Origin of the sequence: Arthrobacter sp. fls2-241-R2A-200 (assembly GCF_030209745.1) — a bacterium.
In the GTDB taxonomy this organism is placed as follows: Bacteria; Actinomycetota; Actinomycetes; order Actinomycetales; family Micrococcaceae; genus Arthrobacter.
Window position 1 is genome coordinate 1 of the sequence record NZ_JARVRJ010000018.1, and the last position, 57,671, is coordinate 57,671.

General features: G+C 61.9%; 49 protein-coding genes, 2 tRNA genes and 1 riboswitch. Of the genes, 44 read left to right on the forward strand and 7 right to left on the reverse strand.

What is annotated here, in order from left to right:
- Positions 1 to 364: 364 nt before the first annotated feature.
- The 16 genes from QRN42_RS17060 to hisF all read left to right on the forward strand — a co-directional run bounded on the left by QRN42_RS17060 (position 365) and on the right by hisF (position 12,308).
- Positions 365 to 439, forward strand: a tRNA-Val gene (locus QRN42_RS17060).
- Between the two features lie 157 nt (positions 440 to 596).
- A complete protein-coding gene (locus QRN42_RS17065) occupies positions 597 to 761 on the forward strand; it encodes a hypothetical protein (RefSeq protein ID WP_284980313.1) in 165 nt (54 codons plus the stop codon).
- Between the two features lie 12 nt (positions 762 to 773).
- Positions 774 to 1,676: a cytochrome gene (locus tag QRN42_RS17070; RefSeq protein ID WP_284980314.1), complete on the forward strand. Its 903-nt coding sequence runs from the start codon at positions 774 to 776 to the stop codon at positions 1,674 to 1,676.
- A gap of 50 nt (positions 1,677 to 1,726) precedes the next feature.
- Complete coding sequence (def, locus tag QRN42_RS17075) at positions 1,727 to 2,299, forward strand: peptide deformylase (RefSeq protein WP_284980315.1); 573 nt, start codon at positions 1,727 to 1,729, stop codon at positions 2,297 to 2,299.
- Positions 2,296 to 3,216 carry a methionyl-tRNA formyltransferase gene (gene fmt, locus QRN42_RS17080; protein WP_284980316.1) on the forward strand — a complete coding sequence of 307 codons (921 nt, stop codon included), beginning with the start codon at positions 2,296 to 2,298 and terminating at the stop codon, positions 3,214 to 3,216. Before def ends, fmt begins: the two co-directional genes overlap by 4 nt.
- Entirely contained in the window at positions 3,213 to 4,757 is a 1,545-nt protein-coding gene (locus tag QRN42_RS17085) for an RsmB/NOP family class I SAM-dependent RNA methyltransferase (protein ID WP_284980317.1), read from the forward strand. The genes fmt and QRN42_RS17085 overlap by 4 nt, the downstream gene beginning before the upstream one ends.
- Positions 4,758 to 4,838: 81 nt before the next feature.
- Complete coding sequence (gene rpe / locus QRN42_RS17090) at positions 4,839 to 5,513, forward strand: ribulose-phosphate 3-epimerase (protein ID WP_284980318.1); 675 nt, start codon at positions 4,839 to 4,841, stop codon at positions 5,511 to 5,513.
- 79 nt (positions 5,514 to 5,592) lie between these two features.
- Positions 5,593 to 5,747, forward strand: a riboswitch (FMN riboswitch).
- Positions 5,748 to 5,836: 89 nt separating this feature from the next.
- The gene (pnuC, locus tag QRN42_RS17095) at positions 5,837 to 6,529 is read left to right on the forward strand and encodes a nicotinamide riboside transporter PnuC (RefSeq protein ID WP_284980319.1); all 693 of its coding nucleotides are present in this window, start codon (positions 5,837 to 5,839) and stop codon (positions 6,527 to 6,529) included.
- Positions 6,526 to 7,647 carry a bifunctional diaminohydroxyphosphoribosylaminopyrimidine deaminase/5-amino-6-(5-phosphoribosylamino)uracil reductase RibD gene (gene ribD, locus QRN42_RS17100; protein WP_284980320.1) on the forward strand — a complete coding sequence of 374 codons (1,122 nt, stop codon included), beginning with the start codon at positions 6,526 to 6,528 and terminating at the stop codon, positions 7,645 to 7,647. The genes pnuC and ribD overlap by 4 nt, the downstream gene beginning before the upstream one ends.
- Positions 7,647 to 8,273 (forward strand): riboflavin synthase, encoded by a 627-nt coding sequence (locus tag QRN42_RS17105; protein WP_284980321.1) that lies wholly within the window; start codon positions 7,647 to 7,649, stop codon positions 8,271 to 8,273. Before ribD ends, QRN42_RS17105 begins: the two co-directional genes overlap by 1 nt.
- Positions 8,270 to 8,965, forward strand: coding sequence for a 3,4-dihydroxy-2-butanone-4-phosphate synthase (gene ribB, locus QRN42_RS17110; RefSeq protein ID WP_284980322.1), 696 nt, complete (start codon positions 8,270 to 8,272; stop codon positions 8,963 to 8,965). Before QRN42_RS17105 ends, ribB begins: the two co-directional genes overlap by 4 nt.
- On the forward strand, positions 8,962 to 9,666 hold the full coding sequence (gene ribA, locus QRN42_RS17115) for a GTP cyclohydrolase II (protein ID WP_284977339.1): 705 nt from the start codon (positions 8,962 to 8,964) through the stop codon (positions 9,664 to 9,666). The genes ribB and ribA overlap by 4 nt, the downstream gene beginning before the upstream one ends.
- Before the next feature lie 16 nt (positions 9,667 to 9,682).
- Complete coding sequence (gene ribH / locus QRN42_RS17120; RefSeq protein ID WP_284980323.1) at positions 9,683 to 10,168, forward strand: 6,7-dimethyl-8-ribityllumazine synthase; 486 nt, start codon at positions 9,683 to 9,685, stop codon at positions 10,166 to 10,168.
- A 96-nt stretch (positions 10,169 to 10,264) separates the two neighbouring features.
- Complete coding sequence (locus QRN42_RS17125) at positions 10,265 to 10,528, forward strand: phosphoribosyl-ATP diphosphatase (protein ID WP_018778638.1); 264 nt, start codon at positions 10,265 to 10,267, stop codon at positions 10,526 to 10,528.
- An 83-nt stretch (positions 10,529 to 10,611) separates the two neighbouring features.
- Positions 10,612 to 11,472 (forward strand): ATP phosphoribosyltransferase, encoded by an 861-nt coding sequence (gene hisG / locus QRN42_RS17130; RefSeq protein ID WP_284977337.1) that lies wholly within the window; start codon positions 10,612 to 10,614, stop codon positions 11,470 to 11,472.
- Positions 11,473 to 11,531: 59 nt separating this feature from the next.
- Positions 11,532 to 12,308, forward strand: a complete 777-nt coding sequence (gene hisF, locus QRN42_RS17135; RefSeq protein WP_284980324.1) for an imidazole glycerol phosphate synthase subunit HisF — start codon at positions 11,532 to 11,534, stop codon at positions 12,306 to 12,308.
- On the opposite strand, the gene QRN42_RS17140 is transcribed toward hisF, so the two are convergent.
- A complete protein-coding gene (locus QRN42_RS17140) occupies positions 12,309 to 12,953 on the reverse strand; it encodes a TIGR03085 family metal-binding protein (RefSeq protein ID WP_284977350.1) in 645 nt (214 codons plus the stop codon).
- Between the two features lie 89 nt (positions 12,954 to 13,042).
- Between QRN42_RS17140 and hisI the strand changes: the two genes are divergently transcribed.
- The 11 genes from hisI (at position 13,043) to pyk (ending at position 28,318) form a co-directional block, all read left to right on the forward strand.
- Complete coding sequence (hisI, locus tag QRN42_RS17145) at positions 13,043 to 13,459, forward strand: phosphoribosyl-AMP cyclohydrolase (RefSeq protein WP_284980325.1); 417 nt, start codon at positions 13,043 to 13,045, stop codon at positions 13,457 to 13,459.
- A gap of 104 nt (positions 13,460 to 13,563) precedes the next feature.
- Positions 13,564 to 15,147, forward strand: coding sequence for an anthranilate synthase component I (locus QRN42_RS17150; RefSeq protein WP_284980326.1), 1,584 nt, complete (start codon positions 13,564 to 13,566; stop codon positions 15,145 to 15,147).
- On the forward strand, positions 15,144 to 15,752 hold the full coding sequence (locus tag QRN42_RS17155; RefSeq protein ID WP_284980327.1) for a Trp biosynthesis-associated membrane protein: 609 nt from the start codon (positions 15,144 to 15,146) through the stop codon (positions 15,750 to 15,752). Before QRN42_RS17150 ends, QRN42_RS17155 begins: the two co-directional genes overlap by 4 nt.
- Before the next feature lie 119 nt (positions 15,753 to 15,871).
- Entirely contained in the window at positions 15,872 to 16,144 is a 273-nt protein-coding gene (locus QRN42_RS17160) for an HGxxPAAW family protein (protein ID WP_284977332.1), read from the forward strand.
- 2 nt (positions 16,145 to 16,146) lie between these two features.
- On the forward strand, positions 16,147 to 16,965 hold the full coding sequence (trpC, locus tag QRN42_RS17165) for an indole-3-glycerol phosphate synthase TrpC (RefSeq protein ID WP_284980328.1): 819 nt from the start codon (positions 16,147 to 16,149) through the stop codon (positions 16,963 to 16,965).
- Between the two features lie 118 nt (positions 16,966 to 17,083).
- The gene (trpB, locus tag QRN42_RS17170) at positions 17,084 to 18,463 is read left to right on the forward strand and encodes a tryptophan synthase subunit beta (RefSeq protein WP_284980329.1); all 1,380 of its coding nucleotides are present in this window, start codon (positions 17,084 to 17,086) and stop codon (positions 18,461 to 18,463) included.
- Positions 18,460 to 19,272 carry a tryptophan synthase subunit alpha gene (gene trpA, locus QRN42_RS17175; protein WP_284980330.1) on the forward strand — a complete coding sequence of 271 codons (813 nt, stop codon included), beginning with the start codon at positions 18,460 to 18,462 and terminating at the stop codon, positions 19,270 to 19,272. The genes trpB and trpA overlap by 4 nt, the downstream gene beginning before the upstream one ends.
- Positions 19,273 to 19,293: 21 nt before the next feature.
- Positions 19,294 to 20,448, forward strand: a complete 1,155-nt coding sequence (gene lgt, locus QRN42_RS17180) for a prolipoprotein diacylglyceryl transferase (protein ID WP_284980331.1) — start codon at positions 19,294 to 19,296, stop codon at positions 20,446 to 20,448.
- Positions 20,449 to 20,708: 260 nt separating this feature from the next.
- A complete protein-coding gene (gene gltB / locus QRN42_RS17185) occupies positions 20,709 to 25,322 on the forward strand; it encodes a glutamate synthase large subunit (protein ID WP_284980332.1) in 4,614 nt (1,537 codons plus the stop codon).
- Positions 25,315 to 26,772 (forward strand): glutamate synthase subunit beta, encoded by a 1,458-nt coding sequence (locus QRN42_RS17190; RefSeq protein WP_284980333.1) that lies wholly within the window; start codon positions 25,315 to 25,317, stop codon positions 26,770 to 26,772. The genes gltB and QRN42_RS17190 overlap by 8 nt, the downstream gene beginning before the upstream one ends.
- 55 nt (positions 26,773 to 26,827) lie before the next feature.
- Positions 26,828 to 28,318 (forward strand): pyruvate kinase, encoded by a 1,491-nt coding sequence (gene pyk / locus QRN42_RS17195; RefSeq protein WP_284980334.1) that lies wholly within the window; start codon positions 26,828 to 26,830, stop codon positions 28,316 to 28,318.
- 140 nt (positions 28,319 to 28,458) lie between these two features.
- Here the strand turns inward: pyk and QRN42_RS17200 are convergent, their stop codons facing one another.
- Positions 28,459 to 29,064, reverse strand: coding sequence for an ANTAR domain-containing response regulator (locus tag QRN42_RS17200; RefSeq protein WP_141282080.1), 606 nt, complete (start codon positions 29,062 to 29,064; stop codon positions 28,459 to 28,461).
- Between the two features lie 198 nt (positions 29,065 to 29,262).
- Here QRN42_RS17200 and QRN42_RS17205 point away from each other — a divergent pair.
- Together QRN42_RS17205 and QRN42_RS17210 are read left to right on the forward strand one after the other, a co-directional pair.
- Positions 29,263 to 29,344: transfer RNA gene (locus tag QRN42_RS17205), tRNA-Leu, on the forward strand.
- A 956-nt stretch (positions 29,345 to 30,300) separates the two neighbouring features.
- Complete coding sequence (locus tag QRN42_RS17210) at positions 30,301 to 30,603, forward strand: DUF4193 domain-containing protein (RefSeq protein ID WP_284980352.1); 303 nt, start codon at positions 30,301 to 30,303, stop codon at positions 30,601 to 30,603.
- A gap of 475 nt (positions 30,604 to 31,078) precedes the next feature.
- Here the strand turns inward: QRN42_RS17210 and QRN42_RS17215 are convergent, their stop codons facing one another.
- Positions 31,079 to 32,344 (reverse strand): Fic family protein, encoded by a 1,266-nt coding sequence (locus tag QRN42_RS17215; RefSeq protein WP_284980335.1) that lies wholly within the window; start codon positions 32,342 to 32,344, stop codon positions 31,079 to 31,081.
- Between the two features lie 699 nt (positions 32,345 to 33,043).
- Here QRN42_RS17215 and QRN42_RS17220 point away from each other — a divergent pair.
- The 4 genes from QRN42_RS17220 (at position 33,044) to QRN42_RS17235 (ending at position 39,218) form a co-directional block, all read left to right on the forward strand.
- Positions 33,044 to 34,399 carry an MFS transporter gene (locus tag QRN42_RS17220; protein WP_284980336.1) on the forward strand — a complete coding sequence of 452 codons (1,356 nt, stop codon included), beginning with the start codon at positions 33,044 to 33,046 and terminating at the stop codon, positions 34,397 to 34,399.
- A 37-nt stretch (positions 34,400 to 34,436) separates the two neighbouring features.
- Positions 34,437 to 36,713 (forward strand): glycoside hydrolase family 3 N-terminal domain-containing protein, encoded by a 2,277-nt coding sequence (locus tag QRN42_RS17225; protein WP_284980337.1) that lies wholly within the window; start codon positions 34,437 to 34,439, stop codon positions 36,711 to 36,713.
- Positions 36,714 to 36,797: 84 nt separating this feature from the next.
- Positions 36,798 to 37,886 (forward strand): alpha/beta hydrolase, encoded by a 1,089-nt coding sequence (locus QRN42_RS17230; RefSeq protein WP_284980338.1) that lies wholly within the window; start codon positions 36,798 to 36,800, stop codon positions 37,884 to 37,886.
- 84 nt (positions 37,887 to 37,970) lie between these two features.
- On the forward strand, positions 37,971 to 39,218 hold the full coding sequence (locus QRN42_RS17235; RefSeq protein WP_284977301.1) for an IS256 family transposase: 1,248 nt from the start codon (positions 37,971 to 37,973) through the stop codon (positions 39,216 to 39,218).
- A 276-nt stretch (positions 39,219 to 39,494) separates the two neighbouring features.
- Here the strand turns inward: QRN42_RS17235 and QRN42_RS17240 are convergent, their stop codons facing one another.
- Positions 39,495 to 39,740 carry a hypothetical protein gene (locus tag QRN42_RS17240; RefSeq protein ID WP_284980339.1) on the reverse strand — a complete coding sequence of 82 codons (246 nt, stop codon included), beginning with the start codon at positions 39,738 to 39,740 and terminating at the stop codon, positions 39,495 to 39,497.
- Between the two features lie 18 nt (positions 39,741 to 39,758).
- On the opposite strand from QRN42_RS17240, the gene QRN42_RS17245 reads away from it, so the two are divergent.
- Positions 39,759 to 40,082, forward strand: a complete 324-nt coding sequence (locus tag QRN42_RS17245) for a hypothetical protein (RefSeq protein ID WP_284980340.1) — start codon at positions 39,759 to 39,761, stop codon at positions 40,080 to 40,082.
- A gap of 49 nt (positions 40,083 to 40,131) precedes the next feature.
- On the opposite strand, the gene QRN42_RS17250 is transcribed toward QRN42_RS17245, so the two are convergent.
- Both QRN42_RS17250 and QRN42_RS17255 read right to left on the reverse strand, forming a co-directional pair.
- Positions 40,132 to 41,118 (reverse strand): Gfo/Idh/MocA family protein, encoded by a 987-nt coding sequence (locus tag QRN42_RS17250; RefSeq protein ID WP_284980341.1) that lies wholly within the window; start codon positions 41,116 to 41,118, stop codon positions 40,132 to 40,134.
- A gap of 335 nt (positions 41,119 to 41,453) precedes the next feature.
- Positions 41,454 to 42,410, reverse strand: a complete 957-nt coding sequence (locus tag QRN42_RS17255; RefSeq protein WP_284980342.1) for a LacI family DNA-binding transcriptional regulator — start codon at positions 42,408 to 42,410, stop codon at positions 41,454 to 41,456.
- A 364-nt stretch (positions 42,411 to 42,774) separates the two neighbouring features.
- Here QRN42_RS17255 and QRN42_RS17260 point away from each other — a divergent pair, with 364 nt between their 5' ends.
- The 9 genes from QRN42_RS17260 (at position 42,775) to QRN42_RS17300 (ending at position 55,268) form a co-directional block, all read left to right on the forward strand.
- Complete coding sequence (locus QRN42_RS17260; protein WP_284980343.1) at positions 42,775 to 45,255, forward strand: glycoside hydrolase family 2 TIM barrel-domain containing protein; 2,481 nt, start codon at positions 42,775 to 42,777, stop codon at positions 45,253 to 45,255.
- A 64-nt stretch (positions 45,256 to 45,319) separates the two neighbouring features.
- A complete protein-coding gene (locus QRN42_RS17265) occupies positions 45,320 to 46,666 on the forward strand; it encodes an MFS transporter (RefSeq protein ID WP_284980344.1) in 1,347 nt (448 codons plus the stop codon).
- A 78-nt stretch (positions 46,667 to 46,744) separates the two neighbouring features.
- On the forward strand, positions 46,745 to 48,994 hold the full coding sequence (locus QRN42_RS17270) for a beta-glucosidase (RefSeq protein WP_284980345.1): 2,250 nt from the start codon (positions 46,745 to 46,747) through the stop codon (positions 48,992 to 48,994).
- Between the two features lie 23 nt (positions 48,995 to 49,017).
- Positions 49,018 to 50,796: a family 43 glycosylhydrolase gene (locus QRN42_RS17275; RefSeq protein WP_284980353.1), complete on the forward strand. Its 1,779-nt coding sequence runs from the start codon at positions 49,018 to 49,020 to the stop codon at positions 50,794 to 50,796.
- A 14-nt stretch (positions 50,797 to 50,810) separates the two neighbouring features.
- A complete protein-coding gene (locus tag QRN42_RS17280; RefSeq protein WP_284980346.1) occupies positions 50,811 to 52,058 on the forward strand; it encodes a glycoside hydrolase family 1 protein in 1,248 nt (415 codons plus the stop codon).
- Positions 52,059 to 52,125: 67 nt separating this feature from the next.
- Positions 52,126 to 53,100, forward strand: coding sequence for an SDR family NAD(P)-dependent oxidoreductase (locus QRN42_RS17285; protein WP_284980347.1), 975 nt, complete (start codon positions 52,126 to 52,128; stop codon positions 53,098 to 53,100).
- 66 nt (positions 53,101 to 53,166) lie between these two features.
- Positions 53,167 to 53,952, forward strand: coding sequence for an SDR family NAD(P)-dependent oxidoreductase (locus tag QRN42_RS17290; RefSeq protein ID WP_284980348.1), 786 nt, complete (start codon positions 53,167 to 53,169; stop codon positions 53,950 to 53,952).
- A 165-nt stretch (positions 53,953 to 54,117) separates the two neighbouring features.
- On the forward strand, positions 54,118 to 54,897 hold the full coding sequence (locus tag QRN42_RS17295) for an SDR family NAD(P)-dependent oxidoreductase (RefSeq protein WP_284980354.1): 780 nt from the start codon (positions 54,118 to 54,120) through the stop codon (positions 54,895 to 54,897).
- A gap of 116 nt (positions 54,898 to 55,013) precedes the next feature.
- Complete coding sequence (locus QRN42_RS17300; protein WP_284980349.1) at positions 55,014 to 55,268, forward strand: aldehyde dehydrogenase family protein; 255 nt, start codon at positions 55,014 to 55,016, stop codon at positions 55,266 to 55,268.
- A gap of 294 nt (positions 55,269 to 55,562) precedes the next feature.
- Here QRN42_RS17300 and QRN42_RS17305 read toward each other — a convergent pair whose 3' ends face one another.
- Complete coding sequence (locus QRN42_RS17305; RefSeq protein WP_284980350.1) at positions 55,563 to 56,360, reverse strand: coniferyl-alcohol dehydrogenase; 798 nt, start codon at positions 56,358 to 56,360, stop codon at positions 55,563 to 55,565.
- A gap of 379 nt (positions 56,361 to 56,739) precedes the next feature.
- On the opposite strand from QRN42_RS17305, the gene QRN42_RS17310 reads away from it, so the two are divergent.
- Positions 56,740 to 57,597 (forward strand): HAD-IIA family hydrolase, encoded by an 858-nt coding sequence (locus tag QRN42_RS17310; protein ID WP_502869524.1) that lies wholly within the window; start codon positions 56,740 to 56,742, stop codon positions 57,595 to 57,597.
- Positions 57,598 to 57,671: the final 74 nt, after the last annotated feature.

The window sequence follows — 57,671 nt, forward strand, 5'->3', positions numbered from 1 at the left end:
ACTCGCGACATCCACCTTGGCAAGGTGGTGCTCTACCAGCTGAGCTACGTCCGCAGTGCCGGTGCGGCGGGCAGCCCAGTGGGCATTCCGTCGCTTTCCGACGAGTAAAAACTCTATAGGAGGTTGCATCAAACTCCAAATCGCAAGGGATTTTGGGGTGGACGGAAGTGGCGCGACGGCGGCAAATGGCGCGTATTCACGCGGTTCCCGCGAGTTTCATCATTGTAATTTCACCGATGTTGTTCAGTGGTGGCGTCCAGTCACCATTGGCTATCTGGGTGGTTTTGCATTCGGGCCTGTGTCCGTTAGTCTTCTGTATGCACCTGGGCCGTGAGGCCGGATGTGCCGAAAGGCTGGTGCACAGGGGCGATTGGCGCAGTGGTAGCGCGCTTCGTTCACACCGAAGAGGTCACTGGTTCGAACCCAGTATCGCCCACCATCGGAGAACCCGTCCGGACTGGAAAACTTGGTAAGTCAGTCCGGGCGGGTTTTCCTTTTTAACTCCTTTTTAGCTTTCAGCTCGTTCTTAGCGCAGGATTTCCTTCAGCCTCAGTACTTTTACGTCACGATGTCCGCATACGCTGCACTTGCTGAGCGTGAGCGAACAAGAAGCCCAAACCGCTGGTCCTGTCCCTGCGTCGTATGCGGTGCCCGCTGACCTCGCCGCCAAGGCCCCCATCCTGGCGGCAAAACTCGAAAACCTGCCGGCCGAACAACTACTCATGCTCTTCCCGCCGGAGAATTCTGTCGGTGCCATGTGACACAGTCTTTGTATGACTGCTCCACTGCTTGCCCACGCTACTGACTACGGACGAATGTACGCCCGCTCCACCACGGAGCAATTCTCGGTCCCTTCCATCACCACCGTCATAGGACAACAAGCCCACGCGCTTGACGGGTGGTTCAGTTACATGGGTGCGAGCAGTCTTGCGGCCGATCCCGAACTCCCGGCGCTTCTTGGCAGCCCTGCCAGGATCCGCCAGGCCGTCAACAAAGCAGCGAAGGCTGCGGAGGCATACCGTGACCAGGCTGCTGCGCGGGGAGACCGCGTCCACACCTACTGCGAGCAAGTAGCACTGAGGGCCCTTGGCCTTCCCCACCGGATGCAGGAGTGCCGGGAAGAACTGGCTGCACACGGAGAGCAAGCCTTCGCCGCAAGGTTTGATGAATGGTGGGAGCTTTACCGGGTGGAACCGCTGGCACCGGAAATAACCGTATGGAATAAGACAGTTGGCTACGCAGGCACGCTGGACCTCGTGGCAAGGATCAACGGCCGGATCTGCCTGATCGATTACAAAACCAAGGGAACAACGCGTGACGGCACCGTGAAGACCTTGGACGACAAAGTCGTCATGCAGCTTGTCGCCGGGATGAAGGCGGAGGAGAGCTTGGTTGACCCCCTTGCCGGCCAGTGGGAGCCCTGGGCGTATGGGGATAATCCCATGCTGCTTGCCGTTGCCATCGGGGAAACGGAGGTCCGGCCCCAACGTGCAAACCCGGAGATCCTCAAGCATCACTGGTGGAAGTTCTGCGCCCTCCGCCGCGTCTGGGAAATGAATGCGGATGTGGTGGCCGCTGGGCAGGCACTGCTGCCGGTCGCGCCGCCGGTCTACTCTGCGGCTAATCCGGCACCCGTGGACAGCGCCCGCCTCGTGTCCTCCACTAAACTGGCTTAGGCTCCGCAAGACCCGCGGCCTGCTTTGACGATCGTGAGGACTGACAGTACATGGCAATTTTGAGTATCAGAATCATTGGGGATCCGGTGCTGCGCACCGTGGCCGATCCCGTCACTGATTTCGGTCCCGAGCTTGCCAAGCTGGTATCAGACATGACAGAAACCATGGAGGACGTGGACGGCGCAGGCCTGGCCGCTCCCCAAGTCGGGGTGAGCAAGCGCGTCTTCACCTACCGGATCGGTGGAGTGGAGGGGCACATCATCAACCCCGTGCTCGAAAACAGCGAGGATTTCCAGCCCGACCAGGTTGAAGGTTGCCTCTCGATCCCCGGACTGGGATTCCCTGTCCGCCGATACCGGAGAACCCGGGTAACCGGGGTGGACCTGCACGGCGATCCGGTCTCGGTGGAGGCTGAAGGGATGCTCGCACGCTGTTTCCAGCACGAGACAGACCACCTGGACGGAATCTTGTACACGGATCGGTTGGAGGGGGAGGACCGAAAGACCGCCCTGCGCGCCATCCGCCACGCAAATTATCACGCCATCACCGAGCAGACGACCACCAAGCGGGCCGGTACCGTGGGCTCCAGCTTCGGTGGCGGCAGCTTCGGGGTTCCCGCGTGAGGGTACTTTTTGCCGGGACTCCCGCCGTCGCGGTGCCGTCGCTGAACGCACTGCTGAAGGCAGGGTTCGACGTCGTAGCTGTCCTCACCCGACCGGACGCGCCCGTGGGGCGCAAGCGGATCATGACGCCCTCTCCTGTGGCAGCTCGCGCAGAGGAACTCGGCATTGAGGTCATCCGCGCAGCAAAGGTGGATGCAGAGACCACCAAACGCATCTCAGACATTGCCCCGGATGTCGCGGCCATTGTTGCCTACGGCGGAATTGTTCCCCCGGCCGCGTTGGCAATACCTCGGCACGGTTGGGTCAACCTGCATTTTTCCCTCCTTCCGGCATGGCGCGGCGCCGCTCCGGTGCAGCGTTCCATCATTGCCGGCGACGACGTCACCGGCGCGGCAACGTTCCAACTCGAAAAAGGCCTTGATACCGGGCCTGTCTTTGGCACCCTCACCGAAACGGTGCACCCGGAGGACACCGCCGGGCAACTTCTCGAACGGCTTTCGGACAGCGGCGCAGTCCTTCTGAGCCAGACGCTCTCCGCGATCGATGCTGGACGAGCCGTTGCCCAACCGCAAGCGGGGGAGGTGTCCTTGGCTCCCAAACTGACGCTGGAGGATGGGCGCTTGGACTGGCAGCAGCCTGCCCTGGCACTGAATCGACGAGCTCGGGGCGTTACCCCGGAGCCTGGAGCTTGGACCACCTTGGAAGGCCAAAGGGTCAAACTTGAACCAGTTCGGCTAAGGCCCGACGTCAAGAACCTTGCACCGGGAGCCATCAAGGTGGACGCAGGCGCGGTCCTGGTGGGCACTGGATCCCATGCAGTAGAGCTGGGCCGGATTCAGCCGGCCGGTAAGAAAATGATGTCGTCGGCCGACTGGGCCCGTGGCTTGGCAGCACCCGAGAGAGTGGTATTCGAATGAACGAGTCCGGCCGTCGTGGGCCCAGCAGCAGTGGCAACCGGGACGAACGTGGCAACCGGGATGCCGCTGGCAACAGCAGGCGGAACGCCCAAGGCCGGGAGCGTAACAGGGGCCCGCAGCGTGGCTTCTCGAACAACGCCCCGTCCCAGCGCACGCGTAGGGCAGATCCGGCCCGCCTGGTGGCTTTCGAAGTCCTCCGTGCCGTGGCCTCCGAGGACGCCTATGCAAACCTTGTCCTTCCCGCCCGGATCCGCGAGCACCGCCTCGACCGCCGGGATGCGGGATTTGCTACGGAGCTAAGCTATGGCGCCCTGCGGGGGCAGGGTACGTACGATGCCATCCTGGCCCGCTGCGTTGACCGGCCGCTGGACCAGTTGGACCCCGCAGTTCTGGATGCGCTGCGGATCGGTGTCCACCAGATTCTCTCCATGCGGGTCCCGCCCCACGCCGCCTTGGACCAAACCGTTGGGTTGGCGCGCGCAGTTATCGGAGCAGGCCCGTCCGCGCTCATTAATGCTGTCCTCCGTAAAGTCACGGCCCACACGTTCGACGAGTGGCTCGGCATCCTGCTCCACGATGAAACGGATGAGACCAAAGTCGCCGCCCTGCGCCATGCGCACCCCGAATGGATCGTTCGGGCCTTGCGCCAATCGTTGGTCAACCATGGACGTCCTAAAGCCGAGATTGACTCCTTGCTGGAGGCCGATAACGCTGCGCCCGTGGTGAACCTCGTGGCGTTGCCCGGGCTGGGCGACCTTGAGGAAGCCTTCGAGAACGGCGCCACGCCCGGCGAGCTCGTGGAGGATTCGGCCCTCTCGGCCGGCGGTGACCTGGGCCGCTTCGAGTCGGTCCGGCGCGGGACCACGCGCGTTCAGGACGTCGGATCGCAACTGGTGGCGCGAGCCTTGGCTGGCATCAGCCTCGAGGGTGCCACGCAGGGCGGGGAACGGTGGCTGGACTTGTGTGCGGGGCCTGGCGGGAAGGCGGCGCTCCTTGCAGCGTTGGCGTACCGCGAGGGCGCGACGCTCTTGGCAAACGAACCTGCGCCGCATCGAGCAAAACTGGTTCGACAAGCACTCTCGGCTGTGCCGGAGGAGGCATGGGCGGTGCGGACCGGTGACGGGCGGCAGGTCGGCGTCGAGCAGCCGGAATCCTTCGACCGCGTGCTGGTGGACGTACCCTGCAGCGGCCTCGGCGCCCTGCGTCGGCGCCCGGAGTCGAGGTGGCGCCGGACGCCGAAGGACATTGCCGACCTCGGCCCATTGCAGCGTGAACTGTTGAACTCCGCTGTTGACGCCGTCAAGCCCGGCGGGGTGGTTGCCTACGTGACGTGCTCTCCGCACCCGGCTGAAACAACCACCGTGGTGGGCGACGTCCTCGCGAAGCGGTCGGACCTGGAACTGTTGGATGCAGGACAAGCACTTGACCATGTCAGCCTCACAGGTAACTTGGGGGCCGGCCACGAGCTCATGGCCCAACTGTGGCCCCATGTGCACCAAACCGATGCAATGTTCATGGCCATCATCCGAAAGAAGTCCTAACCGCAGAACGCCTTCTGCGGGGCCCGCGGCGCGGGCCGCGGCCGCCGTCGCTCCAGAAACCATTTACCTGAAGGGCCTGCCTTGTCCCAGTGCTGTATCAACCCGAGCATCCTGTCCGCGGACTTCGTCAACCTTGAGTCGGAACTGCAGCGGATCAGCAATGCCGATGCTGTCCATGTGGACGTCATGGACAACCATTTCGTGCCCAACCTGACCCTTGGCCTGCCGGTGGTTCAGCGGATACAAGCGGTCAGCCCGGTTCCGCTGGATGCCCACCTCATGATTTCCGACGCCGACCGCTGGGCGCCTGCCTACGCCGACGCCGGCGTCGCTTCCGTTACGTTCCATGCGGAAGCGGCCATGGCACCGGTCAAGTTGGCCCGTGAGCTTCGGGCCCGTGGGTCCAAGGCGGGGATGGCGCTGCGGCCGGCCACCGCCGTGGAGCCGTACCTGGACATGCTCGGTGAGCTGGACATGCTGCTCATCATGACTGTTGAACCCGGTTTTGGCGGCCAGTCATTCCTCGACCTGACCTTGCCCAAGATCCGGCGTGCACGCGCTGCGGTTGAGGGCTCGGGGATTGGCGTGGCCATACAGGTTGATGGTGGCATTACGGAGGAGACCATCACCCGCGCCGCCGAGGCAGGGGCCAACGTATTTGTTGCGGGTTCGGCCGTCTACGGGCACCAGGACCCGGCGATGGCGATCGAGCGGCTCCGCGCAGCAGGGCAAGCTGCCATCGCGCAAAGCGCCTGACCGCCGTCGCCACACATGTTACGCAGATCGCCGGGAATAGCCTGGCCGCGTTGGCAGTTGTGGCAGAATAGCAAAACACATACGTGCTCCGGGGTCGGTGTAAGTCCGAACCGGCGGTTATAGTCCGCGACCCGCGAGCCATCGGATTCCAAGTCATTGGAAGCCGATGGCGGACGGTTGAACCGGTGGAATTCCGGTACCGACAGTTAAAGTCTGGATGGGAGAAGCACGTACAGCCATGCTGTGGGCGCCCGTTGCGGTCGCTCCCGCAGTGCGCTGTCGTACACCCCCGGAGTCATCGCGGCTTACTGGGAAGGAACGGCATGGATTTTCTGCGATGGCTCTTCGAAGCACAGATTCCCATTGGGGGATCTGCGCTTGTTTTACGCGAAGTGCTTGGAAACATTTTTGGGCTCCTCAGCGCCCTTGGCGGTATGCGCCGTAAAGTCTGGGCTTGGCCGGTTGGCATTATTGGCAACGGCCTCCTGCTCACCGTGTTTCTCGGAAACGTCTTTGGTGCTGCCACGCCTGCAACCCTGTGGGGCCAAGCTGCCCGGCAGGTCATGTTCATCGGGGTTGCCGGATACGGCTGGTACCGCTGGCGCCAAGCACGCATCTCCGGCTCCCAAGGGCAAGTAATCGTCCCCGGTTGGGCGGGTAACAACGTCCGCATCGCCTTGGCCGGTGCCATGATCGCAGGCACGGCCGCGCTGACCCCGCTGTTCGGCGCCCTCGGTTCATACCCGCCAGTCTGGGCAGATGCGTGGACTTTCATGGGTTCCCTGCTTGCCACCTACGGAATGGCCCGTGGATGGACTGAGTTCTGGCTCATCTGGGTTGCCGTTGACATTGTCGGGGTTCCCTTGCTGTTCAGCGCCGGCTACTACGCCAGCGCCGTCATGTATCTGTTCTACGGGTTCTTCACCCTCGCCGGGTTCTTTGTTTGGTGGCGGGCCGACAAACGCGAACACCGCTCTACCGGTGCCGCAGCGGTGACTGTCGGAGCCGCCCTATGAATGCTGCCGACACCACATACACCTCCGCCGAGCGTGCTGCCATGGGTTCAGCCCTGGCCGCGGCCTTGCGCGGACCGCGCGGTGCAAACCCCCTGGTGGGCGCCGTGATTTTGAGCCCCAGCGGAGAGCCATTGGCTACCGGATACCATAGGGGCGCGGGTACGGCCCACGCCGAGGCTGACGCCATTTTTGAGGCAGCACGGCAAGGCATCGACGTCAGGGGAACCACCATGGTGGTCACCCTTGAGCCCTGTAACCACGTGGGCCGGACGAATCCTTGCGCGCAGGCCATCATCGGTGCCGGAATCGCCCGGGTTGTCTACGCCGTCGACGATCCCCACGACCCGGCCGCCGGTGGAGCGCGCACTCTGCGCGCCGCCGGAATCGACGTCCGATCCGGGCTGGAAGCGATTGAGTCCACGAACCTCAATCGCGAGTGGTTCGACGCCGTGGCCGCTAAGCGCCCGTTCGTCACCCTGCACATTGCCCAGACGTTGGACAGCCGCATAGCCGCCGTCGATGGCACCAGCCAGTGGATCTCCAGCCCGGAGTCACTGGCCGATAATCATGGGTTGCGAGGCCTGATCGACGCGATCCTGGTGGGGACCGGGACGGTCCTTGCGGACAACCCCAGGCTTACCGCGCGCGAACCTGACGGCGGCCTGTCCGCCCGCCAGCCACTGCGCGCTGTCATGGGCTTGCGGGACGTTCCCCCGGATGCGGCCGTGCGCGGCGACGACGGCCGTTTCCGCCACCTGCCAACCAGGGATCCGGCGGAGGCGCTCAGCACCCTCTTCGCCGACGGCGTACGCCACGTCATGGTGGAAGGCGGCTCAAGTATCCTGAGTACTTTCCTGGCCGCAGGGCTGGTGGACGAGTTGATCGTCTACTTGGCTCCCACACTGCTGGGCTCCGGGACTCCTGCCCTGAACGACCTCGGCATCTCCACGCTTGCTGATGCGCAGCACTGGTCCTGGGACGAAGCAGGAGGCGGATCCGTCCGCACGCTGGGAAACGACCTTCGGCTCCATCTTCGGCCCAACCACAGGGCCGCCACCCCACCAAAGAATTCCGTTCCGGGCATTGAAGCTGCGGAACCAGTCACAGGAGGACACTGATGTTTACGGGAATTGTTGCCGAACAGGGCACCGTTGTGGGCATTGAGCACGACGGCGAGGCCAGCGCCACCTTGCGCCTGAAGGCGCCCACAACCACGGACGGTCTCGGCTTGGGTGGGTCCATCGCCGTCAACGGTGTGTGCCTCACGGCGACGAAGATAGACGGGCAGGACTTCAGCGTCGATGTCATGGGTGAGACGCTCGTGCGGACCACCATCGGTGAACTCGCGCCAGGTGACAGCGTGAACCTGGAACGCTGCGTCCAGGCGGGCGGACGCCTGGATGGCCATGTGGTGCAAGGCCACGTCGACGGTGTCGGGCAGCTTGTGGAACGTGAGGCACTGGGGAACTGGGATCGCCTACGGTTCGCCGTGCCACCCAACCTTGCCCGGTACATCGCCGAGAAGGGATCGATCGCCGTCGACGGTGTATCCCTGACCGTTACCGCCGTCAGCGCAGCAGCCGAGCCTGACCCGTGGTTTGAAGTTGGACTGATTCCCACCACACTCGAGGAAACGGGCTTGGGCGCCAAGACGGTAGGAGGGCGTGTGAACCTCGAGGTTGACGTGCTCGCCAAGTACACCGAGAGGCTCTTGTCTTTTGCTCCGCAGGGAGACGTTCGATGAGCGCCGTCACCACGCCGAGTGCGCTGGGTGCGCAGCGTCCCGGGCTCGACCCCGTGGAAGACGCGTTGGCGGCCATGGCTGCGGGCCGGCCCGTCATCGTTGTGGATAACGAAGACCGGGAGAACGAGGGCGACATCATCTTCGCCGCCGAACATGCCACGCCTGCCCTCATGGGGTGGACAATCCGCTACTCCTCCGGTGTGATCTGCGTCCCGCTGTCAGGCGACCGGGCGGACGCCTTGGACCTGCCGCCCATGGTGGCCGTGAACCAGGACGCCAAGGGAACCGCCTACACAGTCTCTTGTGATGCTGCGGACGGCGTGAGCACCGGAATTTCGGCCACGGACCGGGCCCTGACGGCGAGGATTCTGGCAGATCCGGACAGCAGTCCTGCATCAATTACCCGTCCCGGGCATATTTTCCCGCTCCGAGCCGTTAATGGTGGAGTGCGTGAACGTCCAGGACACACGGAAGCTGCCGTGGACTTGTGTCGTCTTGCCGGGCTTGCTCCGGTGGGTGTGATCGCTGAGTTGGTACATGATGACGGTGAAATGATGCGCTTGGACAGCCTGCGTGCCTTTGCCGCCGAACACGACTGCCCCCTCATCTCCATCGAGGACCTGGTGTCGTACGTTGAGGCGGTAGAGTCCCAGACGGCACATCTTTCACGGGCAGACGAGGAGAAGCGATGACCGCAACCACAGCACGCAGCAGCGACCACACGGACCCTGCACCCCAGGCCGTAAGCGGCGGGCCCGTCGTTCAGTTGCCCACGGCGTTCGGCAACTTCGTGGCGCAGGCATGGACGGATCATGAGACGGGCCACGAGCACTTGGCAGTGAGCTCGCCGAATCCGCCCAAGGGTGGCAAAGCCCCCTTGGTAAGGCTGCATTCGGAGTGCCTGACAGGTGATGTCTTCGGCTCCTACCGCTGCGACTGCGGCGAGCAATTGGCCTTTGCCTTGGAACTGATCCACGCCGAGGGCGGCACCTTGCTGTACCTCCGCGGGCAGGAAGGGCGGGGCATTGGCCTCGCCAACAAAATCAAGGCGTACGCGCTGCAGGAGGCCGGCTTCGATACCGTCGAGGCCAACGAGCAACTGGGCCTCCCCGTCGATGCGCGCTCGTACACCGCGGCCGCGCAGATCCTTGCGGAGATGGGCCTGCACGAGGTCCGGCTGCTGAGTAACAACCCGGACAAGCAGGACCGCTTGGCCCAAGCCGGGGTCACGGTTGTGGAGATGGTTCCCACCGAGGTTCCTTCCCGCGAACAGAATTTGCGTTACCTCCAAACCAAGAAGGACCGCATGGACCACCTGCTGACCTTGGACACCGCTCCGGTCGGCAACGGCAAGGCGCCGGCTGTCCGCCCCTTCGATACCCAACACGACTGAACGGATCCACAACCCAATGAGCGGACACGGCGCGCCCACTATCGACCTGAGCACCCTCAAGCCGGAGGAAACATCGCAGCTTCGGCTGGCCATCGTGGCGGCAAGCTGGCACACCCAAATCATGGATGGACTGGTGGACGGCGCCTTGCGCGCGGCGAAGGAGGCCGGCATCGCAGAACCTACGCTGCTGCGGGTTCCGGGCAGCTTCGAGCTCCCTGTCGCCGCCGCACGGCTGGCCCCGCACTTCGACGCCGTCGTGGCTCTTGGTGTGGTCATCCGCGGCGGAACACCGCATTTTGACTACGTCTGCCAAGCCGCGACGTCGGGCCTTACGGACGTCAGCGTTCGCACCGGCGTCCCGGTGGGCTTCGGCGTCCTGACGTGCGACGACGAACAGCAGGGCCTGGACCGTGCCGGACTTCCCGGTTCCAAGGAAGACAAGGGCCATGAGGCTGTGACGGCCGCCCTTGCCACGGCTGTGACCCTGAAGCAATACAGCTAAGACGAAAGGGATGCGGGTGTGTTCTCACTCACATCCCTTTCGTCATGCAGGCCCCCAACACGCGGGCAGCGGCCCGGAGCAAGTAGTCTGGAGGGCGTGAAGAATTTCGAGACGCTGTTCGCAGAACTGAGTGAGAAAGCAGCGACCCGCCCGGCAGGCTCGCGTACTGTGGCCGAACTGGACTCCGGAATCCACGGCATCGGCAAAAAGGTAGTCGAAGAGGCCGCCGAAGTCTGGATGGCCGCCGAGTACGAATCCGATGAAGCAGCTGCTGAGGAAATTTCCCAGCTCCTCTATCACCTGCAGGTGCTCATGCTCGCCAAGGGCCTCAGCCTGGAGGACGTTTACAAGCATCTCTAGCCACGCCCCTCCGCTCAAAGCATGCGGTGTCTGTTGCGTGGCCAAGGTGCCTGAAACCTCCCCTCCTAAAGAAAGCCAGTCCAATGCTCCGTGTAGCAGTCCCCAACAAGGGATCCTTGTCAGAAGCAGCCTCCGCCATGCTTTCCGAGGCCGGCTACCGCCAGCGTCGTGACTCCCGCGAGCTGGTCATGGTTGATCCTGACAACGATATTGAATTCTTTTTCCTCCGCCCCCGCGATATTGCCGTTTATGTAGGGCAGGGCACGTTGGACGTCGGCATCACAGGCAGGGACCTCCTTCTGGATGCCCAGGTGGAAGCCGAAGAGTTGCTTCCGCTGGGCTTCGCTGCCTCGACGTTCCGCTTCGCCGGACCCGTGGGTGACTTCACCGCCGTCGAACAGCTTGAAGGCAAGCGGCTGGCCACCAGCTACGACGGCCTCCTGCGCGACTACCTCGGTGAGCGTGGCGTCAACGCAACAGTGGTCCGGCTGGACGGTGCTGTGGAATCTTCCGTGCGGCTGGGCGTCGCCGATGCGATCGCCGACGTCGTTGAAACCGGCAACACGCTCAAGGCCGCGGGCATGGAAATCTTCGGCGAGCCCATCCTCAAATCCGAGGCAGTACTGATTCGCCGCACCGGTTCAGGGGGCGCTGCCAATGGCACCGCCAAGGAGATCGACATCCTGATCCGCCGCCTGCAGGGTGTGCTGGTGGCACGCCAATACGTCCTGATGGATTACGACATCCGCAAGGACCTCGTTGAAGATGCCGCCGCACTGACCCCCGGACTTGAATCACCCACCGTTTCGCCGCTGCGCGATTCGGAGTGGGTGGCCGTCCGGTCGATGGTTCCCAAGAGGGAAACCAACCGCATCATGGACGAGCTGTACGACCTCGGGGCGCGCGCCATCCTGGTCAGCAGCATCCACGCCTGCCGCATTTGATCCACTGATCGGATCAGTGCATTGGTCGAGCAGAGCCCAGCACAATTGAGGAGCAGCACATGGCTGTAGCCGTACGCGTCATTCCCTGCTTGGATGTCGACGCCGGTCGCGTCGTCAAGGGAGTCAACTTCGAAGGGCTGCGCGACGCCGGTGACCCGGTGGAACTGGCCCATCGCTACGATAACGGCGGCGCCGACGAGCTGACGTTCCTGGACGTCACGGCATCCTCCGGCAACCGCGAAACCACGTTCGACGTCGTCCGCCGCACCGCCGAGGAAGTGTTCATCCCCCTGACCGTGGGCGGAGGTGTTCGTGGCGTGGCGGAGGTGGACAAACTCTTGCGCTTCGGCGCCGACAAGGCCTCCATCAACACCGCCGCAGTTGCTCGGCCAGGGGTCATCGACGAGATCACCCGGCACTTCGGTTCGCAGGTGCTGGTGCTCTCCGTGGACGCGCGCCGGACCCGGGCAGGTGACGTCCCGACGTCGTCCGGTTTTGAGGTGACAACACACGGTGGCCGGACCGGTACAGGGATTGACGCCATTGAGTGGGCCAAAGAAGCCGCGGATCGGGGAGTGGGGGAGATCCTCCTCAATTCCATCGACGCCGATGGCACCAAGGACGGGTTCGACCTTGAGCTCATCAAGAAGGTCCGGGCGGCAGTCAACATTCCGATCATCGCCTCGGGCGGGGCTGGCGAGCCGGCCCACTTTCCGCCGGCGGTGCAAGCAGGGGCCGACGCCGTGCTGGCAGCGTCCGTCTTCCACTTTGGCCCTGACGACATGATCGCCCAGGTCAAGGCCGCGATACGGGCGGCCGGATTCGAAGTCCGCTAGTCAGAGGCCGATGTCAGCGGTTTGCAAAAGCGCGACGGCGTCCGGCTGGCCTTCGAAGGTGACCAGGGCCTGGCCGGTACGCCCGTGGGCGTGCATCAGCAGTTCCCCGGGTTCGCCGACAATCGCCACGGAAACCGGGGCGCGTTTTGCCACATGACGGGGGCCACTGGGGCGTACAAGCACAATCCCCAAATCGACGCCGCGGTAAAGGAAAGCTGCGCGTTTGATCAGGTCGTCCCACAGGGCGTCCGAGTACGCTTCATCCAGCGCCCGAGGAGCCCATCGATCACCTGCCCGCCGGATGTCCTCGGTGTGCACAAAGTATTCAATGAGGTTGGACGTCTCATCCAACGCCTTGATCTTCATGGGTGACAGGGCAGGGGGGCCGGCCCGGAACGTCTTGATCAACCGGGCGTAGGCGTCCGGGCTTTCCAGCTTGGCTGCGAGCTTGGACGTTGCCTTTTCCGATGCCTTACCCAAGCGCGGGATCATCAGGCCGACGCCGACCGCGATCTTCCGCTCCCGCAGGTACAAGTGTGCGGCGAGGTCCCGCGTGCGCCACCCTGCGCAGAGCGTGGGGGAGTCAGGTCCGGCCGCCAGCAGGGTTTCAGCCAGTACTTCTCGGGAAGGTTCGACGAAATGCATCACTTGTGAAAGTAGCACGATCCGGGCCCTCTTGCGCAGTGGAACCGCCGCAGGAAACGGGTCTCGCCGCAGGCACTAGACTTGATCTGATGTCAGAGCAGTCCGCCTCCAGTCCCGCTCCCTCCGTGGAGCTTTCCAGCGACCCCTCAAGCCCGCTGCCGCGGGAGATTGCACGTGCCTTGAAGCGTGACTCCGCGGGGCTCGTTGCTGCCATTGTCCAGCAGCACGACACCCATGAGGTGTTGATGCTCGGTTGGATGGACGATGAGGCGTTGCACCGTACTATGACCACGGGCCGAGTAACTTTTTACTCCCGTTCCCGCCAGGAGTATTGGCGTAAGGGTGATACGTCCGGACACGCGCAGTTCGTCAAGTCTGTGGCCCTCGACTGCGACGGCGATGCCCTCCTGGTCCGGGTGGACCAGGTCGGCGCAGCTTGCCACACCGGAACCCGCACCTGCTTCGACGGTCGCGATTTCGACGTTGTCACGGGCAATCGCGCCTGAGACATTCTTTACCTTCTACTGAAGCAGCACCGCAGAACTAAGGCACCCCACAACTAAGGCGCCCAGAACTAAGGCACCCAGACCAAAGGCGGAGAACAATAGCCATGCAGGACCTTGGAATCATCAGCCCGGGCCTGGAAGAGTTCCGTGAACTCGCCGTCCACAGCCGTGTCATCCCCGTGCGGCTTAAGGTGCTCGCGGACGCAGAGACGCCCATAGGCCTCTACCGGAAGCTGGCCAAGGGCCAGCCGGGCACGTTTCTGCTGGAGTCCGCCGCCGTGGGCGGTGCATGGTCACGTTACTCCTTCATCGGTGCCAAGTCGCGCGCTACGTTGACCACCAAGGACGGCCAAGCGCACTGGATCGGGGCGCCTCCCGTTGGTGTGCCGGTGTCCGGGAACCCGGTGGAAGCCGTCCGCGACACGGTTGCTGCCCTGCAAACTGACCGCTTTGAGGGACTTCCACCGTTCACCTCGGGCTTGGTTGGCTTCCTGGGGTGGGAAGCTGTTCGGCACTGGGAGCGGCTGACCAGCCCTCCTGAGGATGACCTGAACCTTCCCGAGATGGCGCTGAACCTTGTCACCGACATGGCAGTTCACGACAACGTGGACGGAACGGTCCTCCTGATCGCCAACGCGATCAACTTTGACGACAGTTCCGAGCGCGTCGATGAAGCTTGGCACGACGCCGTTGCCCGGGTAAATGCCCTCTTGGACCAGGTCAGTACACCTGTGGCGCAGCCGGTGTCCGTCCTCCAGGGCACAGCCTTGGACTTCGCATCCAGCGTGCAGGAACGCTGGGATGAGGCCAAGTACTTGGAGGCGATTGATCGGGGCAAGGAAGCAATCGTCGACGGCGAAGTCTTCCAGGTGGTCATTTCCCGCCGCTTCGAGATGGAGTGCGCGGCTGATCCCCTGGACGTCTATCGGGTGCTGCGCAACACCAATCCGAGCCCTTACATGTACATTTTCAGCTTGGCTGACGCCGAGGGTCGCGAGTACTCGATCGTTGGTTCCTCGCCGGAGGCTTTGGTCACCGTCACGGGGGATGAAGTGATCACCCACCCGATTGCGGGGTCACGTCCGCGGGGGAAGACCGTGGAAGCCGATAAGGCCCTGGCCACGGAACTCCTCGAGGACAAAAAGGAACGTGCCGAGCACTTGATGCTGGTTGACCTGTCCCGTAACGATCTCTCCAAGGTCTGCGTTGCAGGAACTGTTGACGTCACCCAGTTCATGGAGGTGGAGCGCTTCAGCCACATCATGCACCTGGTTTCAACGGTGGTGGGTGAACTTTCTCCTCAAGCCACGGCTTACGACGTCCTCAAGGCCACATTCCCTGCAGGGACCCTCTCTGGTGCGCCCAAGCCACGTGCCCTGCGACTGCTCGACGAACTTGAACCACACCGGCGCGGCATTTATGGCGGGGTGGTGGGATACCTGGACTTCGCCGGCGACATGGACATGGCGATTGCCATCCGTTCCGCGCTGCTTCGCGAAGGGCGCGCCTACGTCCAAGCCGGCGGAGGGATCGTGGCCGATTCGCACAAGCCGTCCGAAGCACTGGAGACCGTCAATAAGGCAGCAGCGCCGCTTCGCGCTGTCCATACGGCCAGTTCACTGCGGAACGTTACGGCTGAGCCCGCCCCTGGCGGCCGTCTGCTCGACGACGGGACCCCCGCGTCATGAAGCCCACGGCAACAGTCACTTCACGTAGCACCAAGGCTCCGCGTTGGGCCCGGAAATCGATGCTGGTGCTGGCCATCACCGTCCTTGCCATTGCAGTCTTCGGGGCCAGTACCCAGACATGGATCGAGGTCCAACTGGATCCGGCAGGTGCCTCCAGCAGCGCGCTCCACGTACAGGGCAATAAGGCAGCAACCGCGGTGACCGCACTGGCACTCGTGGCGTTGGCCGGGGGTTTGGCAGCTTCCATCGCCGGTAGGGTGGCCCGTTGGATCATCGCGGCGCTGATCACCCTTTCCGCCGTCGGGATTGTTGCAGCGGTGATCTCCGTCCTGGTGAACCCGTTAGGCGCGGCCCAGGGCTCCATCGCCGGGGCAACCGGGGTATCCGGCGGCCAGGCCAACGTGGCGCCGACGGCGTACCCCGTCATCGCGTTGGTGGCCGGCGTCCTCTTGGCGATCATCGCCGTCGTGCTTCCGCTGGCGGGCCGCTACTGGAAGTCCCGGACAAAATACGACGCCGGTCCCGCGGGTGCCGGGCCGACAAGCGGACCAGTGGATGAGATCGACAGTTGGGACCGCCTCTCCCGCGGCGAAGACCCCACCTAAAGCGTCATGAGGGCCCAGGGCACGCCAAGTAAAACAACAGGCACGGCACTTGGTGAATGTCCCAGCCGCCCTCAAAAAATGGCAGAATGTAAGCAGTATTCATCCTGAGGAGATTTCACATGAGCAAAACCACAGTGTCCGATCACCAAGCCGCTTCAGCGATGGCCAGCCACAGCGATGCCATCGGTCACGGCAACAGCCCGGCAGCGTGGACGTGCGTCATCGTGATGCTGGTTGGCGCCCTCATTTCCTCCATCGCTTTCGTCATTGCCAGCACCCCGATCTTCATCGGCGGCGTAGTGGTACTGGTCATCGGCCTCATCGTAGGTTGGGTCATGCGCAAGGCGGGCTACGGAGTGGGCGGCAGCAAGCTGCAGAACAACGGCCACTGACGGTGACCGTTCTTGACGACATCATCGTTGGCGTCAAGGAGGACATGGCGGCACGCCGCGGCCTCGTCTCCCTTGCCGAGCTGAAGGATAGGGCAGCCGCTGCGCTTCCGGCCCGGGATGCCTGGGCCGCGTTGGGCGGTCCCGATGCCAGCCGCACCGATCTCAAGGTCATCGCAGAGATCAAGCGTCGCAGCCCCTCCAAGGGCGAACTCGCCTCCATCGCGGACCCCGCTTCGCTGGCGGTGCAGTATTCCGACGGCGGTGCCTCCGTGATCAGTGTCCTCACGGAACAGCGCCGGTTCGGCGGATCCCTTGCGGACTTCGATTCGGTGCGCGCCGCCGTCGAGACGCCCCTGCTGCGCAAGGACTTCACGGTAGACGAGTACCAGATCTGGGAAGCCCGCGCACACGGCGCTGACCTGATCCTCCTCATTGTCGCGGCTCTTTCTGATGCCCAGCTCGCGGAGTTCAGCGCACTCAGCCGCCACTTGGGCATGAATGTCCTGGTGGAGACGCACACTGAGGACGAGATCGAGCGTGCCGTGGCGGCGCAAGCCAGGATAATCGGCGTCAACGTCCGCAACCTCAAGACGCTCGACGTCGACCGTTCCGTTTTCGGATCGCTGGCCGGGTTGATTCCGGCTGAGGCAGTCGTGGTGGCAGAGTCCGGAGTCCGTGGTGCAAGCGATGTTGCGGACTACGCAGCCAAGGGGGCCAACGCCATCCTGGTAGGGGAAGCCCTTGTGAGCGATTCAACGCCTCAGGAACGCATCGCCGAGTTTAAGGCCGCGGGAGCCGCGGCCATCGCCGTCAGGAGCTGACTGGCAAGACTGGGCTGGAATACCGCGGTGGCGCATTCACTGACGTGGCCGCCGACTCGTGGAACACCAAGCTTGTGGAAATACCCGATGAACTAACGTGAACAGGACGGTGAGACCGATGGTCGACGCGCCAACACCCACCCCGAACGTGGATGCCGCTGACGCATTCCTGCAAGGTGGCCCTTCGCTGCGCAACGCCTCCGGGCCGTACTTCGGCAGCTACGGTGGCCGTTGGATGCCCGAGTCGCTGATCGCCGCCCTGGACGAGGTGCAGGACACCTTCGAGAAGGCGAAAGCGGATCCCGATTTCATCGCCCAGCTCAAGGACCTCAACAAAAATTATTCGGGCCGCCCCTCCCTGTTGACTGAAGCCAAGCGCTTCTCACAGCACGCAGGGGGAGCACGGATTTTCCTCAAGCGCGAAGACCTGAACCACACGGGATCGCACAAGATCAACAATGTTCTGGGGCAGGCACTGCTTGCCAAGCGCATGGGCAAGACCCGCGTGATCGCCGAGACCGGAGCTGGCCAGCACGGTGTCGCCTCGGCCACGGCAGCTGCCCTGTTGGGCCTCGAGTGTGTTGTCTACATGGGGGCCGAGGACTGCCGCCGCCAGGCTTTGAACGTGGCCCGGATGCAGTTGCTCGGGGCCACCGTTGTTCCGGTGACGAACGGTTCCCAGACGTTGAAGGACGCCATCAACGATGCCCTTCGCGACTGGGTTTCGAACGTGGAGCACACGCACTACCTCTTGGGGACAGCTGCTGGAGCCCACCCTTTCCCGGCGATGGTCCGTTACTTCCATGAAGTTATTGGCGAAGAGGCCCGCAGCCAGATCCTGGAGCAGACGGGGAGGCTTCCGGACGCCATTTGTGCCTGCATCGGTGGCGGGTCGAACGCCATTGGCCTGTTCCACGCCTTCCTGGACGATGCGTCCGTGAAGATCTATGGCTTTGAAGCCGGTGGCGAGGGCGTCGAGACCGGCCGGCATGCGGCCGCGATCTCACTGGGCCGTCCCGGCGTCTTGCACGGCGCCCGGTCCTACTTGATGCAGGATGAGGACGGCCAGACCATCGAATCCCACTCCATTTCGGCAGGTCTGGACTACCCGAGCGTCGGTCCGGAGCACTCCTACCTGGCTGACATCGGAAGGGTGTCCTACGAGGCAATCACGGACACCGAGGCCATGGATGCCTTCAGCCTGCTGTGCCGGACAGAGGGCATCATCCCGGCCATCGAGTCATCCCATGCCCTTGCCGGTGCGATCAAGCTCGGTAAGCGGCTCACCGAGGGCAAGGACACGGCATCGGACGTGACCATCATCGTGAACCTTTCAGGGCGCGGAGACAAAGACGTGGAGACCGCTGCGGCCTGGTTCAACATGCTGGACTCGGAAGGCCACGTCAAGGGCACCACGTTGTCCACGCGTAAGCCCAAGGGACCCACGGATCGGTCCTCCGATGCAGCTCCCCATCACAGCGAGGACCAGAACCGATGACCGAAGAATTTGCCAGTAAGTCCGCAGCAGCGATTGATCGCGCTGCAGCAGAAGGCCGTGCCGCCTTGGTGGGCTATCTGCCCGCAGGCTACCCGTCGGTTCGGGAGAGTATCGCTGCCGGGATCGCGTTGGCCGAAAATGGGGCGGACCTCATCGAGATCGGCATCCCCTATTCCGATCCCGTCATGGATGGCCCCGTCATTCAGGCCGCCACCACCGAAGCAATCGCCGGCGGTTTCCGCGTCGCTGACGTGTTCGACGTCGTCGCAGGCATCACTGCCGCGACTGACGCCGCCGTCTTGGTCATGACGTACTGGAATCCGGTGATGCGCATGGGCGTGGACGAGTTCTCCCGTCGCCTCGCCGAAGCCGGGGGAGCGGGCCTCATCACGCCGGACCTCATTCCCGACGAGGCTTCGGAGTGGCTTGAGGCTTCCGATAAGTACGGGCTTGACCGTGTTTTCCTTGTGGCACCTTCTTCCACCCCGGAACGCCTCGACATGACCGTCAAGGCCAGCCGCGGGTTCGTCTATGCCGTCTCCATCATGGGTGTCACCGGAACCCGCCAATCGGTCAGCAGCAGTGCCGAGGCCGTGGTTGCCCACGCCCGGGCAGCCGGGGCAGCGCGTGTTTGCGTGGGGCTGGGCGTTTCGAATCCGGATCATGTCCGCGAGATTGCAGCCTACGCCGATGGAGTGATCGTGGGCACTGCCTTGGTCGCGGCCCTCCGCGATGGTGGCGTGGACGCCGTCGGGCAACTCACCAAGAACCTCAGCGCCGGCCTGGGCCGCGCAGCTGTGGAAGCCTAAGAAAAAGGAACATCAGCCCTTATGCACTCGGTTCTCCAAGCAGCGGCAACGGTCCCCATGAGCATCCCCAGCCCATCGTGGTCCGGCTTCGACATTCCGTTGCCGTGGGGCTCGCTCAGGGTTCACGCTTATGCCCTGTGCATTCTGGCGGGGATCATCGTTGGCCTGTGGCTGACGTCCGCGCGCTGGAAGCGTCGCGGTGCGCCTGAGGGCAGCTTGTGGGACATCGCCATCTGGGCCATCCCGTTCGGCATCATCGGCGGCCGCCTTTACCATGTGTTCTCCTCGCCGGACGCTTATTTTGGTCCGGGATTCAACGGCACGGGAGACCTTTCCCTGATACCGCAGATCCAGCGCGGCGGCCTTGGGATTTGGGGGGCTGTGGTCCTCGGTGCCGTAGGAGCCTGGATCGGCTGCCGCCGGTCCGGTGTCAAGCTCACCGCCTTCCTCGACGCCGCTGCGCCCGGGCTGTTGTTGGCCCAGGCAATCGGCCGGTGGGGGAACTGGTTCAACCAGGAACTTTTCGGTGCTCCCACTACTCTTCCTTGGGGCCTCCAGATCGATCCGGCGAACGCAAACTTTCCCGCCGGGATGCCGGCGGACACGCTCTTCCACCCCACGTTCCTTTACGAGTTCATCTGGAACCTGATTGGTGTGGCGCTGCTGCTTCTCCTGGACCGGAGATTCGGGTTCCGCCGCAGCCGCTTGTTCTGGTTGTACGCCATGTACTACACCGTGGGCCGCGTGTGGATCGAGGCCCTTCGCATTGACGATGCGGAGCAGATCTCCCTCTTTGGCATCACCACGAGGCTCAATGTCTGGACCAGTATCTTCGTGTTCATCGCTTCGCTGGTGATATTCCTGATCCTCACCCGGCTGGGACGCCCAGTGCCGGATACCCCCTATTTGCCGGGACGTGAGCCCAAAGATGCGCCTGCGGAGGAGGGTCGTAGCGTGACGAGTGTCACCAGTCACGATGTGGACGCATCTGTCTCAGATGGTGGTTCGCGTGGTAATCTCCCAAATAACCAAAGCGATCCGGGTCACGTTGACGAGCCGCAGGATGCTGCAGGGAAAGCCGGTCCTGGCGCTACGTCCACACCGGCTTCCCCAACTACAGCAACTGCCGTGAGGAAGACTCCCGGATCCTCGCCGGAAACAGGCCGCACCACGTAGTCGTTTTCGTCAAAGGGGCAACAGAGTCACCGCTCGTTGGGCCCAGTCCACAGCGTCGTGGCACCCCCGGAACCCGGATCGCAGCATACCGATGATCCATGGTCAAGCCGGGGCCAGAGGTCCCCGTAACCGTTAGTTGCGCGAGATCGGCTGGCCTACAATTCCAATAACTAGCGCTTTGTTGTGCCCGTCACTGGGCAGGCAAGGTGGGGCCAATGTTGTCCCTTCCATACGCACGATCTCGAGGAAGGACGTCTCCCATGACCCATCTTCATACCCCCGGTTGGTCCGAACACATCGAACCTCAGGGTGCCATGTCTCCCTTCAAGCGCTTCGCTGCGCTCCCGGAGGCCCAGGGTCTATACAACCCTGACCAGGAGAAGGATGCCTGCGGCCTGGCCATTATCGCCACGCTCCGCGGGGAACCGGGATACGACATCGTGGAAGCGGCATTGACGGCCCTCCGCAATCTCGAACACCGCGGTGCCGTGGGTGCCGATGAAGGCACCGGCGACGGCGCAGGATTGCTGATGCAGGTCCCGGACGAGTTCTTCCGTTCCGTTACTGAATTTGAGCTGCCTGCACCCGGGCAGTACGTCGTGGGCACGGCGTTCCTTCCGGCAGAATCCCGCGAGGCAGATAATGCCAAGGCGGGCATTGAGGCACTCGCTGTCGATGAAGGCTTGGTTGTCCTTGGATGGCGCGAGGTTCCCGTGGTCGCGGACCTCGTGGGTGCCATGGCCCGGGCTTGCATGCCGTATTTCTCCCAGCCCTTCTTTGCATCGGCCACCGGCGAGCAGTTGGAACGGAACGAACTCGATTCCCGGGCTTGGCGCATCCGAAAGCGTGCCCAGAACAAGTTCGGCGTGTACTTCCCGTCGCTCTCCTCCCGCACCATCGTTTATAAGGGAATGCTGACCACGGCTCAGCTTGAACCGTTCTACCCGGATCTTTCGGATAAGCGTTTCAAGACCAAGCTCGCGATCGTTCACTCCCGCTTCTCCACGAACACTTTCCCGTCGTGGCCGCTCGCACAGCCTTTCCGGACCATTGCGCACAACGGTGAAATCAACACCGTCAAGGGCAACCGGAACTGGATGCGTGCCCGTCAATCGCAGCTGGCCAATCCGCTCCTTGGCGATACTCCCGAGGAACTGTATCCAATCTGCACCCCGGGTGCGTCCGACTCGGCGTCGTTTGATGAAGTGGCCGAGCTTCTGTGGTTGTCCGGGCGTCCCATCACCCACTCGATCATGATGATGATCCCGGAGGCGTGGGAAAACCACGCCACCATGGATCCTGCACGGCGGGCTTTCTACGAGTACCACTCCCTGCTCATGGAGCCGTGGGACGGGCCTGCCGCTGTCTCCTTCACCGACGGCAATCTTGTGGGTGCAACCCTGGACCGCAACGGTTTGCGGCCGGGCCGCTACTGGATCACCGAGGACGGCCTGATCATCTTCGCGTCCGAAGTTGGCGTGATTGAAGTTGAGCCGTCCAACGTCGTGAAGAAGGGCCGCGTGGCTCCGGGCAAGATGTTCCTGGTGGACACCGAGGCCGGACGCATCATTGACGACGCCGAGGTCAAGGCTGAGGTGGCGGCAGCGAACCCGTGGGCCGAATGGCTCAAGGACAACCTGATCGACATCAACCAACTGCCCGAACGTGAGCACGTGCTTCACACCGCGGCCTCAGTGAACATCCGGCAGCGGACGTTCGGGTACACCACGGAAGAATTGAAGATCCTGCTGGGCCCGATGGCCCGCACGGGTGCTGAGCCCTTGGGAGCCATGGGTTCCGACACCCCGGTAGCGGTACTTTCCAAGCGCCCTCGCCTTCTGTTCGACTACTTCGTGCAGTCCTTTGCCCAGGTCACCAATCCGCCGTTGGACGCCATCCGCGAGGAGCTCGTGACGTCGCTGAAGTGCGCCATTGGCCCCAACGGCAACTTGTTGGATGGCAAGCGGGTCCGCCAGCCGCAGATTTCCCTGCCGTTCCCGGTGATCAACAACGATCAGCTGGCCAAGATCGCGAACATCGAAAGCGCCGACGGCGACCGTATCGCCATGAAGGTCCGCGGCCTCTACCGGCCCGAAGGCGGCGAAGCGGCCCTTCGTGCGCGCTTGACCGAGATTTGCGAGCAAGTTTCAGGTGCCATCAACCGCGGTGTGCAGTACATCGTGCTTTCGGACCGCGATTCCAATGCCCAGTGGGCGCCAATTCCTTCGCTCCTGCTGGTCAGCGCGGTCCACCATCACCTGCTTCGGAGCGCCAACCGCACCAAGACCGCCCTTGTGGTCGAGGCCGGCGATGTGCGCGAGACGCACCACGTGGCCGTCCTGATCGGTTATGGCGCCTCCGCCGTCAACCCATACCTCGCCATGGAGTCAGTGGAACAGCTGATCACCGAGGGCGACGTCGTGGGCGTGACGCCCGAAGACGGCGTGTACAACCTGATCAAGGGACTCGGTAAGGGTGTCTTGAAGATCATGTCCAAGATGGGCATCTCCACCGTGGCTTCCTACACAGGTGCCCAGACGTTCGAGGCACTGGGCCTGTCCCAGGAACTCGTCGATGAGTTCTTCTCCGGCACCCACTCGCAGTTGGGTGGCGTGGGCCTTGATGTGATCGCGGCCGAAGTTTCCGCCCGGCACAAGATGGCCTACCCCGAGAACGGTATCGAACTGCCGCACCAGCCGCTTTTGGGTGGCGGCGAGTACCAGTGGCGGCGTGACGGTGAGCCGCACCTTTTCAACCCTGAAACTGTCTTCAGGTTGCAGCACGCCACCCGTGAACGGCGTTATGACATCTTCAAGTCCTACACCAAGGGCGTTGACGATCAGTCCGAGAACCTGATGACCCTGCGTGGTCTTCTCAAGTTCAAGGATGGCGTCCGGCCGGCTGTTCCCTTGGAAGAAGTGGAGCCGGTTTCCAGCATCGTCAAGCGTTTCTCCACCGGTGCCATGAGCTATGGCTCCATCTCCAAGGAAGCCCACGAGACGCTCGCCATTGCCATGAACCGCTTGGGCGCCAAGTCCAACACCGGCGAAGGCGGCGAGGACGTTGACCGCCTCCTGGATCCGGAGCGGCGCTCGGCCATCAAGCAGATCGCGTCCGGCCGTTTCGGCGTGACCAGCCTCTACTTGACCAACGCTGATGACATCCAGATCAAGATGGCGCAGGGTGCCAAGCCCGGCGAAGGCGGACAGCTGATGGCGCAGAAGGTTTACCCGTGGGTAGCCCGGACCCGTCACTCGACTCCCGGCGTCGGACTTATTTCACCGCCGCCGCACCACGACATCTACTCGATCGAGGACCTCGCCCAGCTCATCTACGATGCCAAGCGCGCCAATCCTTCGGCCCGGGTGCACGTCAAGCTTGTTTCGGAAGTCGGGATCGGCACAGTGGCGTCCGGCGTCACCAAGGCGAAGGCCGACGTCGTGCTTGTTTCAGGTCACGACGGCGGAACCGGCGCCTCGCCGCTGAACTCGCTCAAGCACGCGGGTGTGCCGTGGGAACTTGGCCTGGCCGAGACCCAGCAGACCCTGATGCTCAATGGACTCCGTGATCGCGTTGTGGTCCAGGTTGATGGCCAGCTCAAGACCGGCCGCGACGTCGTCATTGCTGCCCTGCTCGGTGGCGAGGAGTATGGCTTCGCGACCGCTCCGCTGGTGGTTTCCGGCTGCATCATGATGCGCGTCTGCCACTTGGATACCTGCCCGGTGGGCGTTGCCACCCAGAACCCGGAACTCCGTTCAAGGTTCAACGGCAAGCCGGAGTTCGTGGTCAACTTCTTCGAGTTCCTCGCAGAAGAAGTCCGCGAAATCCTCGCCGAGCTTGGTTTCCGCAGCTTGGAGGAAGCTATTGGCCACGCCGAGGTGCTCGATACCCGTGAGGCAATCGACCACTGGAAGGCAGAAGGGCTCGATCTGGACCCAATCCTCCATGGCCTCGAGTTCGACGACGACGTGCCGTTGCGTAACATGACCGGCCAGAACCACGAGCTGGACAAGCACTTCGACCAGCGGCTGATCACCATGGCACAGGAAGCGCTCAGCGACCGCATGCCCGTCAAGATCACCTTGGACGTCATCAACACGGACCGCTCCGTGGGCACCATGCTCGGCCACGTGGTCACCAAGACATTCAGTACCGATGTCTTGGCGACGGACACCATTGACGTGACGTTGAACGGAACGGCGGGGCAGTCCCTCGGTGCTTTCCTGCCGGCCGGTATCACGCTGCGCCTCTTCGGTGACTCCAATGACTACGTTGGCAAGGGCCTCTCCGGTGGCCGCATCATTGTCCGGCCGGACCGCACGAACGTGTTCCCGGCTGAGCGAAACGTCATCGCGGGCAACGTCATCGGGTACGGCGCCACAAGTGGTGAGATGTTCCTGCGTGGACAGGTGGGCGAACGCTTCCTGGTCCGTAACTCAGGTGCCACCGCCGTCGTCGAAGGTATTGGCGACCACGGATGCGAGTACATGACCGGCGGACAGACGCTGATCATTGGCCGCACCGGCCGTAACTTCGGCGCAGGCATGTCCGGTGGAACGGCGTACGTGCTTGATTTGCACCCTGAGCGCGTGAACAAGGCAGCCCTCGATTCCGGCGAACTCCAGTTGTTGGAGCTCGACGCCGAGGACCGCGACATTGTCCACGGTCTCCTGGGCAAGCACCTTGAAGAAACTGAATCCGTCCTGGCCGGCCGTCTGCTCGAGAACTTCGACGACACCGCCGCCCGCATCACCAAAGTACTGCCGCGCGACTACGCTGCAGTCCTGCAGACCCGCCTCGATGCCATCGAAGAAGGCCTTGACCCCGATGGCGAAGAAGTGTGGTCCCGAATCCTGGAGGTAACCGGTGGCTGATCCACGCGGATTTTTGAAGGTCCGGCAGCGCGAGACGCAGCCACGCCGCCCTGTTCCCGTCCGCATCATGGACTGGAAAGAGGTTTACGAGGCCCAGGAAAGGGGTGTCCTGAAGAGCCAGGCCGGGCGCTGCATGGATTGCGGCATCCCGTTCTGCCATCAGGGCTGTCCGCTGGGCAACCTTATTCCTGAGTGGAACGACCTCATGTGGCGGGACAAGGGAGCGGAAGCGATTGAACGTCTCCACGCCACGAATAACTTCCCGGAGTTCACGGGACGTTTGTGCCCGGCTCCGTGTGAAGCCTCCTGTGTGCTGGGGATCAACCAGCCTGCTGTGACCATCAAGCAGGTGGAGGTTTCCATCATTGATGAAGCGTTTGATAACGACTGGGTCCAGCCCCTTCCGCCGGCGCGCCTCTCGGGCAAGACAGTCGCCGTCGTGGGTTCCGGACCGGCAGGCCTGGCTGCTGCGCAGCAGCTGACCCGGGTGGGCCACACGGTTGCCGTCTACGAGCGGGACGACAAGATCGGCGGACTGCTTCGCTACGGCATCCCCGACTTCAAGATGGAGAAGGAACAGGTTGACCGCCGTCTGGAGCAGATGAAGGCCGAAGGCACCCGCTTCCGCACCGGCGTCGCCGTGGGAACCGACGTGACGTGGGAGCAGCTGCGGCGCCGGTACGACGCCGTTGTCGTCGCCACCGGGGCTACCGTTCCGCGCGACTTGCCCATTCCGGGCCGCGACCTTGAAGGTGTTCATTTCGCCATGGACTACCTGGTTCCCTCGAACCGTGTAGTGGCAGGGGAGAGCCCTGAGAACCACATCGACGCCAAGGGTAAGCACGTGGTGATCCTTGGCGGCGGCGACACCGGTGCCGACTGCATCGGCACCGCCCACCGTCACCAGGCAGCATCGGTGACCACCCTCGCTATCGGCAAGCAGCCGCCGTCGGAGCGCGCCGCGCACCAGCCTTGGCCGACCTTCCCCACGCTGTTCGAGATGGCCAGCGCCCACGAGGAAGGCGGTGAGCGCACCTACCTTGCTTCCACCGTTGAGTTCGTTGGTGAAAACGGCAAGCTCACCGGAGTCAAGGTTGCCGAAACCGAGTTCGTGGACGGCAAACGCCTTCCCAAGGCAGGTACGGAGCGGATCATTCCTGCTGACTTGGTGTTCCTGAGCCTCGGCTTTACCGGCGCTGAACCGGCTGGCATCACCGAGCAGGTCAGTGCAGAATTCGACGGTCGGGGCAACGTTGCCCGCGACGGCCACTACATGACGAACACTGAGGGAGTGTTCGTCGCCGGCGATGCCGGTCGTGGCCAGTCCCTGATTGTGTGGGCCATTGCGGAAGGCCGTGCTTGCGCGGCCGCAGTGGACAAGTTCCTGATGGGAAGCACCATCCTCCCAGCACCGGTCGCCCCCACCGACCGTGCCATTGCGGTCTTATAGCGCCAGCAGGAACGAACTTTAACTCAATCAGCTCCAGACTCCTTAGGGTAGGTATATGAGACGCGCGAAAATTGTGGCAACTTTTGGCCCGGCTATTTCCAGCTTCGACAACACCCTCGCGGTGCTGGAAGCCGGCGTCGACGTTGCTCGCATGAACATGAGCCACGGCGACTACTCCGTGCATGACACCACTTACGAAAACGTCCGCAAGGCTGCTGCGCAGCTGCACAAGCCTGTTGCCATCATGGCCGACCTGCAGGGCCCCAAGATCCGCCTGGGACGCTTTGTGGACGGCCCGCATGACCTCGCTGTCGGCGATACTTTCACCATCACCACCGAGGATGTCCCGGGCACCAAGGACATCTGCTCCACCACGCTCAAGAGCCTCACTGAGGACGTCAACGTTGGCGACGCCCTGCTGATCGACGACGGCAAGGTCGCGTTGCGCGCCGTCGAGGTTGACGACGTCAAGGTTGTCACTGTGGTGACCGTTGGCGGCAAGGTCTCCAACAACAAGGGCATCAACCTTCCCGGCGTGGCCGTGAATGTTCCTGCGCTAAGCGAGAAGGACGAGGACGATCTCCGCTGGGCCCTCAAGCGCGGTGCGGACCTGATCGCACTGTCGTTCGTGCGCGATGCTTCCGACATCGTCCGCGTTCACGAGATCATGGAAGAAGAAGGCCGGCGCGTGCCGGTAATCGCCAAGATCGAAAAGCCGCAGGCCGTGGAGCAGTTGCACGAAATCATCGACGCCTTCGATGCCATCATGGTGGCCCGTGGCGACCTCGGCGTGGAACTGCCGCTCGAAGAGGTGCCGATCGTCCAGAAGCGCGCCATCGAACTGGCACGCCGTTGGGCCAAGCCCGTCATCGTTGCAACCCAGGTTCTCGAATCCATGATCGACAACCCGCGCCCCACCCGCGCTGAGGCTTCCGACTGTGCCAATGCAGTCCTCGACGGCGCCGATGCAGTGATGCTCTCCGGCGAAACCTCCGTGGGCCAATACCCCATCGAGACCGTCAAGACCATGGCCCGGATCATCGAGTCCACCGAAGTCCACGGCCTTGAGCGCGTACCCCCGTTGGGTACCAAGCCCCGCACCCGCGGCGGTGCCATCACCCGCGCCGCCGTCGAAATTGCCGATCAGCTGGACGCCAAGTACATCTGTACGTTCACGCAGTCCGGTGACTCTGCCCGTCGCCTTTCCCGGCTGCGCCCGGTCAAGCCGGTCTTCGCTTTCACGCCGGTGGAGCACGTCTGGAACCAGTTGGCTCTCACATGGGGCATCCAGCCGGTCTTGGTCCCGATGGTGGGCCACACCGATGAGATGACCGCACAGGTTGACCGTAGCCTCCTGGACATGGACCTGGTGGAGGAAGGCGACCTTGTTGTCATCGCAGCCGGTTCCCCTCCAGGACAGGCGGGTTCCACGAACTCGTTGAAGGTCCACAAGGTAGGAGACCTCGCGGACACCTCCAGCGTGGACGCCTCGCGCAAGGAGCCGGTTGGTCCTTGGCCCGAAAAGAAGTCCAAGACCAAGGCGTAACGCCTCGGTATCGCTTGAGTGAAGCGGGTCGCGCCAATTTTCAGTTGGCGGGGCCCGCTTCGCTTTTGTTTTAAGGGTGCTCACGACGGCGGCCGCCAACCTCACGCGAGGTTCGCGGCCGCCGTCGTACTTGTTGCTGGTTAGTTGACCTGGTTGATGATGGTTTCCGCAACCTCGCGCATGCTGAGGCGGCGGTCCATGGAGGTCTTCTGGATCCAGCGGAACGCTTCCGGCTCGGTGAGGCCCATTTTGGTGGTCAGGAGGCTCTTGGCACGCTCTACGAGCTTGCGGGTGGCGAACTGCTCCTGAAGGTCGGACACCTCGTTTTCGAGCGCCTTGATTTCCTCGTGGCGGCTGAGGGCGATCTCGATGGCCGGGATGAGGTCCGCGGGGGAGAAGGGCTTGACCACGTACGCCATGGCCCCGGCGTCGCGTGCACGCTCCACGAGTTCCTTTTGGCTGAACGCAGTCAGAAGGACAACGGGGGCGATCCGGGCCTTGACGATCTTTTCTGCCGCCGAGATGCCGTCCATCACGGGCATCTTCACATCCATGAGGACCAGGTCCGGCTTGAGCTCCTCAGCAAGCTGCACAGCCTTCTCGCCGTTATCTGCCTCACCAACGACGTCGTACCCCTCGCCTTTCAGAATCTCGATAATGTCCAAGCGGATGAGCGTCTCATCCTCGGCAACGACAACTCGGCGGGCCGGCTGGCTTGTGGACGTGGACTCCGTCTGTTCGGTCACAGGATCTCCTTGAAAAGGTTCGGCGGGTTCATATCCATCTTAGTGTGGGCGGCTGCGGAGCATGATTTTCTGCCACCCGCGCGCCCGGTTCTTTGAATCAGCCTATCTGCATGTAGAGTAGTTTCGCGTGCTGGGAACGGATCGCGTTGATCACAGGAATGTGAGCAGTCAGCGAGAATTAACTTCCCGGTAATCCGCGCCCGAGTGGCGGAATTGGCAGACGCGCCGCACTCAAAATGCGGTATCGAAAGATGTGTGGGTTCGAGTCCCACCTCGGGCACAGCATACCCCCTCGTCAGAGGGGGTTCTTGCTTTAGCATGTGTACATTTTGCTTGGTCAGGTCCCTCTGACACTGGCCGCGGGTGTGCCTGGCGCCGCGGGTCGCCTGTTTGGTTGTGGGGAGCGGGTTCAAGGTCTTGGCTGGCGGACCCTCCGCGTGCGCTGAACTGCGCTTATGCGTTCCTCTCTTGGTTCGTCCGGTAGGCCGTGGTTGGCCTGCACCACTTCATGGGTAGGAGGACTGCGCACAACATGACTTTGGGAACTTGCGATGAATATCCTGACTTCGGTTCGTTCCTGGAGGGAGGAGACGTGGCTGGCGGCTGCTTTGTCAGGCCAAAGGGGGTGTGGACATTGTCCACACTTAAATCTTCTTTATCGTGACTGCTTGCGGCCATTGGCTCTTCCCTCCTTGGACCTTCATCCACTCATGCATGTGAGTGGCAGTAGCGACATGACGCGGACCCGGAAGCGCTCTACATGTGCAGGTTCATTCCGAAGTGAGAGTTCGGCGGCCACAGTCGGCCGAGTGCTATCAAATGGGTCCTAGCCGTGTCATCGAAGCGCACTGCGAAATCCAGCGGGACGCGGGCCCGACGCAGATGACAGCTCCCAGTGGTCCTCCGGAACATTGCAGTTCACGCGAATGTCGACTGAGCACGTCGACGCGGACCAGTCTGCCGATAATCGCCCTGCCGATAAGCGCCCATATGTCGTCTTGAGGGGTAGCGGGGAGCAGCTGTTGATTGGGGTGCTGGCAAAAACCAACACCGCCTTCTCTAGTAGGCGTCGTTGCAACGTGGGACAACCGCCAGGAGACAGCGCCGGAGTTGAGGCGTCCCCTAGCACGTCAGCACGAGGTCTCCAGGCCAGCAGGGACCCAGGGAACAATCCAGTTGCGGCCTACGTTGCAGACTCGTCAGTATTGAGCAGCGTCAGAAATGAGAATCATCCAAGTGGCAACCGACTATGACGAAGTACGTTCAGACGTCAAGGAATCCCAGGACCGCTCCCTCGAAGCACTGCAGTCCGCCAATGCCCCAGATGCACGCAGCGTCGTCAGTGAGCTCGACGAAGCCGATGCTCTCGATGAAGGCCTGACCCCCGGCGGGGAAATCGTCTCCGAAGAGCTGATCGTTCAGGTGATTCCTCAAGCGGCGGACGAGTTCACGTGTTACTCCTGTTTCCTCGTACGCCACCGATCCCAACTGGCCCGCCAAAGCGAGGGCCACTCGTACTGCACCGAGTGCGAAGGCTAAGACAAGCCGAGCAGACGCCCTCACCCCAGCTTCCCAGCGAACCATCAGGTGATCTGGGCAGAATCAGTTTGAAGCTTCGGTCAACCGCTATTTGACCGGGGCTTCGCCAATTCGTGGTGGGATAGCTGGCTTTGGGTTGGCAGCTGCCAGGAATTGACAAAGATTAGTCTCCGGAACTGCACGCAAACCCCGATCGGGGCCGACGCTACTCCTCCAGCCACGTCAGCGGCGAACTTTCCGGGGGGACGAATGGCTAGGGATTTCGGCGCGAACCCGAATATCAACTCTGTTCGGTTCCGGAGTCACCGATCAGGCATGGTGCACCTCTGCCGATCCAGCCTGTCCCCTCTGTCGCGAGGGCGGGGATGGTTGGTCCTGGTTCAGCCGGTAGCGGGTCGTTGACCGTGCTCATGGAGCCCTCAGTGGCCGGGTGTCGATGCATCCCTGGTGCGCGGAGGGTCGGGGGAGTCTCCCGTCAGCTACGCACGCGCCGGCCGGCCCGTTCCGCGAAGGCGTCCAGTGCGGCCAGCATTTCCGGTGACCGCCAGAAACGGCCCTTCTTGTACTTGTCGTTGCCGATGACAATCCCTGCGGACTCAAGGGCATCCATCGCGCGTTTCTGGCGCATGTAGTCCAGCCCCAGCTGGGATTCCAAGACCGCGGCGTTCACCACAGGCTGACGGGCCAGCAACTCAAGAACGGGCCAGACGGCGGAGTCCCGTCGAGCTTTGACCTTATCGGTCCAGGATTCATTGATGGCGGCGACGTCAGCGGCGAGCCGGGTGCCGTTATCGATGGCCAGGAATGACGCCTCGGCTGTGACGGTGATGATCCGTTCCGGATCACCGGCACGGAAGGCGGTCAACGCGTCATGGTAGTTGTGGACGTCGGCGAGGAGACCGGCAGACACTGGCACTGTCACGTGGGAGGCCAGACCACGGCGTTTAAGCATGGAATGCAGGAGCGCCCGTCCGGTGCGGCCGTTGCCGTCTGTGAACGGGTGGATGGTTTCGAATTGGGCGTGGGCGATGGAAGCCTGGACCATTGCCGGGAGGTCGGTCCGCCGCGCGTAGTCCATCACGTCCTCCATCAGCGCCGGGACGCGGCCGTGGTGCGGGGGAACGAAGTCTGCGCCGATCGGGCTGACGTGGCTGGATCCGATCCACACCTGCTCTTCGCGCCACTGCCCAGCGACGTCGGCATCCTTCGTGCCGTCCATCAGGGCGCGGTGCATATCCAGGATGCTCCCCGGGTCCAGGTGCTCCGCTGCCGCGAGGGCTGACTCCATGGCCCGCACGTTGCGGACAATCAAGGTCGCATTGGCGCGCTCCTCGACCCCGAGTTCGGCTTCGGCGAGGCTGCGGGCGCTGGCTGTCAGGTTTTCAATCCGCGAGGACGCCGCGGACTCGCTTCGCAGCAGCAGCGCAGCGAAGGGCCTGACGTGCTCCCCGTAGCGTTCATCGAAGCGGCTGATCTCGTGCGCCGCCTCCTCTGCAAGGGTCGCCGTAGCGGGAGAGGGCAGGTAGGAAGACCGTGCAATCAGCGGCGGGATGAACGCCTCGTACGTTTGTCCCGCCATCCCTGAGAGGTAGCTGCTGGATTTGAAGGCATCAACGTTGCCCACCCACTCGTGGCTTTCGTACTCGCCCTGCGGCCACCCAAGCTTTGAGCCCGAGGAGATGGCCGCCTCAGGGTGCGTGACGTACCCGGAAGTGCCGCCCTGATTCCTAGGCCGTTCCATACTGTCCTATCTGTAAAGATCTCCAGCAGATTCTTACATTTATCGATGTAGGTGTAAATAACGACCGGGAGCCCTGACAGATCCGGATTCTTAGGGAGTAAGTGTAAGGACACGCAAAGAATCCTTACAGTTATCCGGCTAAGCGTTAGAAGGAGGCCTTATTATCTCATTTAGGCCCAGCCTTGCACCGAGGGACCTCAACGGGGATCCCGGGCGCAACGTGACAGGGACTTTGATTGGACCCTTCCCAAGCACTAAACGAAGGAAGCCACCGTCAGCAACGATGCACTGAATGTGTCAGGTTGAAACCAAAGACCCTCGCCAGATCATGTCCGGAACGAGGCACGGACACCCTATTCTGACGTACTTTCGTGCCACCCCCTGACGTCAGGCTGGGGTGTGCCCTAACCCGTCCTTTAGTAGTGGGATACCCGGCCCCTGTTGGTTAGAGGACGATCCGAGCGGGAACCCCTTGGCTATAAGAGTGAACTGGATGAGTCAGTGCTGACGCCGGCCTTGAGCGGAACAGTTCTGTGACATCGACTCCTACTGGCGACATTCAAAATTTAGCCAGACGTTGACGCGCGTTAATTAACGTGGTTTCCTGATTGACGCGCGTTAACTGTGTTTGGCGTCTCAGTCCAAGACCACTGGGGCCACAACGCGTGAATCATCCCGTCGTTGACAAAGGAGTCCTGAATGACCCAGATAAACCAGCCAGGAGCGGGCCCGGAAACTTCCGGCCCGATAGTCGTTCCCCCGGAGTCTGTTGAGGCTGAAGCGCTTGCAGCTCTGAAGGCCGCTACAGAAGATGACCGCCCGCCGGTTCCCAGGAGTTATGTCGTACTCCTTATCCTGGCCCTCTTCGGAACAAACCTGGCGTTCACAACACCGCTCGTCCTGTCTCTTGCGATTCAGATTCAAGCCTTGGCACCTCAGAATGAGGAGTACCTCGGATTCGTTCTCGGTGCCGCAGCCGGACTCGGGCTCATTGTCGGGCCCATGTTTGGAGTGCTTAGTGACCGCACTCGCTCCCGGCTGGGCCGCAGACGCCCCTGGATGGTTGCGGGACTCGCAGTCGGTCTTATCGGCCTATTCATCCTCGCCAGTGCTCCGAACGTGATCGTGCTGGCGATTGGATGGATAGTCTCGACGCTTGGCTGGGGACAGATCTTCGGCGGCCTGCAGAATTCCCAGGCTGACCGACTGCCGGCTTCTCAGCGAGGAAAAGTGGCTGGCCTGACCGGCATGGCTGGCATGATGGCGCCCGTGATCGGAAGTGTCGCGGGTTCGGCCCTATCTTCGAGTCCTTACCTGCTGTTCCTTGTGCCCGGCCTGATCGGTGCGGTGCTCGTTGTGTTGTTTTTGCTCTTTGTTCAGGAGCCGGACTCGCGCGATCTCATCCTCGAGGAGAAATTGAGTGCCAGGGGCCTGTTCTCCAAATACCTGTACAACCCACGGAGTTACCCTGATTTTTCGTGGAACTTCGTCGGTCGGTTCGTCTTCTATTTCGGCCTCACCCTGAGTTCAGCCTTCACAGCGTTCTTCCTGGCGTCCCGTCTCAACCTCCCCATCACGGAGATCGGCGGCACGATTGCCCTTGTTGGCTTGCTCGGCATCGTGGCCACGACGGCCGGCGCTATCGGAGGCGGCTTTCTTTCGGACCGATTCAAGCAGCGGAAGGTGTTTGTTTTGGCCGGCGGTGTCATCTTCAGCGTCGGCGCCGTCACGACTGCGTTCGCCCCCTCCATCGAGTTCATCGTCATCGGATCGTTCCTCAGCAGTGTTGGCATTGGGGTTTTCTCTGCCGTGGACCAGGCTCTCGTGCTGGATGTCCTGCCCGAACGGGACACCCAAGCCGCCAGATTTAACGCGCTGAATAGCTTCTCGCTGACGGTGCCACAGTCGCTGGCACCAATCGCCGCACCGGCGTTCCTTGTGATCGGGATGGTTTCCGGCGGTGATAAGAACTATTCGATTCTGTACCTGATCGCGGCGGTTTTGACCATAATTGGCGGGCTGATCGTCGTTACCAAGGTGAAGTCGGTCCGTTAGCTCGTGGCGCTGCCAACCCAAACTTAGAAAGAAGACAGTGACTACCGATTTTCCCTACATGAATGCTTCGCTTCCGGTCGCCCAGCGCGTCGAGGACCTTCTTGGTCGTATGGAACGCACCGAAAAAGCGGCTCAGCTGACGCAGTCCTTTTGCTTCGCAATCGGGGAACTGCCTGATGACTTTGACATCGACGCCCTGCCTGAGGAGCATCAGGCATTCGTTCGGCAGACGCAGCAAATTGATGCCGCGGTAGAGCGGGGGGAGATTGGTTCACTGCTGTTCATTCGTGACGCAGCTGTGGCTAACAGGTACCAGGCTAAAGCCTTGGCTGGTAGCCGTCTCGGCATCCCCCTCATATTCGGTTTCGACGTGATCCACGGCCTTCGAACGGTTCTGCCGGTGCCGATCGCTCAGGCGGCGTCTTGGGATCCGGCTGTTATCACTGCTGGCGCACAGGTAGCGGCCCGTGAGGCGAGAGCTTCAGGAATACAGTGGACCTTCGCGCCGATGATCGACATCGCCCGAGACCCTCGGTGGGGACGAATTGTGGAAAGTGCCGGCGAGGACCCCTTTCTGACCTCGATCGTGGCCGCAGCTCAGGTACATGGCTTTCAAGGAAACCTCGGCCCCGAAAGCATCATTGCAGGGCCGAAGCACTTTGCCGGGTACGGCGCTGCTCGGGGAGGACGTGATTACGAAGATGCTGAAATTTCCGAATCGGAGCTCCGCAACGTCTATCTTCCACCTTTCAAGGCAGCCATTGATGCGGGCGCTCATAATGTCATGAGTGCCTACATGGACCTTAATGGCGTACCCGCCAGCGGCAACTCTCGCTTGCTCAATGACATGCTGCGGGGGGAACTTGGATTTGAGGGTTTTGTGGTCTCCGACGCCAACGCAGTGAAATCACTGGAGACCCAGCACTTCGCCGCGGACGCAGCCGACGCAGCCGCCCGGGCGATAACTGCCGGTGTCGACATGGAAATGAGCATGTCCGAGCCCGCCTATGCATCGTTGCCCCAATTGGTCGAAGACGGCAGGCTCGAGCAGTCGATCCTCGATGAGGCAGTCCGCCGTGTACTCACAGTCAAGTTCGCGCTCGGCCTGTTCGAAAACCCTTTCGTTGAGGACACAAAGATGGAAAGGGTGCTGGGGGATCCCGGCCACCGCGACACCGCACGTGTCAGTGCCGAGCGTTCCATCGTTCTCCTCAAGAATGATGGCGTGCTTCCGTTGGCACCGAATCAGACTGCAACTGTAGCCGTCATCGGACGGCTGGCCGACAGCAAGCGCGACACATTGGGACCCTGGGTCTTCGGACACAGCACAGACGAAACAGTCTCAATCCTGGAAGGGATCCGTGCCAGGGCGGGCAGCGAACTTAGGGTCGAGTATGCCGCCGGAGTCGGCGTACCTGACCGCGCCTTTCCCTCACCCTTTGCTCTTCAGGATCCCGACCCAGGCTCAGGCGGCATCGGCGTGATCGACGATGACGACGAAGAGCTCGACCGGGCCGTGGCAGTTGCCGCACGATCAGATATCGCTCTGGTCGTTATCGGGGAGCGACAAGACCAGGCAGGCGAGACGGCGTCCAAATCCAACCTGGACCTACCTGGACGCCAGCTCGAAATGTTGCAGAGGATCGCGGCCACGGGAACTCCGGTGGCCGTCATCCTCATGGCGGGCAGGCCCCTCGACCTTCGCTGGGCGGACCAAAACGTTTCTGCGATCGTGCAGGGCTGGTACCCAGGAACGCGGGGCGGCGACGCCATTGCCTCAGTGCTGTTCGGCGATGTCTCACCAGCGGGCAGGCTGCCCTTCACTTGGCCACGGCATGTCGGTCAGGTACCGATGATCTACGCACATTACCGTACGTTCGCCCCGCAAGATCAGGACAAGCGCTACTGGAATGAAGCTTCGACACCGCTTTACCCCTTCGGCTACGGGCTCAGCTATGGCAAATTCGAATACTCGAACCTCCAAACCGATTCTTCAGACATCGCAGTCGGTGCAACGACGAACGTGAGCGTTGAAATCACGAACACGTCCGAACGGGAGGCTGATGAAGTCGCCCAGCTGTATATCCACCAAAGATACGGAACTTCGTCACGACCTGTACGGGAGCTCAAGGGGTTCGAGCGCGTCACGCTTCTACCAGGTGAGACGAGAAAAGTTTCCTTCCAAATCGGGCCCCAGCAACTGAGCTACTGGAGCGACGTTACCGGTTCCTGGGTGCAGGACAGCACGGTTATTGATCTCTTTGTCGGTGGGGATTCATTGGCTCAACTTACGAGCAGTCTCCGCGTCAAGTGAGCAACACTAACGGAAATCACCGCAAGCGGTGAGTGGTGCAGGGCCTCAAGCGAAAGGCAAAGTGTGGTCGTTGACAGGAGTCTTATGAGCGTGGACGAGAAGGTAGGTGTCGTCTCGATGCCTGCAGACGTGCGTAATGGGGTGAAGGTTGGGCCGCCGCCGGCGTTCGACCCCGAGTGTTCACCCGCTTTGGTTGCAGCCCAGGCGGTCTTCCCGGAACCCGTCACCAGCGAGCTGCTCCCGGTCATACGTCAGATGGTTGCCTATGGCGATCCAACTGACGCTGACCTTGAGCGTGGAGGCGCTTACCGGGTCCAGGAGAAGAGCGCACCGGGGCTGGAGGGGGCGCCGGCCGTGCCCCTTCTGGTGTGTACTCCTACCGCAGCTAAGGCTCCGACGCCGGCGGTGTATTACGTGCACGGCGGCGGGATGATTTCTGGTGGGCGACGTTCCGACATGGGTTGGGTGTTGGATTATGCGGAAGCCGAAGGACTGGCGGTCGTTGGTGTCGAATACCGGCTGGCACCTGAGCATCCTGATCCTGCCCCGATTGATGACTGCTATGCGGGACTGCTGTGGATAATCGACCACGCGGAAGAGCTGAACATTGACCCGGACAGGATTCTGATCTTCGGAATGAGTGCAGGAGGCGGTCTTGCAGCGGGCGTCGCACTGAGGTGCCGGGACCAAAAGGGGCCGAAGCTGATAGGACAAATGCTTACATGCCCAATGTTGGACGAGCGCAATGACACTGCCTCCAGCTTTCAATTCCAAGGCAACGGCTCTTGGATCCGGGAATCAAATGAGTTCGGTTGGAACGCGCTCCTGGGAGATCGCCGTCGAAAAGCGGATGTGTCTCCATACACGTCTCCTTCACGAGCCGCGGATCTGTCGGACCTTCCCCCCACGTTCCTCGACGTGGGCTCAGCGGAGGTCTTCCGCGACGAAGCGGTCGATTACGCGAGCCGAATCTGGGCAGCGGGGGGCAACGCAGAGCTGCACGTGTGGCCAGGTGGTTACCATGGGTTCGATCGCTTCGCCCCTGCCGCAGCCGTCTCTCAAGACGCGACCCGCGCGCGAGCCCGGTGGTTACACCGGCTCCTGAGCCAGCAACCAAGCCAGCTGGAAAAGACAGGTCACGTCCCGTGGAGTGGTGTAAATCTCGGGTTCTGAGCGTCGCTTCGTTGACGTGAAGAGCCATCGTGCGATGGTCAGTGAGAACTGTCTAGGAATCTCACGAGAGGACACAAACACACGATGGCTCTTGACCAGTCTGCCCTGTTGGACCTGCTTGGCCAACTGAAACTCACCGATGTCACGGACCGGGTTCGCTCGGCCACGGAGAAGCTCTACCAGGAGCTCATCGACGCGGAAGCGACCGCGTTTATCGGCGCTGGCCCGTTCGAACGCACCGATGAGCGCATGACGCGCCGCAACGGGACGCGCCCCAGGACCTTGGCCACGACGGCCGGGGACCTGGAATTGAAGATCCCGAAGCTGCGGCAGGGCTCATTCTTCCCCTCCTTGCTCGAACGGCGCCGCCGCGTGGACCAGGCCCTGTTCGCTGTCGTAATGGAGGCGTACCTGCACGGGGTCTCAACCCGGAAAGTCGACGATCTGGTCAAGGCTCTCGGGGCTGATTCCGGGATTTCCAAGTCCGAGGTGTCACGGATCTGCGCCGACCTCGACGCGGAGGTCGGCGCGTTCCGTGACCGGGATTTGTCCGCCTTGGGCTACCCGTACGTGTTTCTTGACGCGACGTATTGCAAGGCGCGCGTGAATCACCGGGTGGTGTCCCAGGCGATCGTCGTCGCGTTCGGTGTCGCCGCGGACGGACGCCGGGAGGTGCTCGGGTTCGACGTCGGCGACAGTGAAAACGAGGCGTTCTGGACGGAGTTCCTCCGCTCGCTCAAGACCCGGGGCCTGGGCGGGGTCAAGCTCGTCATCTCCGACGCCCACACCGGGCTCAAGAAGGCCATCAACACTGTCTTTCAGGGCGCATCGTGGCAGCGCTGTCGTGTGCACTTCATGCGCAACGTGCTCTCGACCGTGCCCAAGGGCGCCCAGGAGATGGTGGCGTCGATCATTCGAACGGTGTTCGCCCAGCCCGATGCCGGGCATGTGAACACCCAGTTCGACGAGGTCGCCCGCATGTTGGGTAAGTCCCACCCGAAGGTCGCCCGGATGCTCCACGACGCCCGTGAAGACGTTCTCGCGTTCTGCGGGTTCCCACAGAAACATTGGCGGCAGGTCTGGTCCACCAACCCGATGGAGCGCGTGAACAAGGAAATCAAACGACGCACCGACGTTGTGGGAGTGTTCCCCAACCCCGCCGCACTGCTGCGCCTGGCCGGAGCGGTCCTCGTCGAGCAGCACGACGAGTGGGAAGCCGGGGACCGCCGCTACCTCTCCGAAGCATCCATGCAAGAACTCAGCGCACCCGGCACGCCGGCGGCCGCGCACGTCGAGGAGGTGGTTCCCATTCCCGAACTCGCTGCGGCATAATCGAAACCAGCTGACCCGCACGGGGTCGAGAAACTCCACCACTCAGCGGGACGTGACCAAAAGACACTGGACCTCGAAAGTTGAACTGACCCAGTAAGCGCCTAACGCGAGGGGCCTGGACACTGCCCAGTGCCAGGCCCCAGCGGGCAAGGCCCCGGCTGAATCGAAAGGCCTCCGGCGCGTCCCCTAGTCTTCCTGTGGCGCTTCGAACGGGACATCCTGGCTTCAGGGCCGTCAGAGCCAAAGGCGCGCCGGACCGGCGGAGATGACAGCCCCCTAATCTGTCAGTGCGTCAGTTACAAGAGTCGCATCACGAGCATCAATCATCCGCCGGCCCATTCCGCCGTCGGCCCAAACCCAGAAGCAAGATTGATCAGGCATCACCTCGTCCACGATGCCGCTGACAGTTTCATGCCCAAGCCGTAGCGTGAGTTTGTTGCCGGGCGTAAGGATTTCCGGAGTAAGGCGCATCCCCGAAGGTGCGGGGGATGCCTTCTCGGGGAGATTCACAGAGTTCTTCAAAAGTATCCTTTCCGATGGATGAACGCCGCTGCAGTGGTTTGCTCGCCCGCCGGCCGAAGCTATCGGCTCGAGGCCTTTCCCGGCTGGTTAGCTGCGTTCATGCTGCTGCCGTATCAGCCCAAAGGGGACTGCAGGATGCGCCCGGACGATATACCTGCCAACGTCGATCCGCGTTACCAGGATTCCAGTCCGGTGTTCGGTGGCGGCCTCCTGCACGACGCCTATTGCCTTTGTCAGGGCATCGTCCACCTCAGCCGCTTGCTTGACATGTACTTCCAACATGCCGGGTTTCTCCAGCTTCGGATTCTCGAATTGCATGGTCTGTTCCTATTCATGGTCTAGCTGCTGCACAGTCTTTGGCGCCGGCCGGAGTAGGCGGCAAGGAGTTCTGTCAGGGGCGCGGTTGCAGTCCTGCCGCGCTGTAGATTGCGTCGAGTGTGTGGATTTGGCGCACTGCTGCCGCGCAATCCGTCTCAGCTTCCGACTTTCCTCGGATGGAATCCCGAAAGGCTTCCAACTGGTAGGTGTATGTGGACTTACGGCTGGTGCGTTCTGTGCGTCGACCAGCAATGCCCTTGACTTCAACCTGGCTTCCCATATGGGGGTGGTAGGGGCGGGTTACCTGCATCTGTCCGGTTTCGCCGTGAACGACCAATGCCATGCTGAAGAGCTGGCGGGACCAAAGCGATGACACGACCTGGGCGCTCACCCCGTTGTCGAAGTGCATTGTGGCCTCCACGCGGCGATCCACGCCATTGCGCATCCAGGCCTGCGAGTCCCCTACTTGCGGGGTCTGTCCAAAGAGGCCGGTGAGTGTTCGCACGGGGTAATACCCAATGTCGAGGAGACTGCCGCCGCCCAGCCTCAGGTTCCATCTGATGTCCCTGCCTGGCGGGATCGGGATGCAGAACGTTGCCCGCGCGGAGTGAACTTTCCCTATCTCACCCGACGCAAGAATCTCCCGCAGCCGCCCATGCAACGGGTGATAGTGGGTGTGATACGCCTCCATCACTACCCGGTCTGAGTTCGCCGCGAACGATGCTACAGATTCTGCTGCGGCCGTGTTGCTCGTGAAGGGCTTCTCCACGAGTACATGCTTACCTGCCTGAAGGGACGCGATCGTCCATTCTGCATGCAGGGCAGCGGGCAAAGGGACATAAACGGCGTCAATGTCAGGGTCAGCGAGCATTGACTCATACGAGGAGTGGACGCGCGGGATGTCGTGCTTGTCCGCGTATGCCCGGGCACGGTCAATGTTGCGTGCTGCGGTTGCGGTGACATGGACTCCATTCACCAGTCGTGCCGGGGCCAGGAGCGCTTCATTGGCTATTCGGGCAGCACCCAAAACTCCTATGCGGATAGGTTTTGTATCAGGCATTGTCGCCCTGCTTCCTCTTGATTGTGAAGGGGATTGCGAGGTCCCGGCGGGGCCCGGCTATGGGCTGCTTGGCGTTCAGCGGTGAGAGTGCGGCTTCGGCGCCAAGGGGATGCGTGGTCCGGCACCGAAGGAGAGAGGATAAAACCAGCTTGACGCCGATTACTTGTCAGCACGGGCTCAGCAGCGCTCGTGGCACGTCTTTTGGAGCGCCGGGGCAGCGTCAATTCAGGGCGTCGGAAGCAGTGGTTGTTTGCTCATCTGGACTTCGGCGGAGACCCGGGGCGCCGGTCTCCCTGTACTCCGGAATTTTGTGGGGCGGAGCGGCAGGGTTTGATTTATGTTGTTGCCCGCTGAACAAGGTCCATTTGAACCTCGACTACTTCCTCGCGGTTGTTGTCTTTGTCCAGCCGGTTGAGCAGTTGCTGGAGTGAGCCTTGCGTGGCCTGATTGGGGTCGTATCCAATTGTGGTCAGAGGCGGGACGGTAAGGCGGGACAATGGTGTGTTGTCCATGCCGATGAGCGCGATGTCGTCCGGCACCTTCCAGCCCTTCTCCGTGGCTGCGTAGAGAAGTGCGGTTGCCACGTCGTCGTTGTAACAGGCGACGGCGAAGCCGGGGAGTTCCAGTTCTTCCAGCGCAGACCGTGCGTCTTCGGGCGCGACGTCCAGGTGCAGGATGCGTGGTTGGTCGAGTCCGCACAGTCGGCATTCCTCGATAAAGGCGCGTTCACGCGCGCCGCCGAACGGGTCGCTGCGGGCATCGCGCAAGTGGGCATACGCGAGCGAGCGGTAACCCCGCTCGATCAGGTGCCGAGCCTGGAGCGTTCCGATCCGCGCATTGACATCAGCGTTGCTGGACTCATCGGGCTCAAGCACCTCAACGCCACGGCGGACAAGTAAATCCCGCTGTCCAGCAGGCAGTGCAGTAAGGGTCAAAACAGCCCGAGGCTTCATTCCAACGACAAGCCTGTCCAGGGAAGCCTCAGTGGACGTGGACAGACGCAGAACTAAGGTGAGGCCTCGTCTGGCTAGTTCCTCCGTGAGTGACCCGTAAATGTCCTGAAGATTGCGGCCAAAGGTTGTGTCGGGGATCAGGGCGATCACGATGTCGCTCGAGCCGCGGGCAAGGGTGCGACCAGCTGACGATGGTTCATAGCCGAGCTCAGCCACCGCCTGGGCAACTCGTGCCTGGGTTTCCTCAGCGAAGTACTCGGCACGGCCGTTAAGGATCTGGCTCACAGTTGAGCGGGAAACCCCCGCACGGGTCGCCACATCTTGACTAGTTGGAATCACGACGACCACCTTTCATCTGCTCAGCTCCTTACTAAAAAAATACCTTGACACGCGACAACCTCCGTCGTTTCGTGACCGTAAGCCAGAAAGCGGAAACCGGAGGTGCGGACCCAGACGGGCTGATGAGCCGATCCTAAGCCAAAGCAAGCACTCGTTGACACGTGACAACCAGCGAGGCTACCAGCAAGTGTAGGGCACAAACTAAAGCCCGACCAGAAAATGTTGTCACGCGGCAATGGCGCTCCTGCAAACCCCGCCTTGAACCCAACGGGGGTGACGGTAGCTGGTTGACGCGTGTCAATTACCGTGCTTTCCTTATTGTCACGCGTCAATATGACTCAAAACAACGAAGTTCAGGAGTGACATGTCTAGGAACCCGTTCAATGAAGGATGGGCTGTCCGCACCAAGGTGAGTGCCTTCGCGGAATTGGGAGGAGCGGGTTCGGAATGGGTGAGTGTCACTCTTCCGCATGATGCCCAGATATCCAGCCAACGGCGGAGCGACGCTCCAAGCGGGGCGGCTGGAGGCTACTTTCCCAGCGGGGCCTTTGAGTACCGCAAGACCCTCTCGGTCGACGAGGGGGATCAGGGGAAGGTCTTCGTCCTTGAGTTCGACGGCGTCTACCGGGATGCGATGGTTTACGTCAATGGTGCCCTCGCCGGCCAGCATGCGTTCGGCTACTCCCGCTTTACGGTAAGAATTGACCCTTACCTGCGTTTTGGATCAACAAACGAGATTCGCGTGGCGTGCCGGGCGCACCAGGACAGCCGCTGGTACACCGGTGCCGGCATCTACCGGGACGTGCATCTGATCGTCAAAGAGCCTGTGCACATCAATGTCGACGGTGTCCGGATCACCTCTGACGATATCGACAGTGAACGTGCCGTTGTCGAAGTCGCCGCTGAGATCACCAACTTCAGTGCCCTCACCACCACGGTGGAGGTGACGTCCTCGATTAATGAGGAAGGGATTGCGGAGGCCGCCACCGGCCGGTCGCCTCTCACTCTCCTTCCGGGGACGTCAGCTGTGGTCAGGCACCGGCTGTACGTGGACAGCCCTGCGCTCTGGAGCGTGGATTTTCCGTCGCTGTACACCTGCGTCCTGCAGGTGTGCGCAGAGGGTCGGGTGTTGGACAAGGAAAGCATTCCGTTTGGCATTCGCCGGCTTCAGATCGACCCCAGACGGGGGCTTCGCATCAACGGTGAGACGGTAAAGCTTCGCGGGGCGTGCGTGCATCACGACAACGGCCCTTTGGGTGCTGCCACCATCGCCGCCGCAGAGGAGCGGCGTGTGCGGTTGCTGAAGGAAGCTGGTTTCAACGCCATCAGAAGCTCGCACAACCCGGCCAGCTCAGCATTGCTGGAGGCGTGCGACCGTTTGGGGATGCTGGTCATCGACGAGGCCTTCGACGTCTGGACCTCAAGCAAATCGGACTTTGACTACGCCACCGATTTCGTTCAGTGGTGGGAACGCGACTTGGAAGCGATGGTCGCAAAAGACCGCAACCATCCAAGCGTGATCATGTACTCGATCGGCAATGAGATCCCGGAGACCGGTGCCCGCGACGGGGGTATCTGGAGCCGGCGGCTGGCCGAAAAACTGCGCTCCCTGGACTCGAGCCGGCCCATCACCAATGGAATTAACGGATTTGTCTCGAGTCTGGATCTTGTGCTCGCCGGAATGAAGCAGCACCAGGCCGCCTCCGATGGCTCCGGCGCCGGTGTCAACGGGATGATGACACAGGTCGGGGACATGATGAACCAGATTTCCGCCTCTGAGATGGTCAGCGAACGGACTGCCGAGTCCTTTTCGGTGCTTGATGTGGCGGGAATGAATTACGGCGATGGCCGCTATGTCCTGGACAAGACGTTGTTCCCGAACAGGGTCATCGTCGGCACCGAGACCTTTCCGGGGCAGATAGCCCGCAACTGGGAACTGGTGGAGGCCCACAGCCACGTGATCGGGGACTTCACATGGACCGGTTGGGACTACCTTGGTGAAGCCGGACTCGGCTCGGTCGGATACGCCGACTCGGAATCCGGTGCTGCTGCCATGGTGGCCAGGCCGTACCCGTGGCTTTCGGCATGGTCCGGCGACCTCGACATCACGGGGCAGCGGCGCCCTGCCTCCTATTACCGTGAGGTTGTCTTCGGACTTCGCTCCCGCCCCTATATTGCCGTCCACCGCCCGGAGTTCCATGGCCGCGCCCCGCTTCAGACCCCGTGGTCCTGGAGCGACGCGATCGAAAGCTGGACGTGGGAAGGATTCGAAGGTTGCCCGGTCCACGTGGAGGTCTATTCCGACGCCGACGAGGTCGAACTCATCCTCAACGGCAAGAGCGTAGGCAGAACCGCTGTCGGGGCGGACCTGGCGTTCCGGGCGGACTTCGACTTCACCTACGAGCCGGGCCAGCTCACCGCTGTGGCCTACTCAGACGGGATAGAACAATCCCGGACACATCTCAGTACCGCTGAAAAGCGAATTAGCCTTGAAGCTCAGGCTGACCGGGAACAGCTCACCCCAGACACCCGTGACCTTGCCTTTGTCGCTATCGCCGTCACTGACGGTAACGGCATCATCCACCCCGGCAAGGACCGCGCTGTGACGGTGACAGTCAGCGGTGCCGGACGGCTCCAGGCACTTGGCAGTGCAAACCCCGCGACGGAAGAGACGTTCGCTGGTCCTACCCGGACGACCTTTGACGGCCGGGCAATCGCGATCATCCGCCCGGTCGGAGAAGGCGATATCTACGTGACGGTAGATGCTGCCGACTGCGAAACGGTCAGGCTTCAGCTCCGCTCCGTTGCCAGCACCACGAGTGCTGACCGGCTGCTCGTCTCCTAAAACCCCGGGGGCATTGTGCGCCCCAATCAAATTAACCCCCGCTTTTCCGACAACGGAGTCCTCCATGACAAACAACAGTGACATTCCGCCAACAACCGCCACTATGAGTGGTGGTCCAGCAGAGGTGGAAGAAGAACGCATCCAGCTCACCCGCCCTGCGAACGCGGAGGGTGACCTCCCAAAGGTGGGTGCCCGGTACATCTGGTTCATTTTGCTCGGATTGTTCGGCGCCTACATCGCCCTGGTGACCCCGATCGCGCTTTCCCTGGCGATCCGCATCAAAGAAATTGCACCGGACAACGAAGAGTATCTGGGCTACGTCATCGGTTCCGCCGCGGTTGTATCCCTCTTTTCGGGCCCCATCACAGGCGTGCTGAGCGACCGCACCCGTACACGCTTCGGCCGGCGGCGGCCATGGCTTGTTGGCGGTGCCATCCTTGGCACCATCGGGTTGCTGGTCATCGCCATCGCACCGAGCGTCCTGATCGTCGCAGTCGGCTGGGTCATCACGACCCTGGGCTGGAACACTGTCATCGGCAGCTTCACCAATTCCCAGGCCGACCGCCTACCCGAATCCCAGCGCGGAAAGGTCGGGGGGCTTGTCGGGTTCGTCACCATGTCTGCCCCGGTCGCTGGTTCCATCCTTGGCGGCATCCTCGCCACGGATGCCGTGTTGCTGTTCATGGTGCCGGGCGTGATCGGCGTGATCCTCGTGCTCCTGTTCGCCTTCGTCGTACCGGAGGACGACAGCCGGATGCGCACATTCGATGACAAACTCGATCTCCGGTTCATGCTGTCCAAGTTCGTCTACAACCCGCGCCAGTACCCCGACTTCTCATGGAACTGGCTCGGCCGATTCCTGTTCTACTTCGGTCTGACGCTCAACTCGACTTTCACCGCGTTCTTTTTCGCACAACGGCTAAACCTCGAAGTCACCCAAATCGGTGGACTGATAGCCATCGCCGGGCTGATTGGCGTCGTGACCGTGATTGTAGGATCCATCGGTGGCGGATTCCTGTCTGATAAGTTGCATCGCCGCAAACCGTTTGTCCTGGGTTCTGGTGCCATGTTCTCCGTCGGAGCGGTCATGATGGCGTTGTCTAACGACCTTCCGATGCTGATGGTTGGTGCCGCAATAACCAACCTTGGCCTGGGCATCTTCTCCGCCGTGGACCAGGCACTGGTACTGGACGTACTCCCGGAAAGGGATACCGACGCCGGACGCTTCGTAGGCATCAACGGGCTCGCCAATTCTTTGGCACAATCCGCTGCTCCTCTGATTGCGCCGCTGTTCCTGGGAATCGGGGTTGCTTCGGCAGCCGAAAAGAATTACTCGCTGCTCTACCTCATAGCCGCTGCTTTCACGGTCGCAGGCGGCATTGTCGTCCTGAAAGTCAAAACCGTACGCTGACCCGCTTCAACATGCGCACGCGTCGCCGAGCGGCGCACTCTATCCGAAGGGGGGCTGCCCCCGCCGAACAGGAATCCCATGAAATACGTCGATGTCACCATGCTGACCCTGGAAGAAAAAGCCTCCCTTCTGACCGGGGCCGGCTTCTGGACAACCACTGCTATCCCCGCACAGAACATCGGGTCCGTCACGTTCGCGGATGGTCCGCACGGGGTGCGGCACCAGAAACAGGGGATGGACCACCTCGGCCTGTATAACAGCGAGCCGGCCACCTGCTTCCCTCCTGCCGTAGCCGTTGGCTCCAGCTGGAGCGTAGAAGTAGCGGCGCGGATAGGTGCCGCGCTTGCCCGCGAAGCCCGCGCCCTGGGCGTGGACGTTCTGCTCGGCCCAGGGGTGAACATCAAGCGCTCACCGCTGGGAGGGCGAAACTTCGAGTACTACTCGGAGGACCCCCTGCTGTCCGGGGTGCTCGCCAGCGCATACGTCAACGCTTTGCAGGAGCAGGGCGTCGGAGCGTCGCTGAAACACTTCGCGGCAAACGATCAGGAAACCGAACGGATGGTGATCAGTGCCGACGTTGACGAACGGACTCTGCGCGAGATTCATCTGTCCGCCTTCGAAAGGGTGGTGACCGAAGCCAAACCTGCGACCGTGATGTGCTCGTACAACAAGATCAATGGTGTCCATGCTTCTGAGAACAAGTGGCTCCTGACGGACGTTCTCCGCACCGAATGGGGCTACACGGGCGCAGTGATTTCGGACTGGGGTGCGGTGCGCACCAGGCCTGCGGCAGCTGCGGCCGGCCTGGATTTGGCCATGCCCGGCCCGGGGGAGTATGCAACCCAATCCCTGATCGAAGCGGTGAAGTCAGGGGCTGTGGAAGAAGCAACGATTGACGCGGCCGTTGGCCGGGTGCTTGGACTTACCGCGTTCACCGGGACTGACCCGGCAACGGCGGATCTCGGCGCTCATCATGACCTCGCCCGTGAACTCGCAGCCGAGTGCGCCGTACTGCTGAAAAACAAGGACATGGTCTTGCCGCTGAAGGCGCAGTCATCCCTGCTGGTGGTGGGCGAATTTGCCCAGACGCCGCGCTACCAGGGCGGGGGCAGCTCACATGTCAACGCCACACAGGTTGACATTCCGCTTCAGCAGCTCGTAGGACGCGCCCGCGCGAACGGCACGACGGTTCACTACTGCCCAGGCTTCAGCCTGGAACCGGCCGATGAGGACTCTCTTCGCGAAGCGGCAGTGGCAGCGGCACGGGCAACCGACATCGCCGTCATCTTCGCCGGCAACCCCGAAGAGGAAGAATCCGAAGGGTTTGACCGCCGTCGGCTGGACCTGCCGCCAGCGCAGGTACAGCTCATCAAAGCCGTGGCCGCCGCCGCACCCCGTACGATCGTTGTGCTGGCGAACGGGGGAGTCGTCTCCCTTGAGGAGTGGCATGATGACGTCGACGCGATCCTCGAAGGATTCCTCCTGGGCCAGGGCGGCGGCAAAGCCATCACCGACCTGCTCTTCGGCGACATCAGCCCATCCGGCCGTCTCGCCGAGACCATCCCATACCGGCTCAAAGACACTCCCACTTTCCTGTCCTTCCCGGGTGAGCAGGAACACGTCCGCTACAGCGAAGGTGTCATGGTCGGCTACCGCTACTACGAAACAGTCGACCAGCCCGTCCGGTACCCGTTCGGGCACGGACTGAGCTACACGAACTTTGAAGTGTCCGACCTTCGCGCTGAAGCAGCTGGACCCGACACCATCTCAGCCACTGTTACTGTCACCAACACCGGTGAAGTCGCTGCCAAGCACGTCGTCCAGATGTACGTCTCCACCGCGGCCGGACCGGTGCAGCGACCCGAACGGACTCTCGCAGCTTTCACGAAGATCCTGCTCCAAGCCGGCGAAACACGAAGCGTACAGCTCACCCTCGACCGGCGCGCACTCAGGTACTGGGACATCACCCGGTCCGATTGGGTCGTCCCCGCCGGAAACTACACCATTCAGGTCGCCGAGAACGCTTCGGAAGTGCTCCTCCAACAGGACGTCCAGCTCGACGGCGATGAGCTGCCCGTCACCCTTTCGCTTCAGTCAGACGTCGCGGAATGGGTCAGCCACCCGGTGGCCGGTCCGGCGCTCCGAGACCGGCTGAACCAGATTATGGCAGCCAACAGCCAGCATCTCGATGATGACAGCGACGGGACCAAAATGATGCTCTCCATGCCCATGAACCAGATCCTCAGCATCCTCGGCGGTGCCATCGACGGCGACTGGCTCCTCTCAATGCTCAACGAGCCCAGCCAGCCCGCAGCTGCCACTGCCTAGCCTCGAATCAGAAAGTGAACCTCATGAACGAGACCCGTTCCTCCGTGTCCGCAGTCTGCAATCCGCTGGATATTGCCTATAGATTCCAGGACCTGCGCCCCCTGGGCGACGAACGATCAGTGCACCGGGAGGCGGCCGACCCTTCAATCGTGCGCTTCCGCGGCCGCTACTATCTCTTCGCCTCCATGGCGGGTGGATTCTGGCACTCCGAGGACCTCAAGACCTGGCAGTACCAGGCAACAGACAAGTTGCCGCCGATGGACTACGCACCGGACGTCCGGGAAATCGACGGCGCCCTGTACATCTCCGCTTCAAGGACCACCGACAGCCCCTTTTTCCGCAGCCAGAACCCATTGGACGACGACTTCACTGAAGTCAACTCCGGCTTCCCCTTCTGGGACCCGCATCTCTTCCAGGACGAAGACGGCACGGCATATTTCTACTGGGGATGCTCCAACAAGGAACCAATTGCCGGCGCGCGCGTCGACCCGGCAACGATGGAAATCATTGGCGAGGCCGTCCCCCTGATCAGCGGAGACCCCGACCGGCACGGGTGGGAACAGATCGGCGAGAACTACATCAAAAAGGAACCGACGACCGAGCGCGAAAAATTCATGGCGCAATACCTCGGGGATGCTCCGTTCATCGAAGGTGCGTGGATGACGCACCGTGATGGCACCTACTACCTGCAGTACGCCGGCCCGGGGACGGAGTGGAACACCTACGCCGACGGTTACTACACCGGAGAGGGGCCGTTGGGGCCCTTCAGCTACTCGCCGCACAGCCCATTCTCGTCCAAGCCCGGAGGTTTCATCACGGGCGCGGGCCACGGCAGCACCTTCCAAGACGAGTATGGGAACTGGTGGCATGCCTCCACCATGCGCATCTCGATCCACCACCAATTCGAGCGCCGTATCGGGATCTTTCCTGCCGGCTTCGACGACGACGGTGTCCTGTTCTGCAACCAGAATTTCGGGGACTACCCCATGATCGTGCCTGACCGCCGGATCGACCCGTGGACTGAATCATCTCCAGGGTGGATGCTGCAGTCCTTCCGGGCCGAAGCCACGGCATCATCGTCCCTTCCGGACCACGGCCCTGCCCTCTCGGTCGATGAAGACATCCGCACCTGGTGGGTTGCTGGTGGATCGGAACCGGGGGAGTGGCTCCAACTTGACCTCCGCACCGAGCGGACGATCCACGCCATTCAGGTCAATCTCGCCGACCACGAGCTGTCCAAGATTGCGCCTGAGCGGTCCGACGGCCAGCAGTTCCCGGGAGAGTACCGGGCCCTTTACCCAGGCTCGCAGCCAACGGAGTTCATCATTGAAGTCTCCGCCGACGGCCAGCAATGGGAGTCTGTTCTCGATACCCGGGCGACAGGGGCGGAAGCGCCGCACGCATTTGAGGTCCTCCCTTCACCCAAGCGGGCACGATACGTGCGCCTAACAGCAGGCAGGATGCCATTCGGAGCTGCTGCCGCGGTGAGCGGACTGCGTGTCTTCGGCCTCGGGGACGGCGCCGCTCCCGGGAGTGTCACGCCCACGGCAATCCGAATCAATGACCTGACCGCACGCATCGAGTGGCCTGGCAGCGAAGCAGCCCAGGGCTACAACGTGCGGTACGGAATTGCGCCGGACAAGCTCTACCACAGCTGGCTTGTCTATGAGCAGACCGACCTTGACCTGGGAAGCCTCAATGCAGGCTGCGACTACTGGGTTGCCGTGGACGCATTCAACGAAAACGGCATCACACCGGGCGCCATCACTGCCATGCATCCCGCACTGACCAAGACGATCTGAAAAGGACCGACAACATGACCGCATTCAAGCCAGGTTTTCTCTGGGGTGCCTCCACGTCCCCACACCAAACTGAGGGAAATAACGTCAACAGCGACTGGTGGGGCCGCGAGGGACTTTATCCCGGGATGGAACTCAGCGGAGACGCAAATGACAGTTACCACCGCTACCGCGAAGACATGACGCTACTGGTCGAGGCAGGGCTGAACTCCTACCGGTTCGGGATTGAGTGGGCGCGCATCGAGCCGCGGCCCGGAGTGTTCTCCTCTGCGCTGCTGAAGCACTACCGGGCGATGATCGACACCGCCCTCGAACTTGGGATCAAACCCGTGATCACCCTCCATCACTTCAGCTCTCCCCGTTGGTTCGCCGACGAAGGCGGTTGGAGCACTCCCAATGCCGCCGAACGCTTCGCACGTTACGTCAAGGCTGCATCCTCCATCCTCGGCGACGTGGGACACGTAGTCACGATCAACGAACCCAACATGCTGGCTATGATGCTTAACCTCGAAGCCGCCGCCCTCCGAGGCGAGCTGGATGAATGGCAAAGCCCAACCATCGAAAACCAGGCGGACAGCGGATACAAGCAGCCGCCCCTGCCCGTTCCAACGCCTGCAGACGGGCAACACGTTATCGACGCTCACCATGCTGCCCGTGAAGTCCTTCATGAGAACACCGACGCCCTGATCGGATGGAGCGTCGCGAACCAGGCCTTCACCGCCGCCCCCGGCGGCGAGGAACGGTTGCGCGAGGTTCGATGGAACTTTGAGGACCTCTACCTGGAAGCCGCCCGCGACGATGACTTCATCGGGGTGCAGTCCTATACGACACAGCAAGTGGACGCCAACGGCCTGGTTCCGCATCCGCCGCACCCGGACAACACCATGATCGGCACGGCCTATCGTCCTGATGCGCTGGCAATGGCTGTTCATCACGCAGCGAATGTGACAAAAGTTCCGGTCCTGGTGACCGAAAACGGCATCGCCACCCCGGATGACGAACGCCGTATCGCTTACACACACGAAGCGTTGCTGGCTTTGTCCGGCGCTGTCGAAGACGGGGTGGATGTACGCGGGTACCTCCACTGGAGCCTGCTGGACAACTACGAATGGGGACACTGGGAGCCGAAGTTCGGTCTGGTCGAGGTTGACAGGGACACCTTTGAACGCCGTCCCAAGAAAAGCCTCCACTGGCTTGGCAACATCGCGCGCTCGAACGGGGACGAACTAAAACGCCCCGCCAACGCAGGCAACACCCATAGGTAAAACCCCAAGCCGGGCCAACGGAACCGACCAGTACCAATACAGGGAACAGCATCAAGGAGAAGCAATCATGGCAGGAAAGCTAGCAGGGAAAGTTGCCATCATCACCGGATCAGGACAGGGCATCGGGCGCGACGTCGCCTTGTGCATGGCGAAGGAAGGCGCCCGCATCGTAACGAACAACCGCAAGCCCGGGTCCTCCATCAACGCCTTCGAAAAAACCGCACTGCCCTTCACCGATCAGGAACAACAAGCACTCGAAACCGTCGCCGGAGATGCCCAAACAACTGCCGATGAGATCCGCCGGCTGGGCGGGGAAGCGGTTCCATTCTTCGGAGACGCCGGCGACTTTGAAACCGCCAGGCAGATGGTCGAAACCGCCGTAGCGAACTACGGCCGGATCGACATCGTCGTCAACAACGCCTCGTCCAACTGGGTGGGCAACATCATGGATATGGACGAGGAGCTCTGGGACATCTCAGTAGTTTCCAAGCTCAAAGGCACGTTCAATCTCATGCACCACGCCCTCCCTCACATGAAGGAGCAGGGATTTGGCCGAATCCTAAACTCGTCCTCTGACGCCTTCCTCGGCCTGCCAGGGTACGCGGCATACGGCGCAGCGAACGCCGGCGTAGTTGCCCTGACCAAGGCCGTCGCGGCCGACATTCACGGCCACGGAATCACGGTCAACGCCTATACGCCGCTGGCCAGGACACGTTCCTGGGTCAACGCCGCTGCCGCCTACCGCCTCCAAGGCATGCCCCCGGAAGCCATCGAGGCGGCGGCTCCCGCTGCAATGAAGAGGACACCGGAAGGAATGGTCCCCTTCCTGGCCTACCTCTCTTCCGACGACGCGGCCGATATCACCGGACACCTGTTCAAGCTAGCCGCGGACGGTGAAATCGGCCTCTGGTCCGACCCGCAGCTCGTCAACCAAATCACGGCAGCAAACGGGACCTGGACCATGGTCGAGCTGACCGAACGCGTCCCCAACGAACTACTGGCGAACGCCAAGAACCTTTCCGTAGCACTGCCCATGAACTAGCGCCCCCACCGGTCGGGATCCAATAACTCCCACATCACCGAACCATCGTCAAACAAAGGAACCAACTTGGGAAAGCTAGACAACAAAGTCATCCTCATCACTGGGTGCTCCACTGGTCTGGGCAAGCAGCAGGCAATCCGGATGGCGGCTGAGGGCGCGAAGCTCGCCATCTGTGCGAGGAACGAGACCAAGCTGAAGGAAACCAAGAACATCTGCGAAGAAAAGGGTGCAGAAGTTCTTGCCATGTCCGTGGACATCATGGACTACGACAGCCTGGTGGAATTCGTTGATGCCACCGTTGAGCGCTTCGGAACCATCGACGTGTTGGTCAACAACGCCCATACCATCACCATCCCGAAACCCTTCCTCGAAAAAACCATCGAGGATCTCGACGTGGAGATGAAAAGTTCTGTCTACGCCTACTGGCATCTCATGAAGCTGTGCTTCCCGCACCTGCGCGATAAGGAAGGGGCAGGAGGTTCCATCATCAACTTCGCGTCTGAAGCAGGCGTTAAAGGCGATTCTCTTTATGCTCCCTACGCGGCAGCCAAAGAGGCCGTACGGGGGCTGTCCCGCACAGTTGCGCGCGAATGGGGCCAGTACAACATCCGGGTCAACACTCTCTGTCCCAACGGCATGACGGAAAACGCGTCCGCTGGCTTGGACTCAGAGGCGCTGAGCCTGGAGGCCAGGGACCACATTCGAGATGCATTCACGAATAACCCGTTCCAGCGCGCTGGTGATCCATACCGTGATGTCGCACCAGTGGGTGTATTTCTCGCCTCCGATGACAGCCATTGGATCACCGGCCAGAACATCCACGCAGACGGCGGCATTCTAATCAGCGCTTGATCCCGATAGTTGAAAACGTACCTAAATGAAACCGGCAAACTGAGCCGCCAACTGCTCCTGCATTTGTTCAATCAGGGCAGCATCACCGCGTCTCGCGGGACCGGGCCATCGCTTGAAGCCGGCCCGCCATTGCCAAAACTCGCCAACACCATCTGGAAGGACAACATGGGTAACGAAGCTACATGGCAGGAAGCCATCAGCAATAACCGATTTGCAGGAAAAACCGTCATCGTCACAGGGGCGGCTTCCGGGATCGGGCAAGCTACCGCCCTGCGCATCGCGAAGGAAGGCGGTAAAGTCATCGCCGCCGATATCAGCAAGGAACGCCTCGATGCTCTAGTCGAGGAGAACAGCGGCCTGGAGCTGGTACCTGTGGCCGGCGACATCTCAACAGAAGAAACTGTTGCCGCCGTCGTGGCTGCCGCCGGCGGCCGCGTAGACGCCCTTGCCAACGTGGCCGGAATCATGGACAACTTCGCACCGGTCCACGAAGTAGACGACGAACTCTGGGACCGCGTCTTCCGGATCAATGTCACCGCGCTCATGCGCCTCAGCCGCGCCGTGGTACCACTGATGCTGGAACACGGCTCAGGCTCCGTGGTCAACGTTTCCTCCGAGGCCGGCATCCGCGGATCGGCCGCAGGCGCCGCCTACACCGCGTCCAAGCACGCCGTCGTCGGCCTCACCAAGAACTCCGCCGTCATCTATGGCCCCAAGGGACTGCGCTTCAACGCTGTTGCCCCCGGGCCAACCATGACCGGAATCGTCGCTAATTTCGGTTCCCAAATGGCCGCCGAACGCCTCGGCCCACTCATGCAGGCCAACATCCCCACACCGGCAAGTGCCGCGCAGTTGGCTGCCTCCATCACCTTCCTGCTCAGCGACGACGGAACCAACCTCAATGGCGCCATCTTGGCCTCCGATGGAGGTTGGTCGGCGATTTAGCTGCTAGCGGGAGCGGCTCTTTATTTGCGGGCGCCTGAATGTTAGTCCCCCGGGCGCCCGCCATGAGTCTCAAGTTACGGGTAGCAAATGAGTCAACACCGAAGTTGAGGCGATACGTGGCGCCCGAAACGTTCGGCATCTCGACCATCTACGGCTTAGCCGGTGAGGTGAGCAGCGCCTCGGATGAACGGGCGCTGGAGGTCGCACGCCGTCTAAGGGCCGGAAACATCTCCGTCAAGGGCGGCATGTACTTTGACGTATGCACACCCCTGGGCGGCTATGGTCAAAGTGGCATTGGCCGCAAAAATGGCGAAGAGGGGTTCCGGGAATATATGGGGCTAAAGTCAATCGGCATTCCCAGCCGCGGTTGAACACCCCGTCACCGGCAACACGAGTCCGCACTGCGCGCCTTGAAGATGTCGCGGAGAGTTGGGCCGCTAAAGCTCCCGAACGACTTGTGATCAGCATGAAGTAAGACCCCGCCGGCGGCAAGGGCAGCGTCACGGTTTTCGCCGCCTGCTGGAGCCAGGCGCCGGCCTGCAGCACACTCATCACTTTCTTTGCTTGCCGACAGCCGCAGGCACACTTGCCGCCAGCGCGAAAACGGTGCGTCGAACGTTCCCGCTACTTCCCGACGAAGGCAAGTTCCCATCCAGGAATGTTCATCACCATAGCGAGCCAGAACCCTCCACCGAGCGGGAAGCCCAGTACCCGCCATCGACAGCAAGGTCAGCACCGTTGACATATGAAGCCTCGGAACTGTTGAGGAACAACAACGGTTGAACCTGTTCTTCTGGGGACGAGCGACGTCCGCTGGGATACTCGGTAGCGGCGAGTAGCGCTGGTGGAAATGCTTTCTCACTCACCTCCATTAGCGGCGTCTGAACCGCTCCGGGACTGGAGGAATTTATGCGGATGCCACGCGAAATGAGGGCCGTCGACTGCTGCAACGTCCACAGGTTGACTGCTTCTTTGCTGAAGGGATAGCCATGACCTGCGATCCCCTCGTTCTTTTCGTACCAGGCGACTCCATCTTCAAACGATCCGGTGGTGGTGAACTCGCCGAGCAGGTCCAGGTGAGCTCGCCAGCCACATGCGACGCTTGAAGACACGTTCGCTATCGCCGCGCCCGCTCCCATTCGCTCCAGAAGGTATTGCGTCAGGAGCCGTGGTCCCAGGAAGTTGACCTTCACCAGCTCGATCGATGGCAGGATCGGTGGTGCGCCGGCACAGTTAAACAGAGCATCCACCGGTCCATCGAATCTGACCGCAGCCGATTCGATTGATTTCACGGATGCAAGGTCAAGCCTGTGGAATTCGGCGAGATTCAGATCTGGAGCCCGGCGACTCATGCCGATGACCTCTGCACCCTGGTTCACAAGGGCGTTAGCAACAGCCAAGCCGATGCCGGATGAGCATCCTGTCACAACGACGCGTTTGTTTTCATATTCCGTAAAGGTCACGAACGTTTCTCCTGTTAGGTGCCATAGAGCTTGAGTGCCGCAAACCGGGTCATAAGGGCGGCTCACGGCGAAGCGCAGTCAGCACGAGATTCAGCGGAAGCTCATCTTGGTCTGCTTCAGGGGCAGAGATCCATCCTGCGTCTGCCCCTCACAGACTAGCCTATTGACGCGCGTCAATAAGCTACATAGGCTCGTGTATGCCGACGTCGGTGCGAACAAGGCTGCCACCCGGGAGTGGCAGCAGACGCTATTGCTGCCGGGTCAGGCTTCCTTGGGCGGCTGTGGCGCCTTTGACAGGGAGCTGCTGCAGGAACGTAACCGATCCACGCCTCACGAGCCAAGTCCCTCATGGAAGGTAAGAATGACGCAGACAATAGGGATGCAAATCCCCTCGCTAGATGCGCTGGCTGAAGAAGGTTTGCATTCGTTAGACGTTGCAGGCCGGCCCCGTAGCTCCAAGGACATCGAGTGCTGGCTTACGGACATGGACGGCGTCCTGGTCCATGAGAACCAGGCAATCCCGGGTGCAGCTGAACTCATTCAGCGCTGGGTGGATACGTCCAAGCGCTTCCTGGTCCTGACCAACAACTCCATCTTCACGCCCCGTGACCTCGCGGCCCGCCTGCGTGCGTCAGGCCTGGAGGTCCCGGAAGAGAACATTTGGACGTCGGCACTGGCCACGGCCCAGTTCCTCAAGGACCAGGTCCAGTCCTCGGATTCGGGCAACCGCGCCTACACCATCGGCGAAGCCGGACTCACCACCGCGCTGCACGAGGCCGGATTCATCCTCACGGACACCGATCCCGATTTCGTGGTGCTGGGTGAGACCCGCACCTACTCCTTTGAAGCGATCACCATGGCGGTCCGTCACATCCTGGCCGGTGCACGGTTCATCGCCACCAACCCGGATGCCACCGGTCCTTCCAAGGACGGTCCCATGCCCGCCACCGGAGCCATAGCGGCAATGATCACCAAGGCCACGGGCCGCGAGCCGTACATCGTGGGCAAGCCGAACCCCATGATGTTCCGTTCCGCCATGAACCAGATCGACGCTCATTCGGAGACCACTGCCATGATCGGGGACCGCATGGACACGGACATCGTGGCCGGCATGGAAGCGGGCCTGCACACGGTCCTGGTCCTCAGCGGAATCACCCAGCGTGAAGAAATCGTCTCCTTCCCCTTCCGGGCCCATCAAGTTGTAGATTCCGTGGCAGACCTGAAAAGCCAGATATAGGGGAACGGTCAGCCTCGTAGTAGGTCTCATTGCCCCCCGGGAAGACCGGTCGCTTCAAGTATTGGCAATTGGTC

What these genes read in the sequence shown, in the direction of transcription:
- QRN42_RS17105 (WP_284980321.1), top strand. Translation starts at nt 7,647, where the DNA reads ATGTTTACGGGAATTGTTGCCGAACAGGGCACCGTTGTGGGCATTGAG.
- trpB (WP_284980329.1), top strand. Translation starts at nt 17,084, where the DNA reads ATGGTCGACGCGCCAACACCCACCCCGAACGTGGATGCCGCTGACGCA.
- QRN42_RS17285 (WP_284980347.1), top strand. Translation starts at nt 52,126, where the DNA reads ATGGCAGGAAAGCTAGCAGGGAAAGTTGCCATCATCACCGGATCAGGA.
- QRN42_RS17155 (WP_284980327.1), top strand. Translation starts at nt 15,144, where the DNA reads ATGAAGCCCACGGCAACAGTCACTTCACGTAGCACCAAGGCTCCGCGT.
- QRN42_RS17085 (WP_284980317.1), top strand. Translation starts at nt 3,213, where the DNA reads ATGAACGAGTCCGGCCGTCGTGGGCCCAGCAGCAGTGGCAACCGGGAC.
- QRN42_RS17310 (WP_502869524.1), top strand. Translation starts at nt 56,740, where the DNA reads ATGCAAATCCCCTCGCTAGATGCGCTGGCTGAAGAAGGTTTGCATTCG.
- QRN42_RS17230 (WP_284980338.1), top strand. Translation starts at nt 36,798, where the DNA reads ATGAGCGTGGACGAGAAGGTAGGTGTCGTCTCGATGCCTGCAGACGTG.
- ribD (WP_284980320.1), top strand. Translation starts at nt 6,526, where the DNA reads ATGAATGCTGCCGACACCACATACACCTCCGCCGAGCGTGCTGCCATG.
- QRN42_RS17140 (WP_284977350.1), bottom strand. Translation starts at nt 12,953, where the DNA reads ATGCATTTCGTCGAACCTTCCCGAGAAGTACTGGCTGAAACCCTGCTG.
- QRN42_RS17260 (WP_284980343.1), top strand. Translation starts at nt 42,775, where the DNA reads ATGTCTAGGAACCCGTTCAATGAAGGATGGGCTGTCCGCACCAAGGTG.
- hisF (WP_284980324.1), top strand. Translation starts at nt 11,532, where the DNA reads ATGGCTGTAGCCGTACGCGTCATTCCCTGCTTGGATGTCGACGCCGGT.
- gltB (WP_284980332.1), top strand. Translation starts at nt 20,709, where the DNA reads ATGACCCATCTTCATACCCCCGGTTGGTCCGAACACATCGAACCTCAG.
- QRN42_RS17070 (WP_284980314.1), top strand. Translation starts at nt 774, where the DNA reads ATGACTGCTCCACTGCTTGCCCACGCTACTGACTACGGACGAATGTAC.
- lgt (WP_284980331.1), top strand. Translation starts at nt 19,294, where the DNA reads ATGCACTCGGTTCTCCAAGCAGCGGCAACGGTCCCCATGAGCATCCCC.
- pyk (WP_284980334.1), top strand. Translation starts at nt 26,828, where the DNA reads ATGAGACGCGCGAAAATTGTGGCAACTTTTGGCCCGGCTATTTCCAGC.
- QRN42_RS17160 (WP_284977332.1), top strand. Translation starts at nt 15,872, where the DNA reads ATGAGCAAAACCACAGTGTCCGATCACCAAGCCGCTTCAGCGATGGCC.
- ribH (WP_284980323.1), top strand. Translation starts at nt 9,683, where the DNA reads ATGAGCGGACACGGCGCGCCCACTATCGACCTGAGCACCCTCAAGCCG.
- QRN42_RS17280 (WP_284980346.1), top strand. Translation starts at nt 50,811, where the DNA reads ATGACCGCATTCAAGCCAGGTTTTCTCTGGGGTGCCTCCACGTCCCCA.
- hisG (WP_284977337.1), top strand. Translation starts at nt 10,612, where the DNA reads ATGCTCCGTGTAGCAGTCCCCAACAAGGGATCCTTGTCAGAAGCAGCC.
- QRN42_RS17220 (WP_284980336.1), top strand. Translation starts at nt 33,044, where the DNA reads ATGACCCAGATAAACCAGCCAGGAGCGGGCCCGGAAACTTCCGGCCCG.
- QRN42_RS17250 (WP_284980341.1), bottom strand. Translation starts at nt 41,118, where the DNA reads ATGCCTGATACAAAACCTATCCGCATAGGAGTTTTGGGTGCTGCCCGA.
- QRN42_RS17150 (WP_284980326.1), top strand. Translation starts at nt 13,564, where the DNA reads ATGCAGGACCTTGGAATCATCAGCCCGGGCCTGGAAGAGTTCCGTGAA.
- pnuC (WP_284980319.1), top strand. Translation starts at nt 5,837, where the DNA reads ATGGATTTTCTGCGATGGCTCTTCGAAGCACAGATTCCCATTGGGGGA.
- QRN42_RS17245 (WP_284980340.1), top strand. Translation starts at nt 39,759, where the DNA reads ATGAACGCCGCTGCAGTGGTTTGCTCGCCCGCCGGCCGAAGCTATCGG.
- QRN42_RS17215 (WP_284980335.1), bottom strand. Translation starts at nt 32,344, where the DNA reads ATGGAACGGCCTAGGAATCAGGGCGGCACTTCCGGGTACGTCACGCAC.
- QRN42_RS17235 (WP_284977301.1), top strand. Translation starts at nt 37,971, where the DNA reads ATGGCTCTTGACCAGTCTGCCCTGTTGGACCTGCTTGGCCAACTGAAA.
- def (WP_284980315.1), top strand. Translation starts at nt 1,727, where the DNA reads ATGGCAATTTTGAGTATCAGAATCATTGGGGATCCGGTGCTGCGCACC.
- ribB (WP_284980322.1), top strand. Translation starts at nt 8,270, where the DNA reads ATGAGCGCCGTCACCACGCCGAGTGCGCTGGGTGCGCAGCGTCCCGGG.
- ribA (WP_284977339.1), top strand. Translation starts at nt 8,962, where the DNA reads ATGACCGCAACCACAGCACGCAGCAGCGACCACACGGACCCTGCACCC.
- QRN42_RS17295 (WP_284980354.1), top strand. Translation starts at nt 54,118, where the DNA reads ATGGGTAACGAAGCTACATGGCAGGAAGCCATCAGCAATAACCGATTT.
- hisI (WP_284980325.1), top strand. Translation starts at nt 13,043, where the DNA reads ATGTCAGAGCAGTCCGCCTCCAGTCCCGCTCCCTCCGTGGAGCTTTCC.
- QRN42_RS17265 (WP_284980344.1), top strand. Translation starts at nt 45,320, where the DNA reads ATGACAAACAACAGTGACATTCCGCCAACAACCGCCACTATGAGTGGT.
- QRN42_RS17275 (WP_284980353.1), top strand. Translation starts at nt 49,018, where the DNA reads ATGAACGAGACCCGTTCCTCCGTGTCCGCAGTCTGCAATCCGCTGGAT.
- QRN42_RS17270 (WP_284980345.1), top strand. Translation starts at nt 46,745, where the DNA reads ATGAAATACGTCGATGTCACCATGCTGACCCTGGAAGAAAAAGCCTCC.
- trpA (WP_284980330.1), top strand. Translation starts at nt 18,460, where the DNA reads ATGACCGAAGAATTTGCCAGTAAGTCCGCAGCAGCGATTGATCGCGCT.